This window comes from Gordonia sihwensis (assembly GCF_029632925.1).
In the GTDB taxonomy this organism is placed as follows: domain Bacteria; phylum Actinomycetota; class Actinomycetes; order Mycobacteriales; family Mycobacteriaceae; genus Gordonia; species Gordonia sihwensis.
In genome coordinates this window covers 3,415,399-3,471,299 of sequence record NZ_CP121248.1, presented here as the reverse complement: position 1 = coordinate 3,471,299, position 55,901 = coordinate 3,415,399, and the positions used below count along the sequence as shown (strand labels likewise).

At 68.5% G+C, this 55,901-nt stretch carries 56 protein-coding genes and 1 riboswitch (1 of these 57 running past the window's edge); of the genes, 37 read left to right on the top strand and 19 right to left on the bottom strand.

Annotated elements, in window-relative coordinates:
* The first annotated feature begins 1 nt into the window (after position 1).
* Positions 2-1,036, top strand: a complete 1,035-nt coding sequence (fbaA, locus tag P5P27_RS16615) for a class II fructose-bisphosphate aldolase (RefSeq protein WP_006896136.1) — start codon at positions 2-4, stop codon at positions 1,034-1,036.
* Positions 1,037-1,128: 92 nt separating this feature from the next.
* Here the strand turns inward: fbaA and P5P27_RS16610 are convergent, their stop codons facing one another.
* The gene (locus P5P27_RS16610) at positions 1,129-2,139 is read right to left on the bottom strand and encodes an Rv0361 family membrane protein (RefSeq protein WP_278125092.1); all 1,011 of its coding nucleotides are present in this window, start codon (positions 2,137-2,139) and stop codon (positions 1,129-1,131) included.
* 240 nt (positions 2,140-2,379) lie between these two features.
* On the opposite strand from P5P27_RS16610, the gene P5P27_RS16605 reads away from it, so the two are divergent.
* The 3 genes from P5P27_RS16605 (at position 2,380) to P5P27_RS16595 (ending at position 4,995) form a co-directional block, all read left to right on the top strand.
* The gene (locus P5P27_RS16605) at positions 2,380-2,823 is read left to right on the top strand and encodes a DUF3151 domain-containing protein (protein WP_006896138.1); all 444 of its coding nucleotides are present in this window, start codon (positions 2,380-2,382) and stop codon (positions 2,821-2,823) included.
* A 20-nt stretch (positions 2,824-2,843) separates the two neighbouring features.
* Entirely contained in the window at positions 2,844-3,998 is a 1,155-nt protein-coding gene (locus tag P5P27_RS16600; RefSeq protein WP_411815640.1) for an FUSC family protein, read from the top strand.
* Positions 3,999-4,062: 64 nt separating this feature from the next.
* A complete protein-coding gene (locus P5P27_RS16595; RefSeq protein ID WP_278125089.1) occupies positions 4,063-4,995 on the top strand; it encodes a cation diffusion facilitator family transporter in 933 nt (310 codons plus the stop codon).
* 40 nt (positions 4,996-5,035) lie between these two features.
* On the opposite strand, the gene P5P27_RS16590 is transcribed toward P5P27_RS16595, so the two are convergent.
* Together P5P27_RS16590 and P5P27_RS16585 are read right to left on the bottom strand one after the other, a co-directional pair.
* Positions 5,036-5,815: a site-2 protease family protein gene (locus P5P27_RS16590; RefSeq protein WP_045538256.1), complete on the bottom strand. Its 780-nt coding sequence runs from the start codon at positions 5,813-5,815 to the stop codon at positions 5,036-5,038.
* Positions 5,812-6,468 (bottom strand): hypothetical protein, encoded by a 657-nt coding sequence (locus tag P5P27_RS16585; RefSeq protein WP_278125088.1) that lies wholly within the window; start codon positions 6,466-6,468, stop codon positions 5,812-5,814. The genes P5P27_RS16590 and P5P27_RS16585 overlap by 4 nt, the downstream gene beginning before the upstream one ends.
* Positions 6,469-6,548: 80 nt before the next feature.
* On the opposite strand from P5P27_RS16585, the gene P5P27_RS16580 reads away from it, so the two are divergent.
* Complete coding sequence (locus P5P27_RS16580; RefSeq protein WP_006896143.1) at positions 6,549-7,835, top strand: adenylosuccinate synthase; 1,287 nt, start codon at positions 6,549-6,551, stop codon at positions 7,833-7,835.
* 12 nt (positions 7,836-7,847) lie between these two features.
* Positions 7,848-9,455: an adenylate/guanylate cyclase domain-containing protein gene (locus P5P27_RS16575; RefSeq protein WP_278125085.1), complete on the top strand. Its 1,608-nt coding sequence runs from the start codon at positions 7,848-7,850 to the stop codon at positions 9,453-9,455.
* On the opposite strand, the gene P5P27_RS16570 is transcribed toward P5P27_RS16575, so the two are convergent.
* Positions 9,377-10,018 (bottom strand): pyridoxamine 5'-phosphate oxidase family protein, encoded by a 642-nt coding sequence (locus P5P27_RS16570; protein WP_278125084.1) that lies wholly within the window; start codon positions 10,016-10,018, stop codon positions 9,377-9,379. The two genes, P5P27_RS16575 and P5P27_RS16570, sit on opposite strands and share 79 nt — an antisense overlap.
* Positions 10,019-10,142: 124 nt before the next feature.
* On the opposite strand from P5P27_RS16570, the gene P5P27_RS16565 reads away from it, so the two are divergent.
* The 3 genes from P5P27_RS16565 (at position 10,143) to purT (ending at position 14,933) form a co-directional block, all read left to right on the top strand.
* Entirely contained in the window at positions 10,143-11,579 is a 1,437-nt protein-coding gene (locus tag P5P27_RS16565) for an aminotransferase-like domain-containing protein (RefSeq protein WP_278125082.1), read from the top strand.
* A 53-nt stretch (positions 11,580-11,632) separates the two neighbouring features.
* Positions 11,633-13,111, top strand: coding sequence for an HNH endonuclease signature motif containing protein (locus P5P27_RS16560; RefSeq protein WP_278125080.1), 1,479 nt, complete (start codon positions 11,633-11,635; stop codon positions 13,109-13,111).
* Positions 13,112-13,415: 304 nt separating this feature from the next.
* Positions 13,416-14,933: a formate-dependent phosphoribosylglycinamide formyltransferase gene (gene purT, locus P5P27_RS16555; RefSeq protein ID WP_278125078.1), complete on the top strand. Its 1,518-nt coding sequence runs from the start codon at positions 13,416-13,418 to the stop codon at positions 14,931-14,933.
* A gap of 21 nt (positions 14,934-14,954) precedes the next feature.
* On the opposite strand, the gene P5P27_RS16550 is transcribed toward purT, so the two are convergent.
* Positions 14,955-16,019, bottom strand: a complete 1,065-nt coding sequence (locus tag P5P27_RS16550; RefSeq protein ID WP_222111716.1) for a FecCD family ABC transporter permease — start codon at positions 16,017-16,019, stop codon at positions 14,955-14,957.
* The gene (locus tag P5P27_RS16545) at positions 16,016-17,002 is read right to left on the bottom strand and encodes a FecCD family ABC transporter permease (RefSeq protein ID WP_006896150.1); all 987 of its coding nucleotides are present in this window, start codon (positions 17,000-17,002) and stop codon (positions 16,016-16,018) included. The genes P5P27_RS16550 and P5P27_RS16545 overlap by 4 nt, the downstream gene beginning before the upstream one ends.
* Before the next feature lie 176 nt (positions 17,003-17,178).
* Between P5P27_RS16545 and P5P27_RS16540 the strand changes: the two genes are divergently transcribed.
* A complete protein-coding gene (locus tag P5P27_RS16540) occupies positions 17,179-17,682 on the top strand; it encodes a hypothetical protein (protein WP_006896151.1) in 504 nt (167 codons plus the stop codon).
* 327 nt (positions 17,683-18,009) lie between these two features.
* On the opposite strand, the gene P5P27_RS16535 is transcribed toward P5P27_RS16540, so the two are convergent.
* On the bottom strand, positions 18,010-19,401 hold the full coding sequence (locus tag P5P27_RS16535) for an FAD-dependent oxidoreductase (protein ID WP_278125074.1): 1,392 nt from the start codon (positions 19,399-19,401) through the stop codon (positions 18,010-18,012).
* A gap of 203 nt (positions 19,402-19,604) precedes the next feature.
* Here P5P27_RS16535 and P5P27_RS16530 point away from each other — a divergent pair, with 203 nt between their 5' ends.
* From P5P27_RS16530 to P5P27_RS16520, 3 genes are read left to right on the top strand one after another with little or no spacing between them, the layout of a single operon-like run.
* A complete protein-coding gene (locus tag P5P27_RS16530) occupies positions 19,605-20,087 on the top strand; it encodes an Rv0361 family membrane protein (RefSeq protein WP_045538260.1) in 483 nt (160 codons plus the stop codon).
* Positions 20,084-20,497, top strand: coding sequence for a rhodanese-like domain-containing protein (locus P5P27_RS16525; RefSeq protein ID WP_006896154.1), 414 nt, complete (start codon positions 20,084-20,086; stop codon positions 20,495-20,497). The genes P5P27_RS16530 and P5P27_RS16525 overlap by 4 nt, the downstream gene beginning before the upstream one ends.
* 13 nt (positions 20,498-20,510) lie before the next feature.
* Positions 20,511-21,710 carry an O-succinylhomoserine sulfhydrylase gene (locus tag P5P27_RS16520; RefSeq protein ID WP_278125072.1) on the top strand — a complete coding sequence of 400 codons (1,200 nt, stop codon included), beginning with the start codon at positions 20,511-20,513 and terminating at the stop codon, positions 21,708-21,710.
* A 2-nt stretch (positions 21,711-21,712) separates the two neighbouring features.
* Here the strand turns inward: P5P27_RS16520 and P5P27_RS16515 are convergent, their stop codons facing one another.
* A complete protein-coding gene (locus tag P5P27_RS16515) occupies positions 21,713-22,819 on the bottom strand; it encodes an isochorismate synthase (RefSeq protein ID WP_278125071.1) in 1,107 nt (368 codons plus the stop codon).
* A gap of 22 nt (positions 22,820-22,841) precedes the next feature.
* On the bottom strand, positions 22,842-23,417 hold the full coding sequence (locus P5P27_RS16510; RefSeq protein ID WP_278125069.1) for a hypothetical protein: 576 nt from the start codon (positions 23,415-23,417) through the stop codon (positions 22,842-22,844).
* Positions 23,418-23,715: 298 nt separating this feature from the next.
* A riboswitch (SAM riboswitch) is annotated at positions 23,716-23,829 on the top strand.
* A 17-nt stretch (positions 23,830-23,846) separates the two neighbouring features.
* Between P5P27_RS16510 and P5P27_RS16505 the strand changes: the two genes are divergently transcribed.
* The 3 genes from P5P27_RS16505 (at position 23,847) to P5P27_RS16495 (ending at position 27,406) form a co-directional block, all read left to right on the top strand.
* On the top strand, positions 23,847-25,082 hold the full coding sequence (locus tag P5P27_RS16505; protein WP_278125067.1) for an aminotransferase class V-fold PLP-dependent enzyme: 1,236 nt from the start codon (positions 23,847-23,849) through the stop codon (positions 25,080-25,082).
* Between the two features lie 153 nt (positions 25,083-25,235).
* Positions 25,236-25,712 (top strand): MarR family winged helix-turn-helix transcriptional regulator, encoded by a 477-nt coding sequence (locus tag P5P27_RS16500; protein ID WP_062366082.1) that lies wholly within the window; start codon positions 25,236-25,238, stop codon positions 25,710-25,712.
* The gene (locus P5P27_RS16495) at positions 25,712-27,406 is read left to right on the top strand and encodes an MDR family MFS transporter (RefSeq protein WP_006896161.1); all 1,695 of its coding nucleotides are present in this window, start codon (positions 25,712-25,714) and stop codon (positions 27,404-27,406) included. Before P5P27_RS16500 ends, P5P27_RS16495 begins: the two co-directional genes overlap by 1 nt.
* Positions 27,407-27,744: 338 nt before the next feature.
* Here P5P27_RS16495 and P5P27_RS16490 read toward each other — a convergent pair whose 3' ends face one another.
* A complete protein-coding gene (locus tag P5P27_RS16490) occupies positions 27,745-28,224 on the bottom strand; it encodes an inorganic diphosphatase (protein ID WP_006896164.1) in 480 nt (159 codons plus the stop codon).
* Between the two features lie 176 nt (positions 28,225-28,400).
* Between P5P27_RS16490 and dacB the strand changes: the two genes are divergently transcribed.
* Genes dacB through tilS form a run of 3 tightly spaced genes read left to right on the top strand, consistent with a single transcriptional unit; the run spans position 28,401 to position 31,787 of the window.
* Positions 28,401-29,714: a D-alanyl-D-alanine carboxypeptidase/D-alanyl-D-alanine endopeptidase gene (gene dacB, locus P5P27_RS16485; RefSeq protein ID WP_278127457.1), complete on the top strand. Its 1,314-nt coding sequence runs from the start codon at positions 28,401-28,403 to the stop codon at positions 29,712-29,714.
* A 19-nt stretch (positions 29,715-29,733) separates the two neighbouring features.
* Positions 29,734-30,828, top strand: coding sequence for a zinc-dependent metalloprotease (locus tag P5P27_RS16480; protein WP_278125064.1), 1,095 nt, complete (start codon positions 29,734-29,736; stop codon positions 30,826-30,828).
* A 5-nt stretch (positions 30,829-30,833) separates the two neighbouring features.
* The gene (gene tilS, locus P5P27_RS16475) at positions 30,834-31,787 is read left to right on the top strand and encodes a tRNA lysidine(34) synthetase TilS (protein ID WP_278125062.1); all 954 of its coding nucleotides are present in this window, start codon (positions 30,834-30,836) and stop codon (positions 31,785-31,787) included.
* Position 31,788: 1 nt separating this feature from the next.
* Here the strand turns inward: tilS and P5P27_RS16470 are convergent, their stop codons facing one another.
* A complete protein-coding gene (locus tag P5P27_RS16470) occupies positions 31,789-32,457 on the bottom strand; it encodes a DUF8020 domain-containing protein (protein WP_278125061.1) in 669 nt (222 codons plus the stop codon).
* Between the two features lie 263 nt (positions 32,458-32,720).
* On the bottom strand, positions 32,721-33,464 hold the full coding sequence (locus P5P27_RS16465) for a DUF456 domain-containing protein (protein ID WP_278125059.1): 744 nt from the start codon (positions 33,462-33,464) through the stop codon (positions 32,721-32,723).
* A 250-nt stretch (positions 33,465-33,714) separates the two neighbouring features.
* Between P5P27_RS16465 and hpt the strand changes: the two genes are divergently transcribed.
* The 13 genes from hpt (at position 33,715) to P5P27_RS16400 (ending at position 44,520) form a co-directional block, all read left to right on the top strand.
* Positions 33,715-34,278 carry a hypoxanthine phosphoribosyltransferase gene (gene hpt, locus P5P27_RS16460; protein ID WP_006896170.1) on the top strand — a complete coding sequence of 188 codons (564 nt, stop codon included), beginning with the start codon at positions 33,715-33,717 and terminating at the stop codon, positions 34,276-34,278.
* A gap of 217 nt (positions 34,279-34,495) precedes the next feature.
* Positions 34,496-36,793 (top strand): ATP-dependent zinc metalloprotease FtsH, encoded by a 2,298-nt coding sequence (ftsH, locus tag P5P27_RS16455; protein WP_278125056.1) that lies wholly within the window; start codon positions 34,496-34,498, stop codon positions 36,791-36,793.
* 50 nt (positions 36,794-36,843) lie between these two features.
* Positions 36,844-37,494: a GTP cyclohydrolase I FolE gene (folE, locus tag P5P27_RS16450; protein WP_231650312.1), complete on the top strand. Its 651-nt coding sequence runs from the start codon at positions 36,844-36,846 to the stop codon at positions 37,492-37,494.
* 53 nt (positions 37,495-37,547) lie between these two features.
* Positions 37,548-38,393, top strand: coding sequence for a dihydropteroate synthase (folP, locus tag P5P27_RS16445; protein ID WP_045539927.1), 846 nt, complete (start codon positions 37,548-37,550; stop codon positions 38,391-38,393).
* Positions 38,386-38,784: a dihydroneopterin aldolase gene (gene folB / locus P5P27_RS16440; protein ID WP_006896174.1), complete on the top strand. Its 399-nt coding sequence runs from the start codon at positions 38,386-38,388 to the stop codon at positions 38,782-38,784. The genes folP and folB overlap by 8 nt, the downstream gene beginning before the upstream one ends.
* A complete protein-coding gene (gene folK, locus P5P27_RS16435) occupies positions 38,781-39,290 on the top strand; it encodes a 2-amino-4-hydroxy-6-hydroxymethyldihydropteridine diphosphokinase (protein WP_006896175.1) in 510 nt (169 codons plus the stop codon). Before folB ends, folK begins: the two co-directional genes overlap by 4 nt.
* Positions 39,287-39,847 carry a DUF3180 domain-containing protein gene (locus P5P27_RS16430; protein WP_278125052.1) on the top strand — a complete coding sequence of 187 codons (561 nt, stop codon included), beginning with the start codon at positions 39,287-39,289 and terminating at the stop codon, positions 39,845-39,847. The genes folK and P5P27_RS16430 overlap by 4 nt, the downstream gene beginning before the upstream one ends.
* Positions 39,848-39,909: 62 nt before the next feature.
* Positions 39,910-40,845 (top strand): DUF6779 domain-containing protein, encoded by a 936-nt coding sequence (locus P5P27_RS16425; RefSeq protein WP_006896177.1) that lies wholly within the window; start codon positions 39,910-39,912, stop codon positions 40,843-40,845.
* Between the two features lie 154 nt (positions 40,846-40,999).
* Positions 41,000-41,905, top strand: coding sequence for a Rossmann-like and DUF2520 domain-containing protein (locus P5P27_RS16420; RefSeq protein ID WP_411815892.1), 906 nt, complete (start codon positions 41,000-41,002; stop codon positions 41,903-41,905).
* Entirely contained in the window at positions 41,902-42,795 is an 894-nt protein-coding gene (gene panC / locus P5P27_RS16415) for a pantoate--beta-alanine ligase (protein ID WP_278125047.1), read from the top strand. Before P5P27_RS16420 ends, panC begins: the two co-directional genes overlap by 4 nt.
* 8 nt (positions 42,796-42,803) lie before the next feature.
* Positions 42,804-43,229, top strand: coding sequence for an aspartate 1-decarboxylase (panD, locus tag P5P27_RS16410; RefSeq protein ID WP_006896180.1), 426 nt, complete (start codon positions 42,804-42,806; stop codon positions 43,227-43,229).
* Positions 43,230-43,243: 14 nt separating this feature from the next.
* A complete protein-coding gene (locus tag P5P27_RS16405; protein WP_006896181.1) occupies positions 43,244-44,050 on the top strand; it encodes a type III pantothenate kinase in 807 nt (268 codons plus the stop codon).
* Positions 44,047-44,520, top strand: a complete 474-nt coding sequence (locus tag P5P27_RS16400; RefSeq protein WP_006896182.1) for a MaoC/PaaZ C-terminal domain-containing protein — start codon at positions 44,047-44,049, stop codon at positions 44,518-44,520. The genes P5P27_RS16405 and P5P27_RS16400 overlap by 4 nt, the downstream gene beginning before the upstream one ends.
* Positions 44,521-44,546: 26 nt before the next feature.
* Here the strand turns inward: P5P27_RS16400 and P5P27_RS16395 are convergent, their stop codons facing one another.
* From P5P27_RS16395 to P5P27_RS16380, 4 genes are all read right to left on the bottom strand, one after another.
* Positions 44,547-45,134 (bottom strand): TetR/AcrR family transcriptional regulator, encoded by a 588-nt coding sequence (locus P5P27_RS16395; protein WP_278125044.1) that lies wholly within the window; start codon positions 45,132-45,134, stop codon positions 44,547-44,549.
* A 112-nt stretch (positions 45,135-45,246) separates the two neighbouring features.
* A complete protein-coding gene (locus P5P27_RS16390) occupies positions 45,247-45,702 on the bottom strand; it encodes a hypothetical protein (RefSeq protein ID WP_278125041.1) in 456 nt (151 codons plus the stop codon).
* Positions 45,677-46,675 carry a cytochrome c oxidase assembly protein gene (locus P5P27_RS16385; protein ID WP_278125039.1) on the bottom strand — a complete coding sequence of 333 codons (999 nt, stop codon included), beginning with the start codon at positions 46,673-46,675 and terminating at the stop codon, positions 45,677-45,679. Before P5P27_RS16385 ends, P5P27_RS16390 begins: the two co-directional genes overlap by 26 nt.
* Positions 46,672-48,456 carry a chloride channel protein gene (locus P5P27_RS16380; RefSeq protein WP_231875650.1) on the bottom strand — a complete coding sequence of 595 codons (1,785 nt, stop codon included), beginning with the start codon at positions 48,454-48,456 and terminating at the stop codon, positions 46,672-46,674. Before P5P27_RS16380 ends, P5P27_RS16385 begins: the two co-directional genes overlap by 4 nt.
* A gap of 56 nt (positions 48,457-48,512) precedes the next feature.
* Between P5P27_RS16380 and P5P27_RS16375 the strand changes: the two genes are divergently transcribed.
* Positions 48,513-49,010: a MarR family transcriptional regulator gene (locus P5P27_RS16375; protein ID WP_006896191.1), complete on the top strand. Its 498-nt coding sequence runs from the start codon at positions 48,513-48,515 to the stop codon at positions 49,008-49,010.
* Between the two features lie 32 nt (positions 49,011-49,042).
* On the opposite strand, the gene P5P27_RS16370 is transcribed toward P5P27_RS16375, so the two are convergent.
* Positions 49,043-50,713, bottom strand: a complete 1,671-nt coding sequence (locus P5P27_RS16370) for a TIGR03767 family metallophosphoesterase (RefSeq protein WP_278125034.1) — start codon at positions 50,711-50,713, stop codon at positions 49,043-49,045.
* A 205-nt stretch (positions 50,714-50,918) separates the two neighbouring features.
* On the opposite strand from P5P27_RS16370, the gene P5P27_RS16365 reads away from it, so the two are divergent.
* The 3 genes from P5P27_RS16365 to lysS all read left to right on the top strand — a co-directional run bounded on the left by P5P27_RS16365 (position 50,919) and on the right by lysS (position 54,099).
* A complete protein-coding gene (locus P5P27_RS16365) occupies positions 50,919-51,878 on the top strand; it encodes a hypothetical protein (protein ID WP_278125032.1) in 960 nt (319 codons plus the stop codon).
* Between the two features lie 225 nt (positions 51,879-52,103).
* A complete protein-coding gene (locus P5P27_RS16360; protein ID WP_278125031.1) occupies positions 52,104-52,520 on the top strand; it encodes a rhodanese-like domain-containing protein in 417 nt (138 codons plus the stop codon).
* Between the two features lie 46 nt (positions 52,521-52,566).
* Positions 52,567-54,099: a lysine--tRNA ligase gene (gene lysS / locus P5P27_RS16355; RefSeq protein ID WP_006896196.1), complete on the top strand. Its 1,533-nt coding sequence runs from the start codon at positions 52,567-52,569 to the stop codon at positions 54,097-54,099.
* 57 nt (positions 54,100-54,156) lie between these two features.
* On the opposite strand, the gene P5P27_RS16350 is transcribed toward lysS, so the two are convergent.
* Positions 54,157-54,555: a hypothetical protein gene (locus P5P27_RS16350; protein ID WP_101841655.1), complete on the bottom strand. Its 399-nt coding sequence runs from the start codon at positions 54,553-54,555 to the stop codon at positions 54,157-54,159.
* 182 nt (positions 54,556-54,737) lie between these two features.
* Positions 54,738-55,610 carry a LuxR C-terminal-related transcriptional regulator gene (locus P5P27_RS16345; protein WP_278125028.1) on the bottom strand — a complete coding sequence of 291 codons (873 nt, stop codon included), beginning with the start codon at positions 55,608-55,610 and terminating at the stop codon, positions 54,738-54,740.
* A 47-nt stretch (positions 55,611-55,657) separates the two neighbouring features.
* On the opposite strand from P5P27_RS16345, the gene P5P27_RS16340 reads away from it, so the two are divergent.
* Positions 55,658-55,901, top strand: the start of a protein-coding gene (locus tag P5P27_RS16340; RefSeq protein ID WP_222111782.1) for an AMP-binding protein. The gene runs 1,292 nt beyond the window's last position; 244 of the gene's 1,536 nt are visible here — the first part of the coding sequence; the start codon lies at positions 55,658-55,660; its stop codon lies beyond the right edge, outside the window.

Here is a 55,901-nt window from a genome sequence, read left to right as displayed (position 1 = left end):
AATGCCTATCGCAACCCCCGAGAAGTACGCCGAGATGCTGGCCAAGGCCAAGGCGGACGGTTACGCGTTCCCTGCCATCAACTGCACCTCGTCGGAGACCGTCAACGCGGCCATCAAGGGATTCGCCGATGCCGGCAGCGACGGCATCATCCAGTTCTCGACCGGCGGTGCTGAGTTCGGTTCGGGTCTGGGTGTCAAGGACATGGTCACCGGTGCCGTCGCCCTCGCCGAGTTCGCCCACGTCGTCGCCGAGAAGTACGACGTCACCATCGCGCTGCACACCGACCACTGCCCCAAGGACAAGCTCGACGGCTTCGTCCGACCGCTGATCGAGATCTCCCGCGAGCGTGTCGCGAAGGGGCAGAACCCGCTGTTCCAGTCGCATATGTGGGACGGCTCGGCCATCCCGATCGACGAGAACCTCGAGATCGCGAAGGAACTGCTCGCCAAGACCAAGGAGGCGAACATCATCCTCGAGGTGGAGATCGGCGTCGTCGGCGGCGAAGAGGACGGCGTCGAGAACGCCATCAACGACAAGCTCTACACCTCGGTCGAGGACTTCGAGAAGACCGTCGACGCGCTCGGTACCGGCGAGAACGGTAAGTACCTGCTCGCCGCCACGTTCGGCAACGTCCACGGCGTCTACAAGCCGGGCAATGTGAAGCTGCGCCCCGAGGTCCTCAAGGAGGGCCAGGACGCCGCGGTCGCCAAGCTCGGTCTCGACGCGTCGGCCAAGCCCTTCGACTTCGTCTTCCACGGCGGCTCCGGCTCGCTCAAGAGCGAGATCGAGGAGGCCGTCAGCTACGGCGTCATCAAGATGAACGTCGACACCGACACCCAGTACGCGTTCACCCGCCCGGTGGCCGGTCACATGATGACCAACTACGACGGTGTGCTCAAGGTGGACGGTGAGGTCGGCAACAAGAAGGTCTACGACCCGCGCAGCTACCTGAAGAAGGCGGAGGCCTCGATGGCCGAGCGCGTGGTCGAGGCGTGCAACGACCTCGGGTCGTCCGGCAAGTCGATCGGCCGCTGACCAGCCGGGCCGCACGCGCCCGATACGAGACGAGACGGTCCCTCGGAGCGATGCTCCGGGGGACCGTCTCGTGAAGTGCGGTACCGCGGGCGTTACGGCTTCAGGCAGACCTTCCATTCGCCGTCGATCTGGTGAAGCGTGATCTGCGCGGGTGCGGTCTTCGAAGGATCGTTGCTCGGGTACATATCGACGCCGACGCGTGCGGTGTCACCGTTGATCTGGACGGCCTTGACGTCGTCGAAGGTCATCAGCTCATTGCGGTTCTTCTGGGCTTCGAAGGCCTTCTGGAAGTCGGCGTCGGAGACCTTGGAGTAGTACGCGTAATCCGCGCCGCAGGTCACCTCGCGCAGCTTGTCGAGGTCACCCGAGGTCATCGCGCTCCGGTAGTCCTTGGCGGCGTCGGCCACCTTGTGCTCCGGTGAGCTGCCGACCAGCGCATACCAGAGGCCGACCGCGATCGCCGCGATGACGATGACCGCGGCGACGAGGAGGCCGATCAGCTTGCCACGGCTGCGCTTGCGCTGCGTTTCGGCCGGCGCGACCACCTGCGGCGCGGGCTTGGCCTGTGCGGGCCGACCCGCAGGTGCGGCGGCGGCACCGGCTGCTGCGGCTCCGGCTGCGACAGCCGCGGGCACCGCCATCTCGGTGGTCGGCGCCTCCGATGCCGGCACCTCGACGGGCTGATCGGCCGGGGCGGCGACCTCGACGGTCGGGGCCGAGGCTGCATCCGTGTCGGAGGGCGCCTCGTCACCGGTGGCCTCGGCTGCGGCCTCGCCTGCGGCCTCGTCATCGGTGGCCGTCGGTGTCGCGGACTGATCGTCGGCGGGCAGGTCGATGGACTGCTCCACCAGATCGGCCTTCACCAGATCGACCTTCGCGTCGGTGCCGGCGTCCACCGCGTCACCGGCGGCCGCGTCGCCGGCCGAGAGCGCGTCTCCGACAACGGTCTCTTCGACGAGTGCGCCCTCCGCCTGCGGCGTCGCTCCCTGCGGGGCGGCCTGGGCCGGAATCTTGAAGGCCTTGGTGGGCGTCTCGGAATTGCCGCCGCCCTGAGGAGCCGGGGCGTCCTCGAGCTTCTTGACCGGGGTCGGCTCTGCAGTCATCTGTGCGTCTGTTTCCTTCGTGTCTGTTTCCTTCGTATCCGCTTTGCCCTGCTCGCGCTGGGCACGGAAAGCACCGACCACCTTGTCGATGGCAGCCGAAGTGTCTTTGTCCGAATCAGACATCTGCTCAATTTCCAATGTTCGTCGGGGACAGTACTGCTAGACGCGCAGCGTCAGGATATCGGACCTGTCGGTCTCGAGCTTCTCCGGAGCGTCCCACTCAGGTGATTGAATGATTACGTGACGTCATTTGGAGATCTCCTCGGACCCCCGCCCACCCTGCTGCCGGGAGACGACGAAGCGGAGTCGGCTCTGCTGAACGGAACCGATCCTGCGGCCGTCGCCGCCGCGCACCCGTCGGCCTCGATCGCCTGGGCCCATCTGGCCGAGGCGGCGCTCGACGGCGCGTTGGACGGCCCCGAACCGGACATCGCACGGGTCGTGGCCGCATACGCCTACGCTCGCACCGGTTACCACCGCGGCCTCGACCAACTGCGGCGCAACGGCTGGAAGGGTTTCGGTCCCGTCCCGTGGAGCCATGAGGAGAACCGCGGCTTCCTGCGCTGTGTGGGGGCGCTGGCACGTGCCGCGCAAGCCGTCGGCGAGGAGGACGAGTACCTGCGGTGCCTCGACCTGTTGAACGACAGCGATCCCCGCGCGATCGCCGAACTGGGGCTGGACTGACACCGACGGTCGTGGTGTGAGTGCACGAGGCCGCTGAAGAACCGGAGTCCAAGGCGTCGTTCCGCGACCTGGGGTCGCAGGGCGTGCAGCGACTGCCGTCGGTCCTGCGCGTTCGGGTGCGCAGACTGTGGCTGTCGCTGGTGCCGATCGCGCAGTGCGCCATCGCCGCGGGGCTGGCCTGGTTCGTGGCCTTCGACCTACTTCACCACGCTCGGCCGTTCTTCGCGCCGATCGCGGCGGTGGTGTCCCTCGGGCTGTCGCTGGCCCGCCGCTGGCGTCGTTCGGCGGAGCTGATCGTCGGGGTCTCCATCGGGATCCTCGTCGGCGACCTGGTGGTGACCCAGATCGGATCCGGTGCGTGGCAGATCACGGTTGTGGTCGCGGCGGCGATGGCCCTCGCGGTGTTCGTCGACGGCGGCCCGATGCTCCCGACCCAGGCGGCGTCGTCGGCGGTGCTCATCGCGACACTGCTGCCGCCCGGCGGTGCGGCGAGCTATCAGCGTGCGGTCGACGCGCTGGTGGGCGGCTGTATCGGCCTGCTCGTGGGGGCGCTGGTGCCGGTGAATCCGGCTCGGCGGGCGCGCCGCGACGCCGCGGGCATTCTGAACACTCTGCGCGATCTGAGCCACGACCTCGCCGAGGCGCTCCGCGCGCGGGACGAGGACGCGGTCTATCGGGTCCTTGCGGCGGCCCGTGGCACCCAGCCCGCCGTCGACGGCCTCCGGGCCGACATTCTGGCCGGGCGTGAGGTCGGGACCCTCTCACCGCTGTACTGGGCTTCGCGCGACCGCTTGCGCAAGATCGCCGCGACCGCCGATCCGATCGACAACGCGGTCCGCAACTTCCGCGTGGTCACGCGGCGGGCGCTGGGGCTGACGCAGCGCGGGGTGGCGGTGGAAGAGCCGATGATCGACATCATCGAGGACATCGGCGGACTGTTCGAGACCCTGCGCGCGATGATGCTCGCCGAGCCCGGTCAGCCGCCGGATCCGGCAGACGCCGCGCGCGAGGTGCGCTCGGTGGTGCGCAGAGCGCGCACGTCGCTGGCCGACCACGTCGAGGACCTCTCGGAGGCCGCGCTGCTGGTGGAGTTGCGCTCGCTTCTGGTGGATCTGTTGATGGTCGCCGGACTCAAGCGTTCGTCCGCCATCGCGCAGTTGCACCTGAACAGATGAGTACTCGAGATCACCAGGCGCAGCACTCTTGTCATATATGCGAAAGTTCGCATATATTGAGGTCATGGGTACTGATCACGAACACGGCCACGGTCACGGCCCGACCGCGGCAGACCTGGCACGACCGGACGCGGGGCACCGGCGGATCTGGCCGCTGGCGGTGTCGCTGGGCCTGATCGGCACGTTCTTCGTCGTCGAACTGGTCACCGGCCTGCTGTTCGGCTCGCTCGCCCTCGTCGCCGACGCCGGGCATATGGCGACCGATCTGGTGGCACTGACGATGGGGCTGGTGGCACTGTTGCTCGCCCGCCACGGCCGGGTGACCGACGGCCGCAGCTTCGGGTGGTACCGCGCGGAGGTGTTCACCGCGGTCCTCAACGCCGTGCTGCTGCTGGGCGTCGGCGTCTACGTGCTGTACGAGGCCGTCGTCCGACTCGGGACGAATCCGGAGGTGCCCGGCGGGCCAATGATCGTGGTGGCGCTGCTGGGGCTGGCCGCCAACGTGATCGTCATGTACCTGTTGCGGGCCGACTCGGGCACGTCCCTCGCGATTCGCGGGGCCTACCTGGAAGTGCTCGCCGACGCGGTCGGCAGCGTCGGGGTGCTGATCGCGGGTGTGGTCGCGATAACCACCGGCTGGGGATATGCGGACCTGATCGTCGCGGTCTTCATCGCCCTGTGGGTGGTGCCGCGCGCGGTGAAGCTCGCGCTCGACGCACTCAAGATCCTGAACCAGCAGGCGCCGTCCCACGTCGACCTGGACGAATTGCGTGCCGACCTCGCCGCCCTGCCCGAGGTGCAGGACGTGCACGACCTGCACGTGTGGTCGGTGACGACAGGCATGGACGTGGCGACGGTGCATCTGAGCAGCACCGGAGATCACTGTGCCGCGCTGACCGCCGCGCAGCGGGTCTTCGCCGAACGCGGCCTCGAGCACGCCACAGTCCAGGTGGAACGTCCCGGCGACCGCTCCCAATGCGAAAGTCTCACCTGGTGAGAGCGGACTGAACGTCTCGACCCGAAGTGCGGAGCAGCGCCTACAGCCAGAACGCGAACAAGCGGATCCCGTACGAGACGAACGCCGGGCTGATTCCGAAGGCCTCGAACGCGTGGTAGACGAGGCCGAAGAACGCGGAGTTCAGCTGCGGGATGAACAGCAGCAGGAACAGGATCAGGAAGCCGAAGGGTGCGATCTTCTCCGCCGCCTGACGGATGTTCGCAGGCAGATGCGGTTCGAGCGCGCCGTAACCGTCGAACCCGGGCACGGGCAGGATGTTGAGCAGCGTCGCCGACAACTGCAGGAATGCCAGTGCGGCGGTGGCGGCCCAGAGGTTCAGGTTCGCGGTGGTGGGAGTGGTCGACGCGAGTGCCGCCAGCAGCGCCAGTCCGAGGACCAGGTTGGTCGCCGGGCCGGCCAGCGACACCTTGGTGCGCTGCGCGGGGGTGAAGGCCGCGGTGTTGAGGTAGACCGCTCCGCCGGGGAAGCCGATGCCGCCGAGCGCGACGATCAGCAGCGGCAGCGCGATCGACAGCCCCGCGTGGGTGTACTTGCGCGGATCGAGAGTCAGATACCCGCGGACTTCGGCTGACCGATCGCCGTAGCGGAAGGCGGTGAACGCGTGCGCGAACTCGTGCAGAGACAACGAGATCACCCATCCGCTCAGCACGAAGAGCAGGGCGCCGAACATGCCGAGTGCGCTGCGTTCCGCGCCGGACCGCAGCAGCAGGTACACGCCGACGGCGAAGGCCGCGCACAGCCCGAGGAACACCGGTCCGGGTCGAACGGACTTGAGGGCCGCGGTGGTCGGGGTGGTCACGGTCGCACCAGTCTCCAGTCGATGTGATGCCGATAGAAGGTGGATCGCTTCACGACGCGGTCGGTCAGTTCGCCTTCGCGCTCGACCACGAGGTTGGTGCCTCCGGTCTGAACCGCCCGGCCGCTCTTCCATCCGCCGGGCAGCGCCCGGGCGCGGCGGCCGCGGACTCCGGGTTCGACGGTCAGTGGCTCGATCTCCACCGCGCGGACGGTGCCGTCGAAGATCGTCGCTGAGTCGGCGATGCACTCGCCGTGCAGTTTCTCGCCCGCTGCCCCCAGATGCCGTGCCCGTCCGACGAGGACTGTCGCGGCGTCGTCTCGGATGAGTGGAAGCTGCTGCGCCGTACCGGTTTCGGCGAGACGCATCGCGGCATCGCCGTGCGGTAGGCCGTAGTTCCCGGTAGCGGCGGTGGCGTGCGGTGCGACGTAGGCCACCTCGACGTCGAGACGTTCGAGCTTCATCAGGGCGGCGACGACCCGCGCCAAGAACGCGTCCGGCGCCATCGCATCGGAGTCGGTGGGGGCCACCACGATCCGGGGGACGGCGCCGGCGGAGGAGCCGGCCGACGGGTCGTCGAGCAGGCCGGCGAGGCGGCGGGTCAGGGCGGACGGTACTTCGTCGCCGGGGCTGACCGTGATCAGCAGAGAGGGCACCTACCCAGGCTATACGGCAGCGGGGACCAACATTTCGACCGCGACCCAGTAGGGTGGGCACGTTAGGAGGAGCACCTGATATGGCTGCGATTGTGCTGATCGGCGCCCAGTGGGGCGACGAAGGCAAGGGTAAAGCGACGGATCTGCTGGGCGGGAAGCTGCAGTGGGTGGTGCGCTACCAGGGCGGAAACAACGCGGGACACACTGTGGTCCTGCCGAACGGTGAGCAGTTCGCGCTGCACTTGATTCCGTCGGGGATTCTGACGCCCGGTGTCAAGAACGTCATCGGCAACGGCGTCGTCGTCGACCCGAGCGTTCTGCTCACCGAGCTCAAGGGGCTGGAGGACCGCGGCGTCGACACGACTTCGCTGATGCTGTCGGCCGACGCGCATCTGCTGATGCCGTACCACGTCGCCATCGACAAGGTCACCGAGCGCTTCCTGGGCAACAGCAAGATCGGTACCACCGGTCGCGGCATCGGGCCCTGCTATCAGGACAAGATCGCCCGCGTGGGCGTCCGCGTGGCCGACGTGCTCGACGAGAAGATCCTCGCGCAGAAGGTCGAGGCCGCGCTCGAGATCAAGAATCAGATCCTCACCAAGATCTACAACCGCAAGGGTCTCGACCCGCAGCAGGTGGTGGACGAGACGCTGGAGCTGGCCGAGGGGTTCAAGCACCGGATCGCCGATACCCAGCTGTTGCTGAACCAGGCGCTCGAACGCGGTGAGACCGTGTTGCTCGAAGGTTCGCAGGGCACGCTGCTCGACGTGGACCACGGCACTTACCCGTACGTGACGTCGTCCAATCCGACCGCCGGCGGCGCGTCGGTGGGCGCGGGCATCGGGCCCACCAAGATCACGACGGTCCTGGGCATTCTGAAGGCGTACACCACGCGCGTCGGTGAGGGCCCGTTCCCCACGGAGCTCTTCGACGAGTGGGGCGAGTACCTGGCCAAGACCGGTGGCGAGGTCGGCGTGACCACCGGACGTGCCCGTCGCTGCGGTTGGTTCGACGCCGTCATCGCGCGGTATGCGACCCGCGTCAACGGCATCACCGACTACTTCCTCACCAAGCTCGACGTGCTGTCGAGTCTGGAAGAGGTCCCGATCTGCGTGGCCTACGAGGTCGACGGCGAGCGGGTGGAGGACTGGCCGATGACACAGACCGGCATCCATCACGCCAAGCCGATCTACGAGACGATGCCCGGTTGGTGGGAGGACATCTCCGGCTGCCGTACCTTCGACGAACTGCCCCAGAATGCGCAGAACTACATCCACCGGCTCGAGGAGTTGTCGGGTGCGCGCATCTCGTGCATCGGCGTCGGCCCCGGGCGTGACGAGACGATCGTCCGGCATCAGCTCGTCTGACCGGCGACCCCGATGAACGAGCCGCGCGGGCTCAGTCGCGACTACGGGTCGACGCTGCTCGGTGCGGTCGATGAGGGGCCGCGCAGGCAGCGCATCCGGATCCAGCTGCTCCTGACGACGACCATCGTCGGGGCGCAGTTGATCGGGATCGTGGTGGCGATCTCGCTCGCGCTGGTCGGTATCCCCGACCCCTCGTTCCTGCGCGGCGATCTCGTATGGGTCAACTTCCTGGCCCTGCCGGTGTACATCGTGTGTTCGCTGGCGCTGGGCGTGCTGGTCGGCACGGTGATGACGGTCCGGTCACTCAAGTGGTCGATGCGCGACCAAGTGCCGACTCGGGACGACGCGCGGCGCACCGCGTGGGCGCGTCGTCGGCTGACTGCGCTCCAGGCACTCCTGTGGGTGGGGGCCGCGGTGATGCTGGGTATCTGGTACGGCGTGGTCGACCCGATCCTCATCCCGAAAGTGGTGCTCATCGTTCTGATGAGTGGCATCGTCGTGATCGCCATCGTCAACATCTTCGTCGACGTGCTGCTGCGGCCGGTGTACGCCAAGCTCATGCAGGCGGGTTTCTCCGTGCGCGGCAGCTCCGTCCGGTCGCGAGCCCTCAGTGCCTGGCTCATCGGCACCGGCGTCCCGCTGAGCGGCGTGTTCATGGTGGTGCTGTTCGCGGCCACCAGCGGTCGCTCGTCGTTGGTCGGCGTGTTCGTCTCGGTGACGGTGCTGGTGGCGGTGGCTGCCGCAGTCGGCCTGCTCGCGATGTTCCTGTTCTCCTGGGATGTGACCGGACCGATCCGCAACGTTCAGGCCGGAATGAGCAAAGTCCGCGGCGGAGACGTCAGCCCGGCCGTCGACCTCGTCGTCTACGACGCCTCCGAACTGGGGGAACTGCAGTTCGGGTTCAACAGCATGGTCGCGGGACTGCGCGAGCAGGAGCGAGTGCGCGACATCTTCGGACGTCACGTCGGCCGCGACGTGGCCGCGCAGGCTCTGCGAAGCGATCCGGAGCTCGGCGGCGCCGAGCGGACCGTCGCGGTGATCTTCGTCGACGTCATCGGCTCGACGACACTGGCCACCGAGCACACGCCGACCGAGGTGGTAGCGGTGCTGAACCGCTTCTTTCAACAGATCGTCGAGGCGGTGGAGACGCACCGGGGCCTGGTGAACAAGTTCGAGGGAGACGCGGTCCTGGCGATCTTCGGCGCGCCCCTGGAGATCGACGATCCCGCGGGCGCGGCGCTGGCCGCGTCGCGCGAGATCGCCGATCGTCTCGCCCGCAACGTGCCGGAGTTGAAGGCAGGTATCGGGGTGAGCTTCGGGACCGTGGTGGCCGGGAACGTCGGCGCGATTCAGCGGTTCGAGTTCACGGTGATCGGCGACCCGGTGAACGAGGGCGCACGACTGTCGGAGGCCGCCAAAGAGGCTCCGCACCTGCCGTTCGCGTCGGAGCGGGCGGTGGCGGCGGCAGGGGACGACGAGGCGCGTCTATGGTCGCCGCGCACCGCGCTCGTCCTGCGCGGACGGTCGGCTCAGACACGGATCTACACTCCGACCAGTCGGCGCACCGACTCCGGCAGCGGACGGTCGGAGGACCATTCGGCCGCGCGCGGCACCCCGTAGCCGCTGATGAACGGAATCACGCCGCACCACGCGGTGACCTCGTCGTCGGGGCGGACGACGCCCTCGCCGGCATTCGCCTTGTAGACCCACTCACCCTCCTCGATCCGCAGAACCGTCACATTGGTGGCCGCGATCTCCCGTTTCGTCATCGGACGTACCTCGTCGTTCCGGCCGGGTGTGAGTAGGTCGGTGAACCGGGTCAGCAGTTCGGCGCGATCGTCGGCCCGTGCGTTCTCCAGTCGGCCGTAGACCACCGCCGAGCGGAAATGCACGGTGGAGTCGAATGTCGAGTTCGCGAGGACGAGGGCGTCCATCGCGGTGACGCAGAAGGCCGAGCGCTGATCGGCGGGGCGGCGTGATCCCATCACTCCGGCACCGGTGGATCCGTGCAGGAGGATGCGGTCGCCGTCGCGCACATGCAGGGTGGGCACGCTGCGTACGGCGGCGGTGCCTCCCTCACCGAAGGCCGTGGACAGCACTCCCCACCACTGCTGGTCGAGGAGACGGTCGAGGCTGTCGCGGTCGGTGCTCTGGCGGTCGCGCTTGCGAGTCAGGTTCTCCATGACTCCAGTACAGAGCCATACTGGACTTGAGAGAAGATCCAGAATCGAGCAATTCTGGAGACCAGTATCGATGGTGGTCGGGCCTCGGATATCAGAGGTCGGTCGGGGAAGGGGAGGTGACGTCGTGGCGCGGACTCCCCGGGACCTCCATCTGCCGATCAGTCTGCCCACGCCGGTGCGGAGCAGACGCTTGGTGGATGAACTCCTCGCCGCAATCGTCGACGGCCGGCTCGCCGAGGGCGACTGGCTGCCGTCCACCCGAGTGCTGGCCCGGCAACTGAGCTGCTCGCGATCGGTGGTGACCGGTTGCTACGACGAACTGATCGCGGCCGGCTTCCTCGACGGGATCCCCGGTGCGGGCACACGAGTGCGTGCCGGTGCGCGCGCGGCGGTACGGCTCGGTGCGAGATCGCATGTGACGGAGGAATCGGCGCCCGTCGTCGTGCGTGGGGAGGGTGCGGTTCCGCGGATCATCGGAGATCTGCGGCCCGGGGTGCCGGACGGTTCGCTGATCGACGCGCGTCGGTGGCGCAGCTGCGTGCGGGCGGCGACGTGGACGCCCGAGCCGTCGACGGCCGGGACGACGGCTCTGACGGCCGCACTGGGGGAGCACCTGCGCAGGCATCGAGGGGTGCACGCCGAAGAGATCCTGCTGACTCCCGGATCGTCATGTGGGTTCGCACTGCTCGGCGAGGCGGCGTGGGAGTCGGGGATTCGGCGCGCCTTCGTCGAAGCGCCCGGATACGCGGAGGCGCAGCGGGAACTCGCGCGCGCCGGTTTCTCGGTGGAACCGGTGGAGGTGGACGCGGACGGCGTGTGTGTCGGCCGGCTTCCGGACGATCGCTGCCTGGTGTACACGACGCCTGCGCACCAGTATCCGCTCGGCCACAGGATGTCGGTGGATCGACGCGCGCGATTGGTGGAGTGGGCGCGCCGGACCGGCTCGGTGATCATCGAGGACGACTACGACGGCGAGTTCCGGTACGACGTTCCGCCGCTGCCCGCTCTGCAGGCACTTCCCGGTGCGCGCGAATTCGTGGGGTATGTGGGCACAGCGTCGAAGACGCTCACCGTCGGGTTGGCGGTTGCGTGGACGGTGCCGCCGGGCGTGCTGTCCGACGCCGTAGGGCGGAGGTACGCCGGGCGTGCGTGGTCGGTGGCGGAGCCGGTGGCGGGCACCCTCGCGGAGTTCATCTCCCGCGGCCACCTCGCGACGCATCTGGCGAAGGTCGCCCGTATCTATCGTGATCGACGAAATGCGTTGTCGGCGGCGGTGATTGAGCGCTGTCCCGAGATGCCGATCATCGGCGTCGACGCCGGGCTGCACGCGACGATCGTGATCGACCGCGTTCCGGGAGCCCAGGTGCGTGATCGACTGGAACGATCGGGATGGCTGGTGCGCGCCGTCTCCGACTACCCGTTGGCAGACAAGCAGTCGGTGGACGGGGTCGTCGTCAGCTACGCACGATTGACGCCGGCGTCGGCGGTGAGATTCGCCGAGGCGCTTCGGCGGGCTGTGCCAGAGGTTTTGTCAGAGGTCGGCGGTAGAGTCCGAACATAGAAGCACAGAAGGAGTGTTCTCGGACACTGTGCAGGTCGAAGGGGGTGGGTTCGATGGTCGCGTCGGAGGTGCTGCTGCCGGACGATCCGGCTGCTCTCGCCCGCCTATTGGAGGCTGCGGCAACCAAGTTCGCGTCCCTGCCACTGTCCGCGGTGACCGAAGACACCCTGCTGGAAACCGTCGAGACATTGGAACGTACTCATCGTCGTCTCGACGGTGTCGACGCCGCGGTGTTGGTGGAGGTCTCCGACCGGGCCGTGTATCGCAAAGCCGGGTACCTGTCGGTGCACCAGTATTTGGCGCAGGGGTTGCGGCTCGGTGACGGTGCCGCCCGCCGCCGACGCGTCAGCGCCGCCGGGATCGGACGATTCACCGACCTACAAGGCCAAACCCGCCCACCGGTGCTGCCGGCGACCGCGGTCGCGGTGGGCGAGGGTGCGATCGGCGCCGACCACATCCGGGAGATCGACGCGGTCATGGACAAGATTCCCACCGCTATCGACGCCGGCACCCGGGCGCGGGCTGAGGTGCAGTTGGCGTGGGTCGCGCGTGAGTTGAGTCCGGCCGGTGTCCGCACCGCCGGCATCCGACTGCTCGCGCACCTGGACCCGGACGGAACCGTCACCGACGAACGCGACCGCAAACGCCTGCGCGGCTTCACGATCCTGCCCCAGGATCTGCGGCTGATGAGCAAAGTCCGCGGCTACCTCACCCCGGCCCTGCGCGCGGAAATGGAAGCCGCACTGCCGTCGTGGGCCGCACCGGGAATGAACAACCCCGACGACCCCGACTCCCCATCCGGGACCGTCGAATCGGCCGACCCGGCCGCCCTCGCCGCCGCCGTCGAACGCGATACCCGCACACCCGCGCAACGCACCCACGACGGTCTGCAAGCGCTGCTGCGCACCTCCCACACTGGCGTTGGGGGTGGTCGGCGGTCGGGTGATCTGGTCATCACCATCACCGACCACGAGTTGGCCGAGCGCGCCGGGGTGGCGTTGACCGCGACCGGGACCCGGCTGCCGGTGGCGGAGTTGATCGAAGTCGCCGCCACCGCAACCCCGCACCTGGCCGTCTTCTCCGCCCACACCGGGCAAGCCCTCTACCTCGGACGAGGTCGTCGGCTCGCGTCGCGGGCACAGCGGTTGATGCTCTTCGCCCGCGACCGCGGCTGCACCGCCCCCGGCTGCGACGCCCCGTTCACCCGCACCCAAGCCCATCACTTCCCCGACTGGGCCGACGGCGGCCCCACCGACATCGACCACCTCGGCGCCGCATGCGGACGCCACAACCGCTCCGTCGGCCCCCGCCCCGGCCAATGGCAGACCACCATCCTCATCGACGGACCCCACGCCGGCCGCATCGCCTGGCGACCCAGCGGCATAACCAGCCGCGGCGGGACAAGACCGCCCGGATGGCGGATCAACCAGATCCACCACGCCGAACTCCTCCCGGACCACCAACCCCAGCCGCCGCCCGAACCGGGCGAATCCCGGATCGAGAACTACCTCGACACACTCCTGGCCGCCTGACCGGACACACCCGGCCCGGGAGCATGCGGCCAGCGGCCTCAGCGGAACTCGGCAGCAGTGAATGAAGTTCCTCCGACGGCACGATGATCTGGGTTGCAGTCGTTCGGTATTACGAGCCGATCCTGCTGCGCTGCCGCCAGCAGGCTCCAGTGCTCCTTGACCCCGGCGGCCGCACGAGGTGCACGCCACTCGGTCATACCCCCAGCGTAGAACGTGTGCGTTCGGTGCACCGCCCGCTCACGAGGTCATTCGGCCGAGCGAGCGCCGACCGTCTCCGGAGCTGTGCACCCGTAGAATCCGGGGCATGGTTGCAAAGGTGATCGGAACTCCGCTGAGTCCGACCGCGGTGAAGGTGTTGCTGCTCGGCTCGGGCGAACTCGGCAAGGAGGTCACGATCGCGCTGCAGCGGTTCGGCGTCGAAGTGATCGCCGTTGATCGCTACGCCGACGCCCCGGCGCACCAGGTGGCGCACCACGCCGAGGTGATCGACATGATGGATCCGGACCAAGTGCGCGCGGTGATCGACAAACATCGCCCGCACTACGTGCTCCCGGAGATCGAGGCCATCGCAACCGAAGCCCTGGAGCGAGTGGAAGCCGAGTCGATCGCCGAAGTGATCCCGAGTGCGAAGGCCGTCTCCGCGACTCTCAATCGCGAGCGCATCCGGCGGCTGGCCGACGAAGAACTCGGCCTGCCGACGTCCCCGTACCTTTTCGCGGGATCGCTCGAGGAGATGCGCGCGGCGGCCGGGAGCATCGGATTCCCGTGTGTGGTGAAGCCGGTGATGTCGTCGTCGGGCAAGGGGCAGTCGGTCCTTCGCGGCCCCGAGGACGTCGACGCGGCGTGGGAGGCGGCCCGGACCGGAGCCCGAGTCAACAACGACCGCGTGATCGTCGAGGGGTTCGTCGAATTCGACTACGAGATCACTCTTCTCACGGTCCGCGCCGTCGACCCGGCCACCGGGCGACTGGCCACGTACTTCTGCGATCCGATCGGCCACCGCCAGGTGGACGGAGACTACGTCGAGAGTTGGCAGCCGCAGCCGATGAGCCCGGCCGCCTACGACATAGCGCGTTCGATCGCGGCCCGGATCGCGACCGCGATGGGCGACGGGGTCGCCACCGGCAGGGGAGTGTTCGGCGTCGAACTCTTCATCAAAGGCGACGAGGTCTACTTCTCGGAGGTGAGCCCGCGCCCGCACGACACCGGTCTGGTCACCATGGCCACGCAGCGCCTGTCGGAGTTCGAACTCCACGCTCGAGCCGTCCTCGGACTGCCGGTGAACACGATTGCCCGTGCGCCCGGCGCCTCGGCGGTGATTTACGGCGAGCACGAGGACACGGCCATCGGATTCGCAGGCGTCGCCGACGCCCTCGCCGATCCCGACGTGGATCTGCGCCTGTTCGGTAAGCCCGAGAGCTACGCGCGCCGGCGGATGGGGGTGGCGGTGGCGACCGCACCCACGATTGAGATCGCGCGCGAGAAGGCCACGCGCGCAGCGGGACTGGTGACGCCTCTGCGCGCGGACCACGACGCGGAGACGCCGACCGAGATCAAGCCGATTCCGCAGACCGCGCCGTCGCCGGCCGACGAGACCGATACCGAGGCGATGGAGGCGGGAACTCAGGCGATCCGGGTTCCGGAGCGCCCGATTCGGCGCGAGGCGCCCCCGATGCCCCGACCTCCGATGCCTCAGGGACCTCCGCAGCGTCCTGGACCGATGGCGCAGCCGGGACCGCGCGGACCGGTGGGGCCCGGTGGCCAGCGACCGGCCGGACCCCCGCCCCCTCGACCCGGGCGGATCCCGCCGGGTATGAGCTGATCCGCCGGCACCGACGATCCGCTACACCGAGGACTTGCGTGCCGCCTGCACGATCATGAAGACGAGGAACGGTCCGCCGACCGCCGCGGTGACCACGCCCACCGGCAGACCGTCGGGCAGGACCGTGCGGCACACGATGTCGGCGGCCAGGACGATGCACGCCCCGACCACGCCCGAGAACACCGGCGTGGGTTGAGAACTGCGGGCCAGGCGGACGGCGATCTGCGGCGCGGCCAGGCCCACGAAGGCGATGGGCCCGGCCGCCGACACCGCGAGCGACGCGACCACCACGGCGGTGAGCAGCGTTCCGTAGGTGACGACGCCGAGACGTACGCCGAGCGCACGGGCCACGTCGGGCCCGAGGCCGCTGACGGCGAGCGTGCGCGCGATGATCGCGGTCCAGACGATTCCGATGGCCGCGGCCACCGCCACCGGCGGCACCGAACTCCAGCCGGTATTCGCCAGCGAGCCGATGATCCACGTCTGCGCGCTCGCGGCGTCGTGCAGGTCCGCACGTGACATCAGGTATCCGACCGCGGCCTGCATCATCCAGGTCATCCCGACACCGATGAGGATGAGGCGCAGTGTGCTGGTGACCACCTGGCCCTTGGTCCAGGCCAGCACGTACATCAGCGCCGCGGTCGCGAGGCCGCCGATCAGCGCCGACAGCGGCACGCCGAGGTTCGCGAAGAAGCCGCCGAATCCGGTGCTCGCCGAGGTCAGGGCAAGTACGGCACCGGCACTCGCGCCGGTGGTGATGCCCAGCATGTCCGGGACGGCGAGCGGGTTGCGGGTGATCACCTGTGTGAGGCAACCGGCGAGACCGAGGCCGAAGCCGGCCAGCGCCGCCACGAGCACACGCGGCAGCATGTCGTCGAAGATGACGATGTTCTCGGCGACGCGGCCGCCGCCGAGCAGAATGCGCGCCACATCGACGGGCGTGGTGAACCCCACCGACAGCCCGATCAGGAAGAGGACCAGCGCGAGCAGGGCGCCGGCGAGGGAGCAGGCCGCGAGTCTGCGGCGGACGACCCATCGGGCGCTGCCGACGCCGATCGTGATGGGCGGGCGAACGGTGGCGGTCATACGGTCGGGAGCCTCCTGCGTCGGACCATGATCATGAGCATCGGCCCGCCGATCAACGCCAGCACCACGCTCACCTGTGCCTCGCCCGGCCGGGCGATGACCCGGCCGATGACATCGCAGACCAGGATCAGAAGTGCGCCGGCGAGTGCCGAGTAGGGGACGATCCAGCGGTAGTCGGGCCCGGTGAACGCGCGAGCGATATGGGGAACGATCAGCCCGAGGAACACGATCGGCCCGCACGCGGCGGTCGCGGCCCCGGCGAGGAGCGCGATGCCGATGATGCCGGTGACCCGGATGAGACCGACGCGACCGCCCAATGCCGTCGCCATGTCGTCGCCGAGGCTCATCAGGTTGAGGAACCATCCGCCCGCGAAGGCGAGAACCAGTCCCACCACGATGAAGGGCAGCGTGGTCCACAGCACGTCGGCGCCGCGGCCCGAGACGGCTCCGACGTTCCAGAACCGCCAGGTGTCGAGGGTGGCGCCGTCCGAGAGGACGAGTGCGGAGGACACCGCCGTGAGACACGCGCTGAGCCCGGCTCCGGCCAGCACGAGTGTCAGCGGCGACGATCCGGTGACCGTCGACAGCCCGAACACCGCCGCCGCGGCGACGAACGCGCCCGCCAGCGCCAGGACGGTGTTGGCCAGAGGGCCGGAGGTACCGAAGACGAAGACCCCGGTGACCACCGCGCAGGCAGCGCCCGCGTTGATCCCGAGCAGACCGGGGTCGGCGAGCGGATTGCGCGTATGCCCTTGCGCGAGTGCGCCGGCCGCGCCGATCGCCAGTCCCACCACGAGACCGAGCACCGTGCGGATCAGCCTGCTGTGGACCAGAACTCCGAGCCCGTCGGGACTGCTCGATCCGTGCAGCAGTGCGTTCAGGACCTCACCCGGCGGCACGTCGCGTGTGCCGATCGCGATCGATGCGACGAACGCGATGCCTATGGCGACCACCAGAACGACGGCCCCGATCACCTTTTTCACAAAGGCATACCTTACCTAAGTCATGGCGCCGAACCCGGCCCGGGGCAGGTCTGGCGATGGTCTCAATCCTGTGCGTCTCCTGAACGATTGGGTAACAAAGGTCTGTGCGAGCCCCGATACACGAGTAAGGGTGGGACCAGTCGACCTACCGACCGACGACACGAAAGGCTCTTGACATGAAGAAGTCCCTGACACGGATGGCGGCGGCGGTAGCTGCCGCCGGCGCGATCGGCGCGGGTTCTCTGGCTGCGGTTCCGCAGGCGCACGCCGGCACCCCCGGCGACCTCCAGATCATCGGCGGGATCTCCTGCACCTTCAAACTGTGGGGTCCGAATTGGTCCGACGGTCCCGTCTGGCAGATGCATCGCTGGATGGGCGTCACGAACATCGGCGGCTCGACCATGACCGGTGTGACGGTGACCGAGTTCGGCGGTGCCAGCAAGTGGGTTCCGCAGACGAAGGACAAGGACGGCAAGATCACCAACAAGCTCGGTGAGCTGAAGCCGGGCAAGACCTTCGTCGCCTTCGACACCACATGGAAGGGCTGCTGGCCCGCGTCGATCTCCGGCTACACCATCGGGCAGCAAGTCGAGAACCCGATGAACAACGTCGGGTTCTGGCAGAACGTGCGTCGAGCGCAGCCGAAGGACAAGTCCACCACCGTCGGCAACGGCTCGTAGAGACCGGCGACGGCGGTGAACTGACGTCGCAGACGCGAAGGGAGGGCGACCGGGATCGGTCGCCCTCCCTTCGGTTTTCGGGTGTGGTGGGTGACGGTGGTTTCGACTCGCTCAACCAGCCTGGGGGTTGCGCTCGCTCAACCAGCCTGGGGGGCTGCGCTTGCTCAACCAGCCTGGGGGGCTGCGCTTGCTCAACCAGCCTGGGGGGCTGCGCTTGCTCAACCAGCCTGGGGGAGTCGGGTCGAGCAGGCAGCCTGGGGGAGTCGGGTCGAGCAGGCAGCCGGGGTTGCGCTTGCTCAACCAGCCTGGGACTGGGCAGCGCGGCCGTCAGCCCCGGTTCACCTTGTGGGGTTCGGAGGCGGCGAGCATGTCCTCGCGCTCGACGACCTTGACGCGGTCGCGGCCCTGCGCTTCGCCGAGCTTGCGCTCGTGCTCGTCGAGCCGGTACCAGCCGTCCCAGGTGGTGAACGGGATGCCGCGAGATTCGAGCAGATCCACGACGGAGGCCTCGGAGGCGTCCTCGACCTCGTTGAGGACCCCGTTGCGCATGTCCTCGAGGATGCACTCGACCGTCTCGTTCGCGTCGCCCTTGGTGTGGCCGATGAGGCCGACCGGACCGCGCTTGATCCAGCCGGTGGTGTACAGGCCGGTGAGGTGCTTGCCGTCGTCGAAGATCCGGCCGGCCTCGTTGGGGATCACGCCCGCCTGGTCGTCGAACGGGATCTCCGGCAGATTGTCCGACAGATAGCCGACCGCCCGGTAGACGGCGGTGACGTCCCAATCGCGGGTCTTGCCGGTGCCCTTGACGTTGCCGGTTCCGTCGAGCTCGGTGCGCTCGGTGCGGAGTCCGACCACCTTGCCGTCCTCGCCGAGGATCTCCGTCGGGTTCTCGAAGAAGTGCAGGAAGAGCTTGTGGATCGCACCCTGCTTGGGCTCGCGGATCGCGTAGTTCTCGATGATCGTCGCGACCTGGTCGGTGATCTTGCTGGAGCGGCGCGCGACGGCCGATCCCTCGTCGTACTCGATGTCCTCGGGATCGACGATGACCTCGATGTTCGGCGAGTGGTCGAGTTCCTTGAGCTCCAGCGGAGTGAACTTGGCCTGGGCGGGGCCGCGGCGTCCGAAGACGTGCACCTCCACCGCCTTGTTGGCCTTGAGCCCCTGGTAGACGTTGTCCGGGATCTCGGTCGGGAGCAGCTCGTCGCCCGTCTTGGCAAGAACGCGGGCCACGTCGAGGGCCACGTTCCCGACACCGATCACGGCGACCTTCTCCTCCTCCAGCGGCCATTCGCGGGAGAAGTCCGGGTGGCCGTCGTACCAGGCCACGAACTCGCCGGCGCCGTAGCTGCGCTCGAGGTCGACGCCCGGGATCTGCAGAGCGCGGTCGTCGGTGGCGCCCGTGGAGAAGACGACGGCGTCGTAGTGCTTGCGCAGGTCGGCGAGGGTGATGTCGGTGCCGTAGTCGATGTTGCCGAGCAGGCGGACCTGGGGCTTGTCGAGCACCTTGTGCAGAGCGTTGATGATGCCCTTGATGCGCGGGTGATCGGGTGCGACGCCGTACCGGATGAGACCGAACGGGGCGGGCATGCGCTCGTAGAGATCGATGCTCACGCCGCGCTCGGACGCGGTGTCGGACTTCATCAGTGCATCGGCGCAGTAGATGCCGGCCGGCCCGGCACCGACGATCGCGACCCGCAACGGGCGGCTGTTGTCACTCATTTCCAGGTGCTTCCTCAGCTGGTTGGACAGGGATACCTCTACGTTATGTCTTGTGAGGTCGCCGCCAAAATTTCGATGTGAGGTATACCTCAGTCGAAGATCGGGTGCCGAAAACTATTGACGAATCGCGCCCGGTGAAGGTGGCCCGTTGCCGGACGGCACGGTTGAAAGTCCCTGGACATGGGCCGATACACTCGGCTGTCATGAACGAAGACCAGCCGGCGTCTCACGACCTCCCGGAGGACGACCAGCCGCGGTCGTGGAAAGCGGCGCTCCCGATGATTCTGGCCGGTGCGCTCGTGGTGGTGCTGCTGGCGTGGGTCCTGATCGCCGCTCTGGTGAATCCGCCGGAGGAACGGCTCAGCGACTCCGCTCAGGTGCAGCACACGGTCAACGACATGTACAGCGCGATGGGCACGCTCAACTACGACCAGTACGTCGGCTCGTTCTGTCAGGCCGATGTGGACGCCGCCGACTTCCCGAAGTCGGTCCAGTTCGCGGAGCAGAACCGCGCCGAGAACGAGGCCAAGGGCAAGATCGTCGTGCCGAACATGGACGTGGAAGTCACCGGCGACAGCGCCACCGTGAAAGCGCATTGGAACCGCGAGAACACCGCGGACGACGAACAGACGACCTCGCTGCGGCTGATCCGGGAGAACGGTGAGTGGAAGGTGTGCAACCGATGACTTACAGCGGCGACGTGACGTGTGAGCAGGCATGGCAGCGGCTCGCGGAGAATCCGAAGGCAGTCCTCATCGACTGCCGCACGCAAGCGGAATGGAACTTCGTCGGAGTGCCGGACACCGAATCGCTCGGCAAGCGCACGCTGTTCGTCGAGTGGATCGACTACCCGAACGGTGCGCCCAATCCGCGCTTCGTCGACCAACTGCGCGAGGCCGGCGTGGAGCCGGACGACGAACTGCTGTTCCTGTGCCGCTCGGGCCATCGGTCCATCGGTGCCGCGGAGGCCGCGGTCGCCGCCGGATTCGGGCAGGCGTACAACATTCTCGACGGGTTCGAAGGCCCGATCGACGCCGACGGGCACCGTGGCGGGGCCGGTTGGCGCGCCGCGTCGCTGCCCTGGCGACAGTCATGAAGGAGTCTGTGAAATGAGCCGAGAGCTGCCCGACTGGGTTTCTCCAGAGACCGTCGCCGTGCGCGGTGGGATCCTTCGCTCCGGCTTCTTCGAGACCTCCGAAGCGCTCTACCTCAACAGCGGATACGTCTACGAGTCGGCCGAGGCGGCCGAACGCGCCTTCACCGGCGAAGAACAGCGTTTCGTCTACACCCGCTACGGGAATCCGACCGTCGCGATGTTTCAGGAGCGGCTCCGCCAGATCGAGGGGACGCAGGCCTGCTTCGCGACGGCGAGCGGCATGGCCGCGGTGTTCGTGGCACTGGGTGCGCTGCTGAAGAAGGGCAGCCGCCTCGTCGCGGCGCGCAGCCTCTTCGGTTCCTGCTTCGTGATCTGCAACGAGATCCTCCCGTCCTGGGGCGTCGAGACGGTCTTCGTCGACGGAGAAGACCTCGACCAGTGGGAGCGGGCCCTCGCCGAGCCGACGGACGCGGTGTTCTTCGAGACGCCGTCGAATCCGATGCAGACGCTGGTCGATGTCCGCAAGGTGTCGCAGATGGCGCACGCGGCCGGCGCGACGGTGGTGCTCGACAACGTCTTCGCGACCCCGCTGCTGCAGCGCGGTCTGGACATGGGCGCCGACGTCATCGTGTATTCGGGAACCAAGCACATCGACGGCCAGGGCCGGGTGATGGGCGGTGCGGTGCTCGGCACGCAGGAGTTCATCGACGGCCCGGTGCGGGAACTGATGCGTCACACCGGTCCGGCGCTCAGTCCGTTCAACGCGTGGGTGATGCTCAAGGGCCTCGAGACGATGAAGCTGCGCCTCGACCAGTCGGTCGCCACCGCGCTGCGAGTCGCCGAATTCCTCGACGCCGATCCCCGGGTGGCCAAGGCGATCTATCCCTTCCTGTCGTCGCACCCGCAGTACGAGCTGGCGCGCTCGCAGATGTCCGGCGGGGGAACGGTCATCACGTTCGAACTCGCCGACCGGCCGGGTCTTTCCGGCAAGGAGCGGGCCTTCGAAGTGCTCAACGGACTGCAGATCATCGACATCTCCAACAACCTCGGTGACGCCAAGAGCCTCATCACGCATCCGGCCACCACCACCCACCGGGCGATGGGGCCCGACGGCCGTGCGGCGATCGGTCTCACCGACTCGATGGTCCGGCTGTCGGTGGGTCTGGAGAGCGCGGACGATCTGCTGCGCGATCTGGACGCGGCGCTGGGCTGAGCTCAGGCGTCGGCACGCACCGGGCGGTCCGCGTCGGCCAGTGCACTGAGCACCGTCTGGAACTTCGCGGTAGTCTCGGCCACCTCGGCGTCGGGGTCGGAGCCGGCGACGATGCCGCCTCCGGCCCAGGCGCTGACCCTCGTGCGTGACGAGTCGAGCTCGAGACACCGGATCGAGACCACCCATTCCCCGTCGCCGGCGGCGTCGCACCAGCCGACGGTTCCGGCGTAGAACTCCCGCGGTCCTTCGACCTCCTCGATGATCCGCGCCGCGGCTTCGGTCGGTGTCCCGCAGACGGCGGGCGTCGGGGAGAGCAGCGCCGCCAGTTCCAGCGCCGTGATCGTCGGATCGGCCAGCTCTCCGGTGATCGGCGTCGCCAGATGCCAGACGTGGTTGGTGGAGATGGTCTGCGGCCGGTCGGGGATGGCGATACGGCTGCACAGCGGTTGGAGCAGGTCGCGCAGATAGTCGACGACGTACGCGTGCTCGCGCAAGTCCTTCGCCGAACGGCTGAGTTCCTCGGCGGCGTTCGGAACGGGACGGCCTCCGGCGTCGAACTTCGGGGCCGACCCCGCGTAGGGAACGCATTGGAGGATGGAACCGCGTTTGCGGAGCAGGAGTTCCGGACTCGCGCCGATCAGCCAGTTGCCGTCGTGTCCCGGCGCTGCGCTCAGATCGGCGGCGAACACCGTCGACCCGCCGGCAGTGGCCGTGAATCGGCCGATCAGTTCGGCAGGCTCGACGGCCCGGGTGAGCGACGCGCCCAGGCTGCGAGCCACGACCACCTTCTCGGCGGCGCCCGACGCGATGGCGTCGAGTGCGCGGACGACTCGCTCGCGGTGCACCGAGTCCGGGGTCACCGAGACCTCCGCGACCACCGAGCCGTCGACCGTCGCGGGAGTGGCTGCGGGGGAGAAGTCGACCCGTTCGGGGGCGATCAATGATGCGGGACCGCCGGTGTCGAAGCCGAGGGCGCCGCCGACGAAGTCGACGGTGCCGGCGGCGAGGGCCTCTCGCGCCTGCGCCACGGAGCCGAACGCGGCGCGCACTCCGAATCCGCGGGCGTTGAGATCGGTGTTCGACAGCAGAAACGACAGACCGGCAGGCACCTGGCCAGGTTACCCGCGAGAGCTAGACGGACTTCGTTGCTGTGATGCGCTTCTCCCTGATCAACCGCTTGAGGAGGTCGCGGCCCGCGGATCCGGCGGAGACGGGGTCGGCGCCCGCGTCGGCACCCGACATGTTGACGCAGGTGCGACCGTCGACGCTCGAGGTCGCGTACAGCCACTGCTCGGTGTGGCCGTTCGCGGAGTCGTCACGGCTCTTGGTCTTCCACTCGCCGACGGAGGCGGTTCCGGAGCAACTGTCGGCGAACACCACCACCGTGTGTACCGGGGTCCCCGAGCCGGATTCGCCGAGCGAGGTGAGGTCGTCGGACATCTGCGACAGCACCCGGTCGTCGTCGGCGGCCCGCAGCACCACGACGGGCGCGCCGTCGTTGGTGTCGGTGACGGCGGTCCAGCCGGCGGGCACCCGGACCTCCACGGACGTCCCGCCCTTGAGCGCGAACGTCCGCGTGGTCTCCGGCGCCGCACCGGTGTCGCTGTCGGAGTCCCAGGGGGCGAGGATCAGCAGCGTCGTCAGTCCGGCGACCACCAGTGCGGTCACCGCCACGATGCCGAAGAACATCGGCTTCGGACCCTTCACCGGCGGCTGCTGCGGCCACGGGCCGGGCGGGAAGGGGTTCGGTGCGTACGGCGGCTGCGCGGGTCCGTACCGGTGGGGCGGCCCGTACGGCGACGGCTGTGGCGGTTGTGTCAGGGGCGGTTGTGGCAGGGGCCGGCCGGGAGCGCCGCTCGGATACTGCGGGTCGGACGGATGAACCACGGGAGGCCTTTCTGAACAGGGATGTTGAAACCACGCTAACTGCGGATCCGCCGGTGATTACACCCGCCGTGGTTTTAATGCTTTCCGCGAATGACGCGTACCGGCATCCTTGACGGCGGGTCACGAGAACCGGTGCGAAGCCCTGGCTGGCCGGTCGGCAACCCTCCACCGCGGTGGGGTGCTCCAGGTGACGACCCGGCCGGCGTCGACCGACGTCCGGCAAGTGCGGAGATCTACTGGAGTCGTGTCATGACCGCAATCCTCGACCGGGCCGTGTGCCCGGCACCCATTCGTCCCCTCGCGCCGGTGGTCGGTGCCGACACCACGGTGCCGACCACCGCAGGGGGCGAGACCGTCTACGCGAACCTCGACTACGCGGCATCGGCCCCGGCTCTCGTGTCTGTCGCGGAACGGCTCTCCGGCGCGTTGACCGAGTATGCGAGCGTGCATCGGGGCGCGGGCCATCTCTCTCAGGTCACGACAGCGCGATACGAACAGGCTCGGGAGACCGTCCGGCGGTTCGTCGGCGGTCGAAGCGACGACACGGTGGTGTTCACGCGCAACACCACCGACGCCGTCAATCTCGCCGCGCACGTCACCCCCGGCGACGTGGTGGTGCTCGACATCGAGCACCACGCCAACCTGCTGCCCTGGACCCGGACGGGCCGCGCTCGCGTGGTGCCGGCGGCCCGCACCGTCGAAGAGACGGTGGGGCGGCTCGAAGCAGAACTCGCTGCCGCGCCCGCCGCGTTGCTCGCGATCACCGGTGCGTCGAACGTGACCGGCGAGGTGCTGCCGATCGGACGGCTGGCCGCGGCGGCGCATCGGCACGGCGCGCGCATTCTGGTGGACGCCGCGCAACTGGTCCCGCACCGCGCCGTCTCGATCGCGTCCTGGGGCATCGACTACCTCGTCTTCTCCGGCCACAAGCTGTACGCGCCGTTCGGTGCGGGCGTGCTGGTGGGCCGCGGCGACTGGCTCGATGCGGCGGAACCGTACCTGGCCGGCGGCGGCGCCACCGCCGACGTCGACCTCGACGGCGGAGTCGCGTGGCACACCGGTGCCGCTCGTCACGAAGCCGGATCTCCCAACACGCTGGGGGTGGTGGCGCTCGCAGCGGCGGCGCAGGCCCTGCAGGACATCGGTTTCGAGGAGATCGGCTATCACGAGCACCGGTTGCAGCAGCGTCTCGACGAGGGGTTGGCGCTGCTGCCCGGCGTGCATCCGCTGCGGGGCTTCGACGATGCGGCCGACCGCGTCGGTATCGCCGGCTTCACCGTGGAGAACCATTCCCCGCGCAGTGTCGCCGAATATCTGTCGGTGACGCGGGGGATCGGCGTGCGCGACGGCAAGTTCTGCGCGCATCCGCTGCTGCGGAAGCTGGGCTACCCCGACGGTGCGGTCCGGGCCAGCTTCGGTCTCGGGACGTCGTCGGACGATGTCGATCGTCTGCTGGCCGCGCTGTCGGATCTGGTGCGGCGGTAGATTTCTCGTCCGCTTTCACAGCGGGCGCGGTGGGGTTCGCCGGGCGCGGGACGTACGTCCATTTATGCCGAAATTTCTCAGTTGCGGCCGGGAGCCGGCACCTCTCATACTTGCAGAGCGCAATTAGTTGATTGCAGACTGCAACGAAGAGGGATGAGAGTGAAAGCGACGCCCGAACAGCTCGACGAGATGTTCGTCGCCCTCAGCCGATACACGCGGCTCAGGGATCGGGCGCTGCACACCGGAATCTGGAACGGACGCAATGGCTCACTCGAGACCGCCGCGTACCGAGCGCTCTTCGTCCTGCGGAACGGCCCGATGCGCTCGCGCGACCTCGCCGATCGGCTGGTGACAGACCCCTCGACCACCAGTCGGCACGTCGCGCAGTTGGTGAAGGAAGGATTCGTCCGGCGCGAGGCGCACCCCGAAGACGGGCGTGCGTCGCAGCTGGTCCTCACCGACGACGGCCGGGAGAAGGTCTGCGAGATCGCCGAGTCGAGACGACGACTCGTCGGCGAAACCGTGGAGGACTGGTCCGCGGAGGAGTTCGAGATATTCGTCCGCCTCCTCGGCCGGTTCGTCGACGCGGTCGAAACCCGAATCTTCCCCTGCACCACGAAAGCTGATTGATGAGTTCACCAACTGCCGCCGCGGACTTCCCCGGCCGGAACCTGACGCATCGTCAGGTCCTCACGATCATGAGCGGACTCATGATCGGCATGTTCCTCGCCGCGCTCGACCAGACGATCGTGTCGACGGCGATCCGCACCATCGCCGACGACCTGCACGGATACGACCTGCAGGCGTGGGTCACCACCGCTTACCTGGTGACCTCGACGATCGTGACGCCGCTCTACGGCAAGCTGTCGGACATCTACGGACGCAAGCAGTTCTTCCTGCTCGCGATCACGATCTTCATCATCGGGTCGCTCCTGTGCAGCATGTCGACGTCGATGTACGAGCTGGCCGGCTTCCGTGCGCTCCAGGGTCTCGGCGCGGGCGGTCTGTTCACGCTGGCGATCACCACGATCGCCGATATCGTCGCACCGCTGGAACGCGCCAAGTACCAGGGTTACTTCCTGGCGGTCTTCGGCACGTCCAGCGTGCTCGGCCCGGTGCTCGGCGGTTTCCTCGCCGGCGCGAACTCGATCCTGGGCGTCTCCGGTTGGCGCTGGGTGTTCCTGGTGAACGTGCCGATCGGCCTCATCGCGCTGGTGGTCGTCTACAAGGTGCTGAACTACCCGCAGCAGAAGCTGACCGGACACCGCACCGACTACTGGGGCGCTACCGCTGTCGCGGTGGCCGTCGCGCCGCTGCTGATCGTCGCCGAACAGGGCCGTGACTGGGGCTGGACGTCGCTGAACAGCGTCATCTGTTACCTGATCGGCGCCGCGGGTATCGCCGCGTTCATTGTGATCGAGAACAAGATGGGCGACGAGGCGATCATCCCGCTCCGCGTCTTCAAGAACCGGGTCTTCGCACAGGGCATCCTCGTCTCCCTCATCGTCGGTGCGGTCATGTTCGGCGGTATCTCGATGCTGCCCCAGTACTTCCAGGTGCTCCGTGGCTCGAGCCCGATGGTCGCCGGTCTGCAGATGCTGCCGATGGTGGCCGGCATGATGATCGGTTCCATCATGGCCGGCCAGCTGATCTCGCGTACCGGGCGATACAAGGTGTTTCCGATCATCGGCTCCATCCTGATCACGACGATGTCGTTCCTGCTGCACTTCGTCGACACGCAGACCCAGCTGTATCTCGTGATGCTGGCGGCGGCCGGACTCGGTTTCGGCCTCGGCAACCTGATGCAGCCGCTCATGCTGGCGATGCAGAGCATCCTGCCGGTCCGCGACACCGGTATGGCGACCGGCACCGCGACCTTCTTCCGGCAGATCGGCGGCACGCTCGGCGTCGCGGTCTTCTTCTCGCTGCTGTTCTCGACGATGGGCCCCAACATCGCCGATCAGCTCAAAGACGCGTCGGGCACTCCTGAGTTCACCGCGGCCGTCCAGCAGGCGGCTACCAGCCATGATCCGCAGGTGGCGGCCTTCGGTCACTCGTTGATCACCGCGGCGGAGGACCCCGGTGCCGGCGGCGGCGCCGGGGCGACGATGAAGGACACCTCCGTCATCGAGAAGCTCCCGAAGGAGTTGTCGGAGCCGATCAAGCGCGGCTTCGCGGACTCGATGGACAAGGTGTTCCTGTCGGTCTCGATCCTGTCGATCCTGTCGATCATCGGCACGGTGACGTGGTCGGAGGTCTCGCTCCGCCGCCCGCCGTCGCCCGAGAGCAAGAGCGACGACCCGAAGCCGGTCGCGGCCGACTGACCGGAGCGAGTCGCTGCGTGTTGCTGGGTCTCGATGCGCGTGCTCGCTGCGCTCGCTCGCTTACTCGATGAGCCTGGGGGCTGGGTGGCTTTTCTCAGGCTTGTTGAGCGAGCGTTCTCACCAGGCTTGTTGAGCGAGCGCAGCGAGTCGAAACGGTGTGGGGTCTCGATGCGCGTGCTCGCTGCGCTCGCTGGCTTACTCGATGAGCCTGGGGGCTGGGTGGCTTTTCCCAGGCTTGTTGAGCGAGCGCAGCGAGTCGAAACGGGGGACGGGCCGCAGACGGAAGAGGAGCAGGGCGCGGGTGCGCTCTGCTCCTCTTCGGTCTGTGCGGGGAGGGATCAGCCCTGGTAGCGGTCGACAGCCGCCTGGGCCACCTTGGCCGCCTCGGCCTTGCCGACCCAGCCGCCGGGGGTCACTTCCTTGCCCGGCTCGAGATCCTTGTAGTGCTCGAAGAAGTGCGAGATGGCGTTGAGTTCGAACTCACTGACATCGTCGATGTCCTGGATGTGGTCCCAGCGCGGGTCGCCGGCCGGAACGGCGAGCAGCTTGTCGTCGCCGCCTGCCTCGTCGGTCATCGTGTACATGCCGACGATCCGCGCCTTCACGATGACACCCGGGAACACCGACTCCGTGAGCAGCACCATCGCGTCCAGCGGATCGCCGTCCTCGCCCAGGGTGTGGTCGATGTAGCCGTAGTCGGCCGGGTAGCCCATCGGCGTGTACAGGTAGCGGTCGAGGTAGACCTTGCCCGTCTCGTGATCGACCTCGTACTTGTTGCGGCCACCCTTGGGGATCTCGACGGTGACTTCGAACTCCATGCTGCCTCCTGGCGTTGCTGACGGACTGTCCGGAAATTGCTTCAACGGCTGTCAAGGATACTGTTAACACCGTCGAACGCAGACCGCAGACCGGAGGATACGTGGCCCAGCCGACAAGTCCCGCCGCCCGGCGGCCGCGCAGAGTGCTGCGCTGGATCCTGATCGTCGTGCTGGTGATGGTGCTGGTGGCGGGCGCGGGCGTCGGTTGGTGGCTCTACCAGAACCGGGCCGATCCGGTTCCGCCCGGAACTCCCGCGCGACCGGTCGCGGCGTCGCTGGATCCCGCCATCGTTCCGGTGTCGCCGAACGCGCCGGTCCCGACGGCCGCGGGGGTCGCGAAGCAGCTGGCGAAGCCCTTGAAGGATCCGGCACTGGGCAAACTGACCGGGCAGGTGTCCGACCCGTTGACCGGCAAAGTGCTGTGGTCGCAGGGCGCCGACGAACCACGTGTGCCCGCCTCCAACGCCAAGATCCTCACCGCATCGGCCGTGCTGCTGGCCCTGCCGCACGATTCGCGCGTCACCACCGAGGTGGTCTTCGGCGCGAACGGTGAAGCGATCCTGGTGGGAGCGGGCGATCCGACTCTGACGTCGACGCCTGCGGGCGAGCCGTCGTTCTACTCCTCGCCCGGCCGGATCTCCGATCTGGCCGAGCAGATCAAGCGGAGCGGCAGGCACGTCACGTCCATCGCCGTCGACACCTCGCTGTTCACCGGCCCGACGATGCAGAAGACCTGGGACCGTCGGGACATCGAGGGCGGCGACATCACGCCGATCGAGTCGCTGATGGTCGACGGCGGCCGACTCAAGCCGAACGACGAGTACTCGCCGCGCACCGATCAGCCGGCGCTCGCCGCCGGCCGCGCACTCGCCGAGGCGCTCGGACTCAACAGCCCGGTCGCCGAGACCACGGCCCCGTCGGGTGCGCCGGTGATCGCCTCGGTGAAGTCGGCACCGTTGACGGTCCGGGTCGGCGACATGATGCGGTACAGCGACAACGTTCTCGCCGAGTCGCTCGGCATCGAGCTGGCGGAGGCGACCGGCGGTGAGCCGAGCATCTCGGGCGGAGCGCAGGCGGTCTTGAAGACCCTCCGCACCAACGGTTTCGATGTGGGGGATGCGACGCTGGTGGATTCCTCGGGCCTCTCGTACTCCGATCGCGTGCCCGCGTCGCTGCTCGACGAACTGATGTCGGCGGCCGCCGGGGACGGGCGGCCGAAGCTGCGCTCGCTGCTCGACTCGCTGCCCGTCGCTCACGGCACCGGAACCCTGGCCGACCGGTTCTTCCCGGCGTCGACCGACGGGGCGGGATGGGTTCGCGGCAAGACCGGAACACTGACCGGCGTCAGTTCGTTGACCGGAACAGTGCAGACGGTCGACGGCAGAGTCCTGGCGTTCGCGATGATCTCCGGCGGGACCTCGCCGGCCGACGCGCGTCCGGCCGTGGACGCGGTGGTCGGGGCGCTCCGCGACTGCGGCTGCCGCGGCTGACCGACCGGAAGGAAGATCAATGAACGTTCCCGAGCACTCGGCTTCCGACGAGTCCTCCGCCACGCCGGTTGAGAACATCGACTGGGGCCTGGCCGCCACGGTGGGTAAGCGAGTCGCCCGGCCCGGCCCGCGGATCACGCGCTACACCTCCGACCAGGCGTACGCCGAACTGTCGGACGCGGCGGTGCGTGCGGAGGGCCCGGTACGGGAGGTCACGGGTCTTGCCGACGGACTCGCCGTCCCCGCCGCGCAGATCCTGGACCGATCGGGGTGGATCGACGCCGCCGCGCGCTCGATGCCGGCGATGCTCGGTCCGGACGATGCGGCCACGCAGCAACCGGAGGTCCGCCCGCACCGGCCCGGTTTCACCGGACGGATCGCGGGAGTGCAGGCCGGAGGTTTGCTGGCCTTCCTCTCGAGCGCGATTCTGGGTCAGTACGACCCATTCAGTCCCGATCCGCAGACCGGGGAACCGGGCGTGCTGATGCTGGTGGCTCCGAACATCATCGCGGTGGAACGTCAGCTCCGCGTGGATCCGTCCGACTTCCGGTTGTGGGTCTGCCTGCATGAGGTGACCCACCGGGTGCAGTTCTCGGCGAACCCGTGGCTCGCCGACTACATGAGGACCAACGTCGGAGCGCTAACCGGCGAAGGCGACGAGTCGGTGGCCGAGCTCGTCACCCGGATCACCGAGTCGGTCCGCAGCGGCAAGCCGCGCGAAAAGGGCGTGATCGGTCTCATGCAACTGCTGCAGTCGCCCGAACAGTACGCGGCGTTCGAGCGAGTACTGGTGCTCGGAACGCTGCTCGAAGGACATGCCGATCACGTCATGGACGCTGTCGGTCCGGCGCAGGTGCCGACGGTGGCGACCATCCGCGCGGCCTTCGACCAGCGTCGCAAGGCGCCCCGGAATCCGCTGCAGCGGCTCATCCGCGCGCTGATCGGGATGGACGCGAAGATGGCGCAGTATGTGCGGGGCAAGGCTTTCGTGGACCATGTGGTCGACCGCGTCGGAATGGACCGGTTCAACACCGTCTGGTCGTCGCCCGAGACGATGCCGCTCATGTCGGAGATCGACGCGCCGGACGACTGGATCGAGCGGGTGCTCGGCTAGCGGCGATGACCAGGCGAGCGCAGCAGACGCTGATCGGCGCGGTCCGCGGTTTCGCCGATCGGCACCTGGACGACGACGCGGTGTGCGTCGCGCTGTCCGGCGGTGCGGACTCACTCGCTCTGACGGCCGCCGCGATCCGGGCCGGCCTCACCGTGCACGCGGTGGTGATCGACCATCGGCTGCAGACCGGCTCGGCCGCCGTGGCCGCGCGAGCCGCCGAGACGGCCCGCGAACTGGGTGCCTCGGCCGAGGTCCGCGAGGTGACCGTGGAGGGTGCGGGGGGACTCGAGGCGGCCGCGCGTCGCGCGCGGTACGCGGCGCTCGGTGAGGCCCGCGACGCCCGGCCCGTACTGCTGGGCCACACGCTCGACGACCAGGCCGAGACGGTCCTGCTCGGGCTGGCCCGAGGTTCCGGGGCCCGGTCGATCGCCGGGATGCGGGAGTGGTCCGCGCCCTGGGGACGGCCGCTGCTCGGCGTGCGGCGTGCGGACACCCGCGAGGCCTGCGCCGGGTGGCGACTCCCGGTCTGGGACGATCCGCACAACGATGATCCCCGGTTCACCAGGGTGCGGATACGCAAGGAGGTGCTGCCTCTGCTCGACGAGGTCATCGGAGGCGGTGCCGCCGAGTCACTCGCGCGCACCGCGTCGCAGCTGCAGGACGACGCCGACGCACTCGACCCACCGGCCACCGAACTGCTGGAAGAGTGTGCCTACGGCCGGGTGCTGGACGTGGAACCGCTGCGCTCGGCCCCGGCCGCGCTGCGGACCCGCGTGCTCCGCGGGTGGCTCCGATCGGTGGGGGCGAACGAACCCGTCTACCGGGTTGTCCGTGCCGTGGACGCGCTCATCACGGACTGGCGCGGACAGGGGCCGGTCGCGGTGGGCGGCGACGAGCGAGCCCGCCTCGTCGTGACGAGGCGGGCTCAAGAGCTCACGGTGAAGCGAGTACCGAGATGAGTCAGATGTTGCAGACCTTGGGCTTGAACGGGCTGTGGATGGTGTTGAAGTAGCGGGCGAACGTGCCGTTGATGGCGGCACCCGCGACCGCGCCTCCTGCACCGAGCAGTGCGCCGACCGGGCCCGCGATGAAGGCGATCCCCGGATTACCGGCTCCGAGGATGAGGCCGAGGACCGCGCCGATGATCGCGCCTGCGATGCCGCCGATGGTGGCCGCGGTGCCGAGCTCGGAGTTCATCTGGTCCAGCGCTTCCTTATCGCGCTGCTTGCGGGTCTGCGGTCCGCAGATGACCCGCTGAGCCGGCTTCTTACCCGCTTCCAGGACGCTCGCCGGTGTGGTCGTCGACCGCGCCGCGTCCTTCGACGGCACCAGCGTGGCGACGTCGCCCTTGACCGTCGCGTCGATCGGGTACGTCCGGGCGTCCTTGCCGACGTAAGTCAGCGGAACCACGTCGAGCGCTTTGCCGGACGCGTTACGGAACACCAGGTTGCCGCCCTCCACGGCGACCGTTGCCCCGAAGACTTTGACGGTGACGTCGTTGGCGTTGCGCTGGACCTGTGCGCGTGGCTGCTGCGGTACGGCATGCGCGGGCGACGCCAGGAACGGCAAGGCCGTGGCGAGCGCGAGTAAGGCGATGAAGACGCTGCGTAGTGATGTGCGAAGAGACATGACTCCCTCTCATGTGACTGGCTGTGAGCCCGGAACCCCCGATCGTGACCCGGCACCGGAAGTGACGGTCTCGACGCCGGATCGCAACTGAGCTGAGAGAAAACTAAGACTTCCCCGACAAATATGTGCCAGAACGGCACACACTGTGACTTATGTGACGGGGGATACGCCAAAAGGGTTCCTTCGGACGACGCCGAGCGGCCCGCCCGGATAGCCGGGCGGGCCGCGGTCGGCTCGGCGGTCGCCGAGTCAGTGCTGACGGATCAGTGTTTGGAGGGAGTGGCCGACGACGCGCGTGCCGTTGTGGAGGGCGACGTGGACGTCGGCGGCGTGAGGTCCTTGAAGGGCCGGTTGACGGTGTCGAAGTAGTGGAGCACGGCCGCCCCGGCGACGCCGCCCGAGATGATCACACCGAGACCGGCGCCGGCGGTCGCGCCGAGCGGCACTCCGGCGAAGAAGCACCCGAGCGGTCCCGCCGCGAGGCCGAACAGGCAGCCGGCCGCACCTCCGAGGACTGCGCCCAAGGCGGCGCCGATCACGGTCGAGACGGTGGCGCCGGTGGTCACTTCGCGGCTCAGGCGCGACAAAGCGGCGTCGTCGCGTTCGTCCTTGCTCTTGTAGCCGTTGGCGTCGGCGACGCGGACCTTCTCCAGAAGCGCCGCGTCGGTCCGCGACGACCGCGCGAGGTCCCTGGACGGGGTCAGTCGCACGGTGCGTCCGGAGACATCGGCGTCGATGGGGTACGTGCGGTCATCGGGCGCGATGAACGTGAGGGGGAACCGTTCGAGCACCCGTCCGGAACGGTCTCGAAGCATCAGGGTGTCGTCCTCGCGGCTGACCGAGGCGTTGGCGACTGTGACGATGACGTGGTCGCGGCTCGACTGCACTCGGGCGTGCGGCCGAGGGTCGTTCGGCGCCGCGTGCGCGGGCGCGGCGAGGAAGGGGAGTACCGCGGCGACGGCAGCGATGACCGCGATGATCGCCCGCGGTGCGTTTCGGACAGACATGCTCGTACTTCTTTCCAGGTGGTTCGATGACGTCGCCGCCACGAGGCTCGGTCGCGACAACGTTCCACTACTAAGGGCGCGAACAGGGCGATCCGGACCAGGTATGCGCAGAATGCGTGAGAAACGCGTCACTTGTGTCACAGAATCGCCGCTGCGGACGCGCTCCGGTCCTCCTCCCGCACTCACTTCCACAGTTCGCTCATCGAGAACCCGGACTCACCGGCGCCGCGGGCCGTGCGAAGCTATAGGGGTGGAGCGCGACGACAGCTATGGCGACGACATCGAAGAAGTCCTGATCACCCAGGAACAGATCCGTGCTCGAACGGTGGAGATGGCCCGTGCGGTGGGCGACCGGTATCGGAACGCTCCGGACGATCTGGTCTTGATCGGAGTCCTCAAGGGCGCCGTGATGTTCATGACCGACTTCGCCCGCGCCCTGCCGATCCCGTCGCAGCTCGAGTTCATGGCCGTCTCGAGTTACGGTTCGTCGACCTCCTCGTCCGGGGTGGTGCGCATCCTCAAGGACCTGGACCGCGACATCACCGACCGGGATGTGCTGATCGTCGAAGACATCATCGACTCGGGCCTCACGCTCTCGTGGCTCATCAAGAACCTCGCGACGCGTTCGCCGCGTTCGCTCGAGGTGGTGACGCTGCTCCGCAAGCCCGACGCGGTGCGGGCCACGCTCGACGTGGCCGACGTCGGCTTCGACATCCCCAACGAGTTCGTCGTCGGATACGGACTCGACTACGCCGAGCGCTACCGCGACCTGCCGTACGTCGGCAGGCTCCATCCGTCGGTCTACTCGTCCTGATCGGGTGGCCGCGGCACGGTCGGCGGAACAACCGGACCACCTGCGACGTTGAGTCTTCAGCCGGCAACCCGGGCCGGGGCTCGACGGAGCAGGCCGTACGGCGGCGACGATCCGGCCCTCTACAGGTAGCCTCGTATTTCGAGCCGACGGGAAGGACAAATGGGCACGGCGGCGTGGTGAACACCGAACACAACGACCCGCGCCCACGCGTACACGCATGAATCGCAAGACACTGTTCCGGAATCTGGCCATCGTGGCCGTCATTCTGTTCGCCATCTGGGGCTTCAGCATGATGCGGAATTCCGATCGCGAGTACACCGATGTCGACACGTCGGTCGCAATGGCCCAGCTGGACAAGAAGAACACCAAGTCGATCCAGATCGATGACCGGGAGCAGCGGCTCCGCATCGAACTGAAGGATCCGATCAAGGTCGGGGACTCCGAGGCCAGCAAGATCTCGACCCAGTACCCGGCCGGCGTCACCAGCCGGATCTTCAACGCCGTGGTCGACACCGGGTCCGAGTACCAGACGAACGTCACCAAGGACTCCGGGATCTGGCAGTCGATCCTGATCTTCGTCCTGCCGATGGTGATCCTCTTCGGGCTCTTCTTCTTCGTGATGAGCCGGATGCAGGGTGGACGCGGCGGGGTGATGGGCTTCGGGAAGTCGAAGGCCAAACAGCTCAGCAAGGACATGCCGAAGACCACCTTCGCCGATGTGGCGGGTGCGGACGAGGCCGTCGAGGAACTCGACGAGATCCGCGACTTCCTGCAGAACCCGGCTCGATACCAGGCACTCGGCGCCAAGATCCCGAAGGGTGTGCTGCTGTACGGTCCGCCCGGCACCGGTAAGACGCTGCTCGCGCGCGCCGTGGCCGGCGAGGCCGGCGTGCCCTTCTTCACGATCTCCGGCTCGGACTTCGTGGAGATGTTCGTCGGTGTCGGCGCCTCGCGTGTGCGTGACCTGTTCGAACAGGCCAAGCAGAACAGCCCGTGCATCATCTTCGTCGACGAGATCGACGCGGTGGGCCGACAGCGCGGCGCCGGGCTCGGCGGCGGGCACGACGAGCGCGAGCAGACGCTGAACCAGCTGCTCGTCGAGATGGACGGTTTCGGTGACCGTTCCGGCGTCATCGTCATGGCCGCGACCAACCGGCCCGACATCCTCGACCCGGCGCTGCTGCGTCCCGGCCGCTTCGACCGCCAGATCCCGGTCGGCAACCCCGACATCGCCGGGCGCAAGGCGATCCTCGCCGTGCACGCGAAGGGCAAGCCGATCGCGCCGGACGCCGACCTCGACGGGCTCGCCAAGCGCACCCCGGGCATGTCCGGTGCCGATCTCGCGAACGTCATCAACGAGTCGGCGCTGTTGACGGCGCGCGAGAACAAGACGGTCATCACCGGCGAGGCGCTGGAGGAGGCCGTCGACCGCGTGATCGGCGGCCCGCGCCGCAAGAGCCGGATCATCAGCGAGCACGAGAAGAAGGTCGTCGCCTACCACGAGAGCGGTCACACGCTCGCCGCGTGGGCGATGCCCGACCTCGATCCGATCTACAAGGTCACCATCCTGGCCCGCGGACGTACCGGCGTACACGCCCTGGCCGTTCCGGAGCAGGACAAGGACCTGATGACCCGATCGGAGATGATCGCCCGGCTGGTGATGGCCATGGGCGGTCGTGCCGCCGAGGAGCTCGTCTTCCACGAGCCCACCACTGGAGCCAGCTCCGACATCGACCAGGCCACCAAGATCGCGCGGGCGATGGTCACCGAGTACGGCATGAGTGCGAAGCTCGGCGCCGTCCGCTACGGCCAGGAGCAGGGCGATCCGTTCCTCGGCCGCGGCATGGGGTCGACACCGGACTACTCGGTGGGCGTCGCCGCGGAGATCGACGACGAGGTACGGAATCTGATCGAGGCCGCGCACACCGAGGCGTGGTCGATCCTGAACCAGTACCGCGACGTGCTGGACGTGCTGGCCGGCGCTCTGCTGGAGAAGGAGACCCTGGTCCGCAAGGATCTCGAGGCGATCCTCGGGGAGGTGGGCAAGCGCCCGCGCATCACCAAGTTCGACATCTTCGGTGAGCGGATCCCGAGCACCAAACCGCCGATCAAGACTCCCGGCGAGTTGGCGGCCGAGCGCGGCGAGCCGTGGCCGCCGGTGGAGGAGCCGGTACCGGTTCCGGCCCGCCAGGCCGATCCGGCGGCGCCCGCTTTCGGTCAGCCGGTGCAGTACGGTGCTCCGCCTCACGCGCAGGCACCGCAGTACGGCACGCCCTACGGTCAGCAGCCGTCCGGGCCGCCGGAACCGAACGCGCCGCACCAGAACGGCGGAACCCACTATGGGGCGCCGCAGTACGGGGCACCGCACGACGGACCGCGCCAGTACGGGACGCCCGGCTCCGATCAGCAGCCCGGGCAGGGGCACGGCCACGGTACTCGGCCGGATTACGGCGCTCCCCGCGACTGGTCGGCACCCGGTTGGCCGCCGGCAGATGATTCGCGCGACGGTCAGTGAAGGAGACGCGAGTTGAACGCCGGAGTCCAGTGAACGGAGAGCAGGGGGAGATGACCACCAGCAGCATCGATCACGACGGTGATCTGAACGAGCACGCCGTCGACGCGCTGGGCGTACCGGCGGCGGCCGGCGAGCGGGTCTTCGATCAGGCCCGCGCCGAGGCCGCGGTTCGGGAACTGCTGCTCGCCGTCGGCGAGGACCCGGACCGCGAGGGGCTCAAGCGGACGCCGACGCGTGTGGCGAACGCCTACCGCGAGATGTTCGCGGGCCTCTACACCGATCCCGACGAGGTGCTCGCGACGGTCTTCGACGAAGACCACGAGGAGCTGGTGCTGGTCAAGGACATCCCGATGTACTCGACGTGCGAGCATCACCTGGTCTCCTTCCACGGTGTGGCGCACGTCGGCTACATCCCGGGCGAGACCGGTCAGGTGACGGGGTTGTCGAAGCTGGCACGCGTCGTCGACCTGTACGCCAAGCGCCCTCAGGTGCAGGAACGGCTCACCAGTCAGATCGCCGACGCCCTGGTCCGCAAGCTGAACCCGCGCGGCGTCATCGTGGTGATCGAAGCGGAGCATCTGTGCATGGCGATGCGCGGCATCCGCAAGCCGGGCGCCCGGACCACCACGTCGGCCGTGCGCGGCCTGTTCAAGACCAGTGCGGTCTCCCGCGGCGAAGCACTCGACCTCATAACGCGGTGAGCCCGCAGCGTCCGGTGAGTTCGGAGACCGACGAGCTCGATCGCACCCTCGTCATGGGGGTGCTGAACGTGACCGCCGATTCGTTCTCCGACGGCGGCCGCTATCTGCAGCGAGATCGGGCAGTGGCGCACGGTGTGGCTCTGCTCGAGGCGGGGGCGGACATCATCGACGTCGGTGGCGAATCGACCAGGCCGGGAGCGGTCCGGGTCGATCCGGCCACCGAGTCGGCCCGCGTCGTACCCGTCATCCGCGAGCTGGTCGCGGCCGGTGCGCGGGTGTCGGTCGACACGATGCGTGCGGCAGTTGCCGCCGATGCGCTCGAAGCCGGTGCGGCGATCATCAATGACGTCTCCGGCGGTCGTGCCGACCCGGACATGGGCGCGGTGCTGGCCGAGGCGGGCGTGCCCTGGATTCTCATGCACTGGCGCCCGGCCGACGACGCACCCGGCGACGATCGCCACTTCACGCATCGGGTGGACGAGGCCGGCGGATACCGCGATGTGGTCGCGGAGGTCTCCGGCGAATTGTTGGGCCAGGTGGACGCGGCGGTCGCGGCGGGCGTCGATCCCGATCAGATCGTCCTCGACCCCGGACTCGGTTTCGCCAAGACCGCCGATCACAACTGGGCGCTGCTGCACGCGCTGCCGACGCTGGTGGGACTCGGCTTCCCCGTCCTGATCGGCGCCTCCCGCAAACGTTTCCTCGGTTCCCTTCTCCGGCGCGACGGCGTCGACCGTCCGCCGAGCGGCCGCGAGGTGGCCACCGCGGCGATCTCGGCGCTGTCCGCCGCGGGCGGGGCGTGGGGAGTCCGGGTGCACGACGTCGCCTCCAGCCGCGACGCCATCGAAGTGGCCCTCGCCTGGCGGGGCGGCGGCCGGAGAGGCAGGGACCATGGCTGATCGCATCGAATTGCGCGGACTGCGTGTGCGCGGCAACCACGGGGTCTTCGACCATGAGCGCCGCGACGGTCAGGAGTTCGTCATCGACGTGACGCTCTGGCTCGATCTGCAGGCGGCCGCGGCCAGCGACGACCTCGCCGACACCGTCGACTACGGTGCGCTGGCGCAGTTGGCGCACGACATCGTCGCCGGCCCGCCTCGGGATCTCATCGAGACCGTCGGCGCGGAGATCGCCGACGCCGTCATGAAGGATGGGCGCATATCGGCGTGCGAGGTGACGGTGCACAAGCCGTGCGCGCCGATTCCCCTGGCCTTCGACGATGTCGCCGTCGTGACGCGCCGGTCGGTGAAGACTCGATCGGTGGCCGCCGCTAGACAGGGGACGTCGTGACCTCGCGCGCGGTTCTGTCGGCCGGATCCAACATCGGTGATCGCCACGCGCACCTGCGGAGTGTGGTCGAGGCGCTCGGTGCCGACCTGCGCCGCGTGTCGGGGCTGTACCTGACTCCGCCGTGGGGCGGCGTGGAGCAGGACGATTTCGCGAACATCACCGTGGTGGCGGAGGGCGCCCGCACCCCGCGGGAGTGGCTGGAGCTGTGCCGGCGGCTCGAAGAGTCCGCGCAGCGGGTGCGCGAGGTGCGCTGGGGGCCGCGCACGCTCGACGTGGACGTCGTCTCGGTGGACGTGGACGGAGAAACGGTCGTCTCCGACGACCCGGAGTTGACGCTGCCGCATCCGCGGGCGGCCGACCGCGCGTTCGTGCTCGTGCCGTGGCTGGAGGTGGAGCCGCAGGCGCGGCTGTGGACCTCCGACGGTGTGCGGGCGGTGGCCGATCTGGTCTCCGCGCTCGATCCTGCCGAGGTCGCGGGGGTTCGGCGAGCGGGAGAACTCGGATGACGCTGCCGACCCCCCTCGGACCCGATCCGTCCCACAGTGACGACGACGGTGAGCGTCACAAGCTCGGCTTCACCCGAATCCGTGATCTGGTGCTGGTCGCCGTGGTCGCCGGAGTGGCCCTCTGGATCCTCATCCACTACAACTACGGGGCCTTCCCGAGCCTGCCGTGGCTGTCGGGCATCTCGTTGTACGTGCTCGCGGCGCTCGAAGGTGTGATCGGTTTCGTCGTCCGCAAACGGGTGGCGGAGAAGGAGGTCGGCCCGGCCAAGGGGCAGTTGCATCCGATCAACGCCGCGCGTCTCGTGGCGCTGGCGAAGGCGTCGGCGATCCTCGGCGCCGTCGCCACCGGCGGTTGGACCGGAATCCTGGTATTCCTCCTGCAGAACGGGATCCTGGAAGCGGCGCGCGCCGATCGGGTCGGAGCCATCGTCGGGCTGGTCGGGGGCGTGGTTCTGGTAGCCGCGGCACTGTGGCTGGAACACTGCTGCCGAGCGCCGGACGACCCGTCCGCCGACAATGCCGAGACCGCACCCGACAGTCCGCCCGCACCGGCCTGATTCTCCGACACGGGCCACCCGGTGACGGCTGTCGGCGTGTCAAGGGCGGTAAGTTTGCCTTCATGACCACTAAGGAACGATCCGAAGAGGCCGCCAAGAGACGACCGTCGTCGGCCGGACAATGGCTCATCGGTTTGTTCGTCGTGCTGGCGCTGGTCGCCAGCCTGCTGATGGTGATCGGTGATAATTTCTCCGTTCCCGCCACGTTGGCCGTGATCGCGGCGCTGTGGGCCGCGGTGATCGGCGCCGTGCTGGTGACGAAGTACCGGCGGCAGGCCGACGTCGCCGAGTCGCGCAGCCGGGACCTGCGCCTGGTCTACGAGCTTCAGCTGGAGCGCGAGATCGCGGCGCGCCGCCAGTACGAGTCGGATGTGGAGACCGCGATCCGCCAGGAGATCGCGGCCGAGTCGAACGTCGAACTGGAAGAACTCAAGGCGCAGGTGCTCGCACTGCGCGCGAGCCTCGAACAACTGCTCGGCACCCCGCTGCCCGACATGCGTGCGGCGATCGGCCTGGAGCGCCCGCGTGAACTGGGATCGGGACTCGCCGGAGCGGGCTACGCGGCGGCTTCGGCCGACGATCGCGTGGCCGCTGAGCGCGACTTCGCGACCACCGCGCCGCCGTCGGACCCGGGCAGGCATGTGCCGGAGGAGCCGCAGGACGTCGAAGAGGTCGATCCCGGCGAGCTCACCGAGATCATCCCGGTGGTCACCGACGATCCGGCCGATGCGGCCTCACCCGAGCCGCAGACCGAGACCGGACCCATCGAGCGGGTCGCCTACGGCGCCCAGGCCTACGAGCCGCCGGCAGTCCCGCCGACGGCGCCGCAGCAGCCCGCCGCACCCGAGCCGGAACCGCAGCCGCAGGGCCGCCGTGCGGCACCGTCGAGCGACGACGGTGCGCACTCGGCGGGACGTCCGGCCAGTGAACTGCTGAGCCAGCTCCGCGCGAGTTCGGCGGAGAACCGCGGTCGCGGGGGCCGACGCCGCCGCGACTGAACTTCACAGCCGGCGCCGATCCGGTGAAAGTTGTCACACCGCGTAGCCTCGACCGTCGTGGCGCGCCTATCGTTGTGGCGAACGTCTGGTACCCGAAGCTCCGAGATCACGAGCCGGGACTGGAACGAATGGAGGAACGGCGGTGAGTTCACCGATGGCCCCGGCGCGCCTGCGTGTCGGAATCATTTCGGCCGGTCGTGTCGGCACCGCACTCGGCGAAGCGCTCGCCTCCGCGGGCCACGATGTCACCTCGCTGACCGCACGGTCTCCCCAGTCGCGCGATCGCGCTGCGCTCCGCCTGCCCCGAGCTCGCGTGCTCGATCTGTCCGGCGTCGTCGCCGGTTCACAGCTTCTGATTCTGGCGGTTCCGGACACGGAACTGCCCGGCGTCGTCGACGCCGTCGCCGCCGCCGGTCCGCGGCCGGGCATCATCGTCGCGCATACCGCGGGGGCGCACGGAGTGGCGATCCTCGAACCGCTCGCCCGCCTCGGTCTGGTCACCGTCGCGCTGCACCCCGCCATGACCTTCGTCGGCACGTCCGAAGACACCGCCCGGCTGGCGTCGGCGTGTTTCGGAATCACCTCTGCCGACGAGATCGGCGACGCCATCGCCGCATCGCTGGTGCTCGAGATGGGCGGCACTCCCGTCCGCATCGCCGAGGCCGACCGAACCCTGTACCACGCCGCCCTCGCGCACGGAGCGAACAATCTGATCGCGCTGGTCACCGATGCGTTGACCGCACTAACTGCGGCCATCACCGGGCCGGCGGGGGAGCGGAGCGCCACCGCCACCGTCGACGGGCCCGACTCCGGGATCGCGCAGCGAGTGCTCGGGCCGCTGGTCCGCGCCTCGCTCGAGAACGTGCTCGAGATGGGCGGCGACGCGCTCACCGGTCCCGTGGCGCGTGACGACACCGAGGCGGTCCGTCGCCATCTCGCCGCGTTGGCGGCACTGCCCGACCGTCATCTGGTGGACGGCTACCGTGCGCTCTCGGCGCGGGCCGCCGTTCAGAGCGGCGCGAGCCGCGAAATGCACGAGCTCCTGGAGGAATACGCGTGACCGCATCCGATCTCTACGCTCCCGGCCGGACGACGGTGCATCGCGACCCGGCCGAGTTGCACCGCGTCACGAAGGCGCTGCGCGCCGCGGGCAAGCGTGTCGCGCTGGTGCCGACGATGGGGGCGCTGCACGAGGGGCACCTCCAGCTGGTGAAGACCGCGAAGCTGCGGTGCGACGTCGTCGTCGTCTCGATCTTCGTCAATCCGCTGCAGTTCGGTGCCGGCGAGGACCTCGACGCGTATCCGCGCACCTTCGACGCCGACTGCGCGCTGCTGGAACCGCTCGGAGTGGAACTCGTCTTCGCGCCCACGGCGTCGTCGATGTACCCGACCGGCCCGCGCACCACGGTGCAGCCCGGCGAGACGGGGGCGATCCTCGAGGGTGCGTCGCGACCCACGCATTTCGCCGGCATGCTCACCGTCGTCAACAAACTGCTCAACATCGTCGCACCGCACGCCGCGTACTTCGGAGAGAAGGACTACCAGCAGTTGGTGCTGATCAACCAGATGGTCAACGACCTGAACATGGACGTGGAGATCATCGGGGTGCCCACCGTGCGCGAGGCCGACGGCCTCGCTCTCTCGTCGCGCAATCGCTACCTGTCGGCAGAGGATCGCGAACTCGCGACCGTGCTGTCGGCGGCACTGCTGGCGGGAACGCACGCGGCCGAGGGCGGCCGCGAAGCGATCCTCGCCGCGGCACACGCCGTCTTGGCCACCGCCCCGCAGATCGAGGTCGACTACCTCGAACTGCGTGGGCGGGGTCTGGAAGAACCGCCGGAGGAGGGTGACGGCCGACTTCTGGTCGCCGCCCGCGTCGGACCGGCACGACTCATCGACAACGTCGGCGTCGCCATCGGCACCGGCTTCACGCAGCGAGAAGAAGGGTAAGGACAGCTATGTTCCGCACCATGATGAAGTCGAAGATCCATCGCGCGACCGTCACCCAGGCCGACCTGCACTACGTCGGCTCGGTGACCATCGACGCCGATCTGCTCGACGCCGCGGACCTGATGGAGGGCGAGCAGGTGTGCATCGTCGACATCGACAACGGCAACCGGCTCGAGACCTATGTGATCGCCGGCGAGCGCGGCAGCGGTGTCATCGGGATCAACGGTGCCGCAGCGCACCTGGTCCACCCCGGTGACCTGGTGATCATCATCGCCTACGGCATCATGAACGAAGCCGAGCTCGCCGAGTACGCGCCGCACGTGGTCTTCGTCGACGCCGACAACCGTCCGGTCACCTTGGGCGACGATCCCGCCGACGTTCCGGAGGGCTCCGGGCTGAAGGACCCGCGCCGGCTCGCGACTGCCGCGGTCTGAGGCCGGCGGACCCCGTGCTCCTCACCGTCACCGTCGGGAACACGAACATCCATCTCGGGGTGTTCGCGGGTTCCGGCGACCACGCGGAACTGATCCGCGACTGGCGGATCCACACGCAGCCGCACATGACCGCCGACGAGTTCGCCTTGCAGCTGCGCGGGCTCCTCGGGCCCGACATCGAGCAGGTGACGGGCGTGGCCGGTCTGTCGACCGTGCCGTCGCTGCTGCGTGAGATGCGGGAGATGCTGCCGCGATACTTCGGGCGCGGTCCGCATGTGCTGCTCGAACCGGGGGTCCGCACCGGTGTGCCGCTGCTGGTCGACAACCCGAAGGAGGTCGGGACCGACCGCGTGGCCCACAGTCTGGCCGCGCACGAGAACTATCCGGGCGGACCGTGCATCGTGGTCGCCTTCGGCACCGCGACCGTGGTGGACGCGGTCTCGGCCAAGGGCGAGTTCCTCGGCGGGGTCATCGCCCCGGGCGTCGACCTCTCCGTCGAAGCGCTCAGCGAGCACACCGTCACCGTCCGCAAAGTAGAGCTGATGCCGCCGCGCAGCGTCATCGGGAAGAACACCGTCGAGGCGTTGCAGTCGGGCATCATCTACGGCTTCGCGGGTCAGGTCGACGGTCTGGTGGAACGCATCCGGCGCGACGTGCCGGGTTTCGACGGCCCCGACGTGACCGTTGTGGCGACCGGATTCATGGCGCCGCTGATGGTGGGCGAGTGTCGCACCATCGCCGAACATCACCCGTACCTCGCGCTCGACGGACTGCGGCGCGTCCACGAGCGCAGCCGCCGCATCGGAAGGGGGCGGGCATGACCGCGGAGACCGGCAGCCGGACCGTCGCGTACGGTCGCGACATCGAGGTCGGGCGGGTCTATCGGCTCGGGGAGTACACCCTCACCGCCGACGACCTGGTCGACTTCGCGCAGCGCTGGGATCCCCAGGGATTTCATGTGGACGAGGACATCGCCGCCTCGAGCCCCTACGGCGGCCTGATCGCCAGCGGTGTGCAGAGTTTCGCGATCATGCAGCGCCTGAGTGTCCTGGCCGTCTACGACCACTGGGCGGTGATCGCGGGCAAGGAGATCCGCGACGTCGCCTTTCTCCGGCCCGTGCGTCCCGGCGACGTGCTGACCGGGACACTCACCGTCACCGGCGTCACCTTCGACGACCGCGACCGGGCATTGGTCGAGGTCGACACCGAGCTGACGGTGGAGGGGAAGCCGGTCCTGCGCACGCACTCGGCGTCCTATCTCCACGCGCGTCCGCCGGCACCCGCCGACTGAACTCTCCGCCGCCCGGCGTACGGGCCTCAGTTTCGGGCGTCGACCGTGAGCGCGGGCTTCGCGTCGTCGGCCGGACCGTCGACCAGCTGGCCCCACATCGCGTCGACCATCGGCTGCAGGAACAGTTGTCCGACGTTGCGGACCATCATGGCCACGGTCTGTTCCGCGACGCTGCGCCGCGTCGAGGCCAGTCCGGCGTCGCGCATCTTGCTCACCTCGTCGCGTGCGAGTTCGGTCAGTTGGCGCAGCAGCGTCGTAGGGCTGTTCGGGTCGAGGAGAACGCGGCGCATGTAGCCGACGACGACCGGATTGTCGTTGAGCATCGCGCGTACGGCGGCGTCTCGTGCCGCAGCCACTTCCGCCGGCGAGCCGTCGTTCGGCACGCTTGCGATCGCCGCGCGGTGGTATTCGACGATCAGTTCTTCGACGGCCCGCCGCAGACCGTCTTTGGTCTTGAAATGGTGTTGGACCAGTCCGACGGTGACTCCGGCGGCAGCGGCCACGGCTCGCATCGACACCCGCTCCTCGCCGTGCTCGGCGTACAGATCGAGTGCCGCGTTGCGGATCTTGGCCTTCGCAGTCAGGTCCGCTTCGCCCGCCCTGGGATCGCTCATCGTCTCCTCCTCGTCCGCCGCAGATTCTACGATGCCGACGCGTCGTCGTTACATCTGCAATGCGTACGGTACGAACGTATAGCAGAGCGCGGGGGAGGCAGCGCTGATCGGCCTACTCGACGGCCATGGTGGTCAGGTGCTCGTACTGAGCGCGGGCGTCGGCCGGCGTGGCGGACGGCAGAGTGACGACGATGTTCTCCACGAGGAACGTGTCGGGGTGGGTCTGGTGATAGGTGGTGGCCTCGCGCGTGGTGCTGAACTGCATCACCGTGACCTGGTCCGTTGCGGCGGCAGCCTGACAATGGGCCTCGCCGCAGGCGGTCGCGGTCGTGTCGTGGTCGTTCGAGACCTGCAGACCCCCGCGACGGTAGGTGTCGATGATGGATCGGGGCGACGCGTCGTTCAGGATCGCGGCCTCGTTGGGCGGTGGCGGCGGGGCGTCGTCGTGTCGCTCGGTGCCGCCGCTGGAGCAGCCGGCGAGCAGCGGCAATGCGCACAGCGTGAGGCATGCGTACCGCAGCCGGGTTCCGCCGGCCGGGCGGTCAGCGGCGATGTGGTCGATCGTCATGGACGGACTCCTCTGATTGGTGGTGTGGCCGTGGCATGTGGTGCAGTGCGGCGAGCCTGGCGTTGTAGGCGTCCAGAGCGGCGGCGTCGTCGTCGAGCGCGGCGGTGTTCGCGCCGATGGTCGCGCGGGCGCGGACTCCGTCGAGCCAGCCGCCGAAGCTCGACTCCCTCGTCGCCACCCATTCGCGGGCGATGACCAGGATGAGGATCATCATCAGTCCGTCTCCCGCGACCCACATGATCGCTCCGGCCGCGGTCTGGTCGGCCAGCGCGGTAGGTCCCCAGTCGGGGCGCGATCGGCTGTAAGCGGGGGCGATGATGTGCGGCGACATCATCAATGTCACTCCGACGATCGCGTCGGGGACCATGCACGCGATGATCGTGGCGGCGCGCAGCGGGAAGACCAGGTGGCGGCCGACGTACTCGTTGCCGAGCAGAGGAAGCAGAAGCAGATAGCCGGTGACGAGGTAGAGGACTGTCTCGGCGTGATGGATCCACATGTGCTGGGCCATGGCCTGCTGAAATCCGGTCAGGTGGGTGGTCACGAGCACGGCCGCGTACAGCGGGACGGTCACAGCCGGCCTAGTGAGCAACTGGAACGGCGTACTGGACACCGCTGACGTGACGGCCGTCCGTGTTCTCGCCGAACTCGAGCGGATCAGCCGGATCGGTGCCGCGGCGACCAGCAGCGCCGGAATGACGGTGATCAACAGCAGATGCACGATCATGTGCGCCCAGAACAGGTTGCCCGAGTACGTGGCCAGCGGGCTGTTCAGCGCGACGATCGTTGTGGCGACCGCGGCGAACCACCACAGCAGGCAGGATCGCGGCCATGGCCGTCCGTCGCGCAGTCGGACCAGGACGCACAGAACATATGCCGCGGTCAGCACCGCGATCAGCGCTGTGGCCACGGGGGTCGCGGTCCAGACCGTCAGCACCTGGGGCCAGGCCGGGGGAGGCGCCGCCGTTCTCATGTCTGCGCCGGGGGTGGTTGTGCCGGGGGTGATGAGGCATGGAGCACGTCCTTATGCGTGAGCCACCCGGCCAGCCGGGCTCCGTCGGCCGAGATCACCGGTACGCCGATGGCGGGGGCGGCGTCCAGTACGGGCATGGCCTGGCCGAGGGGCGCGTCGGCCGTCACGGTCGGGCACGTCGTCACCATCTCGCGGACGGTGGTCGGACCGTATCCGCGAGTGAGTGCGTCCGCTATGGCCTGCGCGCTGAGGATGCCGCGGTAGACCCCGGAGTCGTCCACGACCGGTACCGCGCCGACCTCTGTCCGTTGGAGGGCCTCGGCTGCCGTTGCCAACGTGGCCGTCTCATGCAGCGTCGCCGGTGGCGAGCTCACGACGTCCGCGACCCGGACGGTCGGAGGGCGGTGACGCTGCCCTGAGACGATGTCGACCCCGCGACGGGTCAGTTTGCGCGTGTAGATCGTGTCTTTCGAGAGGAGCTTGCCGACACCGGTGGACACGGCGACGGCGGCCATGAGCGGGAGGATGATCGAGTACTCGCCGGTCAGCTCGAAGATGATGACGACCGCCGTGATCGGAGCCCGGGTGGCTCCGGCCAATGCGCCGGCCATGCCTATCAAGCCGTAGGCCCCCGGTGAGCCGGTCATCGATGGCAGCAGTCCGTGAACGGCCGCGCCCACGGCGGTGCCGCCGACGGCCCCGATGAACAGGGTGGGCGCGAACACTCCGCCGGACCCGCCGATACCGATGGTCAGGCTGGTCGCCAGCATCTTCCCCACCATCAGCGCGATCAGCAATGCCACCGTGTATCGGCCGGCGATGGCGTTCTCCAGCACGGGGTATCCGACGCCGTAGAGCTGCGGAAGCACCCACAGCACGCCGCCGAGCAGGAGCCCGCCGACGGCCGGTCGGAGCCATTGGGGGCCTCTCCACGCCCAGTCGCAGACGTCTTCGATGAGGTAGAGGACCTTCGAGAAGGCGACACCGACGAGCCCGAGAACCGCTCCCGCAACGATGAACAGAAGATATTCCACGCCGCCGTGCGGAGTGAACGAAGGCAGTGTCAGAAACGGACTGTCGCCCAGAAGCGACCGGCCGACGACACTCGCGGTCACACTGGCCAGGACCACCGCGGCGAATGATTCTGCGGCGAAGTCGCGGAGGATCAGTTCCATCGCGAAGAACGGCCCGGCCAGCGGGGCGTTGAACGTCGCCGAGATCCCCGCCGATGCGCCGCATGCGACCAGCAACCGCATGCGAGGAGTGTTCAGTTTCAGCAGTTGCGCCGCCGTCGAGCCCAGTGCGGCGCCGATCTGGACGATCGGTCCCTCACGGCCCACCGACCCTCCGCCGCCGATGCACAGGGCCGACGCCAGTGACTTCACCATCGGGATCCGTGCCGGTATGTGGCCGCCGCGCTCGGCTACCGCGAACATCACTTCCGGCACCCCGTGGCCGCGCGCCTCCGGCGCCAGCCACGACACCAACGGCCCGTAGACGAGCCCGGCGATCACCGGAGTCAACACGACGAACCAGAAGCCCAACGCCGGTACACCGTTGTGCCCGACCCGGCCCTGCGCCGAGAAGTCGGTGTAACCGGTGAACAACATCGTGGCGCCGACGATGAGCCACCGGAATCCGACGGCGGCCACACCGACGGCCACTCCCACCGAGACCGCCACCGGGACGATGCCGGTGGACGACTCGCGCAGCCATGTCGGGAACGGCGTCCGGCGCGGCATGATCGCGCCGTTCGGACTTCCAGAAGTGAACGCAAGCACGATTGCAGTATGCAACAGTTGCATCGGCTAATCGATGGGTAGGGTAGTTTTCTCTTGTGACGGCAGCAGCAGGACGCCCCGCGGACGGACATTCGATCAGCGTCGACGACGTGGCCGACGCCGTATTGACCGCCTCGCGTCTTCTGGTCTCGCTATCGGCGAAATCTATTGCTCAAGTAGATGATTCGATCACCATCGCCCAGTTCCGCGTTCTGGTGCTGCTGTCGAACAGTGGCCCGATGAACCTCTCATCGCTGGCGCACAGACTTGCGGTCCAGCCGTCGACCGCATCGCGGATGATCGACCGGCTCTCTCACGCCGGGCTGGTCGAACGGACTCCGAGCGAACAGACGCGGCGCGAACTCATCGTCACGCTGACCTCTCACGGGGCGGCGACGGTGCGGGAGGTCACCGATCGCCGACGTGCCGAGATCGAGCAGGTCATCAGCCGCCTCACCGCGGAGCAGCGGCATGAACTGGTCCGCGCACTCACGGCATTCTCCGAGGTCGGCGGCGAGCCCGCGGTGTCGCGGGCTCAAGACCTCTGGGCTTAGCGATCTCGGGGAAGGTCTTCGGGTTCTCCGGCTCAGCGCAGCGGGTTCGGCAGCAAGAGCTCGCAGTTGCGGTCGTTCGGAGCGCCGAGCAGCGCGTCGTCGCGGTGGATGTCGTTGTACGACAGTTCGCGGTAGAGGCTGGCCAGCCCCGCAGGTGACAGGTCGGACGGGTCGGCGGTGTAGCGGCTGTCGGCTTCGATCAGCGGTGTGAAGATGCTGAGTGTGCCGTCGCGATTGTCGGCGACCTCGATGATCCGGGCCAGCTGCGGGTAGTCGATGTGGCTGGCGGTGTTGATCTCCCAGAAGCTGTTCTTCGGCGTGGCGCCGCGGTGGGCGATCATCTCGTTCCGGTGCGTATGGCCGTTCACCCACGCGATCACGTTGGTGTGCAGGTGGAGCTGCGCGACGAGGTGGTCGCCGCCGTACTGCTGCTCGCCGGGAGTCTCCGGGTTGGGCAGCTTCGCGGTCATCGTCTTGGATGTGTGATGGCTGAACACCATCACGAGCTTGTCGCGGTTGGCGACGATGGTGCGGTTCATCCAGTCGAGCTGCTTCTGGCTGATCGACCCGTCGGCGATGCCGAGACTGTTCGTCGTGTTGAGTGCGAGTCCGAGGACGTTCTCGGAGATGTCGAATCGGTACCAGGACGGCCCGTCGGGATCGGCGAAACCGTGCCCGAGCGGACCCGCGCCCTTGATCGCGGGGTCGAAGTGCCTGCGGATGAATTCCCGCGGCGAGAACGGCCGTCGGCCGGCGTCGGCCGTCACCGGGATCACGGGGCCGGTGGTGCGCAGTTTCGCGAGCAGCGGACCGAGCGCCGCCGGGTCGGTGCTCAGCGCCCTGCCGATGGCGGCCGCCGTGGGATCGGTGTCGGGGAGGTCGTACTTGACGTTCGAGTGGTACAGCCAGTCGACGATGTTGTTCGGCACGGTGCCGAGCAGCTGATCGTCGTGGTTGCCGAACACCGCGTACCACGGCATGTCGAGGCCTGGGCTGGAGTGCGTCTTGATCGCGGCGTGAAGCAGGCCGGGGATCTGGATGAAGCCGCGGTCCTTGTAGATGTCCCACGAGTCGAGTTCGGGACGGTAGTAGAGCGACGACCCCAGCGCCTGCAGTCCTTCGAATCGGTTCTTCGCCCCCGTGTTCGGGGTGATGGAACCGCCCGACAGGATGTGCTGGAACCAACCGAGCTCCACGATCTCGTGGTTGTCGGTGTTGTCGCCGGTGGAGACGACGCAGTCGAACGACCTTCCGGTGAACGGCCCGCGCGCCAGAGCGTTGATGCGCTTCACCAGCGCGACGGCGCCCTGTGTGCCGAGCGCCTCGTGCGGGCGGAAGGCCGGGGCCTGCACGGGATGGACGTACTCGAACCGCGCGGGGCTCTGCACGTCGGCGATGTGGATGTCGGTGAGCTGGACGAACGAGGCGAGGGCGCTCCGGGCCGTCTCGCGTCCGGGCTTGGCAGCCGCCAGCTCCTGCCGGATGAACAGCGGCCAGCCTTTGCCCGCGACCAGCTGCCGGTAGCCGCCCTTGCGAGCCCGCCCCGGAGCCGCGACCTGCGCGAGGGTGGTACCCGCGGTGTTCGCGGCGGAGGCGGGGTCGGCGTGGACGTGTCCGGCCAGGACACTGCCCGCGGCGACGGCTCCGGCGGTCGCTGCGCTCGCACGCAGGAACTGGCGGCGGGACAAGCGGTTCGACGGCATGGCAGACACTGTAATGCGGAGCACACTCGGATTATGCGTCTGCGACGAATTCGTGTCAGAAGTAGTTAACCGGGCGTTCGCCTTACGCCGTACTTCCTGACCCGAATCGGGTAACGGCGTACGGCACAAGACTTTCGGGTCGCCCGTTGTCCACAGGCGACCCGAACGTCGTCCGTGGCGACCGGGCCCGGTTCACACTCGACGGATGGGGGAATCGGGGGATCGACCACGGGTGGCGCTCACACATCTGCTGGCGAATCAGGAGGGTGTGGTCGCGCGACGACAGGTCCTCGAGTGCGGACTGACGTCCGCTTTCGTCAGGCAACGCTTGCGGAGCCGGGACTGGGTCGCCGCATGCCCCGGTGTCTACGTGACGCACACCGGACCGCCGACTGAGCGGCAACGCCAATGGATCGCGGTGCTGTGGGCGATGCCTGCGGCACTGAGTCACGAGTCGGCGATTCTCGCCGCCTCGTCGTCGACCGCCTCGGGTCCGATCCATGTCGTTGTGGATGCCCGACGACGGCTGTCGAGTCGGCCGGGCGTGGTGGTCCACTACAGCCGTCACCTGGCGGAGCGGGCGCTGATGCACACGCACCCGCCGCGTGTGCGGCCCGAGCACGCGGTACTCGATGTGGCCGGCCGGGCGCGGACCGACTTCGACGCCGTCGCGTGCCTCTCCGGAGCCGTCCAGGCCCGTGCGACGACGGCGGACCGGCTCCTCGCGGCGCTGGCGAGCAGGCAGCGGACGAGCAGGCGGGATTTCCTCGAGCGTGTGCTCTTCGACGTCCGCGACGGCACGTGCTCGGTGCTCGAACACTGCTATCTACGCGATGTGGAACGGGCCCACGGGCTGCCGGCGTCGGTGCGGCAGACGCCGACCGGCGTCGGACGACGCGGGTTCCGCGACGTCGAGTATCCGGACTGGCGGTTGATCGTGGAACTCGACGGCCGAGCACACCACGACACCGCGCGCGCTCGCGACAGCGACCTCGAGCGCGACCTGGACGCGATCGCCTATGGCCGCAAGCGGACCATCCGGCTCGGATGGGGGCAGACGGTCGACCGCCCCTGCCGCACCGCGGCCGGCATCGGCGCGATTCTCGCCGCGCGCGGCTGGCCGGGAACCGTGGTCCGCTGTTCCGCCGACTGTCGGCTCGAGTGAGCCTGTGCCGTATTCCATCACCCGATTCGGGTAACGCAATACGGCATAAGCGCAGGCAGCGAATTTAACTCACGACTGCGCCGAGTCTGGTCAACGGCGCGAAGCTGTGGCAAACTCGTCGTCGTGATCAAGAGCTGTCAGGAGTGTTGTCGAGGCTGACACCGCGCTTACGCGGTCGGCCGATTTCGCCAACCCCCGCTCGTTCGATCACAGGATCACCTCTCCATGACTCTCGCATTCTCTGCACCCGTCACCACCTCGTTCACCGACGCTCCGCTGTCCCTGCAGGCCGAGGAGTACCTCGCGACGCTCGCCGACGGCGCCGTGGCCGTCGACCTTCGCAGCGCCGTCGCCCGATCGGCCACCGGCGCACTCGTGGGCGCGATGGCGCTCGACGTGGACGACGCCCTCGATCTGCTCTCCCCGGACTCGCCCGATCGCCTGCGCACGGCCACCGTCGACGCGCGGTGGGTGCTGGTGAGCGACGACGGATACGACGCCGAGATGCTGGCATGGCATCTGCAGGCGCGCGGCGTCCTCGGCGCACGGTTCGTGGTCGGCGGGCACGCCGCGCTGCGCGAGCGCGGGATCAACGGTTCCGTCGGCGCTGACGTGCTCGGACTGTTCGATACGCCGCAATGACCCGCTGATTGGTCTTGCCCCTGGTGGGCCGCTTAACCTTGGGTGCGTGAGTGACCAGGTTTCCAGCGCGCCGACCACCAAGACCGCAGCCGCCGACCAGACCCCCGAGCAGGTGCGGGTCCGTCAGGAGAAGCGTGAGCGCATCCTCGACGAGGGGCGGCAGGCGTATCCGGTCGCCGTCGCGCGCACGCACAGCCTCGCCGAGATCCGTGCGGAGTACCCGGATCTGGAAGCCGGCACCGAGACCGGGGTCGAGGTGGGCGTCGCCGGCCGCATCATCTTCCTCCGCAACAAGGGCAAGCTCTGTTTCGCGACCCTGCAGGAGGGCGACGGCACGCAGCTGCAGGCGATGGTGAGCTTCAACGGCGTCGGCGAGGAGTCGCTCGCGCGGTGGAAGGCCGACACCGACCTGGGCGACATCGTCTTTGTCCACGGCGAGGTGATCAGTTCCCGCACCGGCGAGCTGTCGATCATGGCCGACTCGTGGGAGATGGCGTCGAAGGCGCTCCGACCGCTGCCGGTGGCGCACAAGGAGATGAACGAGGAGTCGCGCGTCCGCCAGCGGTACGTCGACCTCATCGTCCGTCCCGAGGCGCGGGCCATCGCGCGCACCCGGATCGAGGTGATGGCGCAGCTCCGCAAGTTCCTGACCGACCGCGGCTTCCTCGAGGTCGAGACGCCGATGCTGCAGACGCTGCACGGCGGAGCGGCGGCACGCCCCTTCGTGACCCACTCCAACGCCTTCGACATGGATCTGTACCTGCGTATCGCGCCGGAACTGTTCCTCAAGCGCTGCGTGGTCGGCGGCATCGAACGCGTCTTCGAGGTGAACCGCAACTTCCGCAACGAGGGCGCCGATTCCACGCACTCGCCGGAGTTCGCGATGCTGGAGACCTACCAGGCCTACGGCACCTACGACGACGCCGCCGTGATGACCCGCGAACTCGTCCAGTCGGTGGCGATGGGCGCGCTCGGCACCCTGACGCCGACCATGCCCGACGGCAGCACGTACGACCTCTCCGGCGAGTGGACTTCGCTGTCGATGTACCCGTCGCTGTCGGAGGCCCTCGGCGAGGAGATCGTCCCCGCCCAGACCTCCGTCGAGGAGCTGCTGGCTATCGCAGACCGGGTCGGGCTCGAGGTCCCGAAGGACAAGGGCTACGGACACGGCAAGCTGGTGGAGGAGCTCTGGGAGCACCTGGTGGGCTCTCAGCTCGACGAGCCGGTCTTCGTCCGCGACTTCCCGGTGGAGACCTCGCCGCTGGTGCGCTCGCACCGCACGGTCCCCGGCGTGGTCGAGAAGTGGGACCTGTACGTGCGCGGCTTCGAGCTGGCGACCGGCTACTCCGAACTCGTCGACCCGGTGATTCAGCGTGAACGCTTCGTCGACCAGGCGCGGCTGGCCGCGGCCGGCGACGATGAGGCCATGGTTCTCGACGAGGAGTTCCTGGCCGCGATGGAGCACGGCATGCCGCCCACTGCGGGCACCGGCATGGGCATCGACCGGCTGCTGATGGCGTTGACCGGCCTCGGAATCCGCGAGACGGTGCTGTTCCCGCTCGTCAAGCCGATTCAGTAGCGGCAGTCACCGGCCGCCGGGATCGCGTCCCGACCGGCCGGCGACCGACGCACGCGGTCAGCGCTCCATGTAGCTGATCCACGGTTCGTTGGAGACCACACCTCCGTTCGGGCCGGTGATCAGCAACCGGTCGCGGTGCACGTGGTAGGTGTAGCCGTTGTTGTAGGCGTGGAAGCCGTAGCCGTTCTGGGTGGCTCCCCACAGGTCGATGGTGTTCCCGGTGACCTTGCCCTTCCCGCTGTACTCCCAGCCGGTGGGTCCCTGAACCGGGCAGATCGCGACCTGCGACCATGCCGATTCGGCGAGCACCTTCGCCGGGCCGTTGCAGTACGGTCCGTTCGGGAAGCCGTCGGCCGCGGCCTCACCGGCGCTGACCGCTCCGGCTCCGACCGCTACGGATGCGGCGATGGCGACCGCCGCGGCGATCCGTGTCGTGCTGCGAATGGGATTTCGCATCATGACCACTCCTCTCGCAGGTGCAGCGGCAGCGGCCGGGCCGCGGTGTCGTCCTGCGTGTGTCGGTGTATGTCGACCGCTACCCGGAATGTCACGAGGGATCGGCGAACCGTTAGCCCGTCGGTCGGTCGAACGAATGACGCTCAGTGGCGGTGAACTGCGATTTCACTCACACGGCAAAGTCAGGGGAGGAGACGGATTCGACGGGCGTTGACGACCGCTTCGAAGCGGGAGTTCGCGTCGAGCTTCACCAGCAGCGACTTCACGTGGCCCTTGACCGTGTGCAGTCCGATGCCGAGCCGCGCGGCGATCGCCGGATTGGTGAGCCCCGCGCCGAGGAGACTGAGCACGTCCTGTTCGCGGGCGGTGAGACGGACGGGCAGTTCCTCTGCGGGCGCCTCGCCCGCCAACTGCGCGGCGATCTCCAGCATCCGTGCGCGCACCGAGGCGTCGCCGATGTCGGCCGCGAGGGTCCGCAGTTCGGTGTACGAGGCCTGCACGCGGCTCCGCCACGCGGTCAGCTCACGCTCCTCGTCGTCCGTGCGGATCGCCCCGAGCACCTCGGCCACGGTGAGTTGTTGCTCGACGGCGCGGGCCTCGTCGGTGACGACGTCGAGTGTGGCGTCGAGCTGATCGTGCCGGCTCCGACGCGCCGCATACAGGACTCCGATGTGCTTGCGGCCCACGATGATCGGTGCGGCGACCATCGAATACAGCTGTTCGGCGCGGATGATCGCGTCATAGGTGTGCGTGATCAGCGGCGACTGGACGTAGTCGTGCACCGCGGTGGCCCGGCGCCTCGTCAGGACCCGTCCGCCGAGACCGTGACCGTAGTCGAGCTGGACTCCCCGGAGCGGACCGACCACGTCGCCGTCGAAGTAGCTGAGCTCGACGGCGTGCCCGTCGCCCGAGACGGCGTCGGGCACCACGCGGCCGGCGAAGGTGAGACTGGCGCCGGTGTGCCGGCGGAGCCGCTCGAGCGGGCGCCGGAGCTGCCGAGCCAGCTCGTCGTGGGGCGCACCCCTCTTCGGAGGGTTGTCGGTGTCACGGGTCACAAGAATGATTGTCCCAGATCATGCCGTCGACACGAGTGGAGAGTCGTATGAATGCAGAGCAGCAGACCCGGGCCTGGCTCGAGGAGTACCGGGCGCCGGACGCGAGTGCGGCGCACTTGCTCTGCGACAGGCACGATCCGGAGGGTGTCGCGTTCACGCTCGTCGAGCCGGACCTGACCTTCGAGTCGATGACCTGGGCCCAGCTCGCCCACGAGTCTCGCGCGATGGCGACCGTGCTGGCCGGGCGGGGCGTGCGGCGCGGGGATCGGGTGCCGGTGCTGCTCGGCAAAC

What these genes read in the sequence shown, in the direction of transcription:
- fbaA (WP_006896136.1), top strand. Translation starts at nt 2, where the DNA reads ATGCCTATCGCAACCCCCGAGAAGTACGCCGAGATGCTGGCCAAGGCC.
- P5P27_RS16610 (WP_278125092.1), bottom strand. Translation starts at nt 2,139, where the DNA reads ATGACTGCAGAGCCGACCCCGGTCAAGAAGCTCGAGGACGCCCCGGCT.
- P5P27_RS16595 (WP_278125089.1), top strand. Translation starts at nt 4,063, where the DNA reads ATGGGTACTGATCACGAACACGGCCACGGTCACGGCCCGACCGCGGCA.
- P5P27_RS16580 (WP_006896143.1), top strand. Translation starts at nt 6,549, where the DNA reads ATGGCTGCGATTGTGCTGATCGGCGCCCAGTGGGGCGACGAAGGCAAG.
- P5P27_RS16575 (WP_278125085.1), top strand. Translation starts at nt 7,848, where the DNA reads ATGAACGAGCCGCGCGGGCTCAGTCGCGACTACGGGTCGACGCTGCTC.
- P5P27_RS16570 (WP_278125084.1), bottom strand. Translation starts at nt 10,018, where the DNA reads ATGGAGAACCTGACTCGCAAGCGCGACCGCCAGAGCACCGACCGCGAC.
- P5P27_RS16560 (WP_278125080.1), top strand. Translation starts at nt 11,633, where the DNA reads ATGGTCGCGTCGGAGGTGCTGCTGCCGGACGATCCGGCTGCTCTCGCC.
- purT (WP_278125078.1), top strand. Translation starts at nt 13,416, where the DNA reads ATGGTTGCAAAGGTGATCGGAACTCCGCTGAGTCCGACCGCGGTGAAG.
- P5P27_RS16550 (WP_222111716.1), bottom strand. Translation starts at nt 16,019, where the DNA reads ATGACCGCCACCGTTCGCCCGCCCATCACGATCGGCGTCGGCAGCGCC.
- P5P27_RS16540 (WP_006896151.1), top strand. Translation starts at nt 17,179, where the DNA reads ATGAAGAAGTCCCTGACACGGATGGCGGCGGCGGTAGCTGCCGCCGGC.
- P5P27_RS16535 (WP_278125074.1), bottom strand. Translation starts at nt 19,401, where the DNA reads ATGAGTGACAACAGCCGCCCGTTGCGGGTCGCGATCGTCGGTGCCGGG.
- P5P27_RS16530 (WP_045538260.1), top strand. Translation starts at nt 19,605, where the DNA reads ATGAACGAAGACCAGCCGGCGTCTCACGACCTCCCGGAGGACGACCAG.
- P5P27_RS16525 (WP_006896154.1), top strand. Translation starts at nt 20,084, where the DNA reads ATGACTTACAGCGGCGACGTGACGTGTGAGCAGGCATGGCAGCGGCTC.
- P5P27_RS16520 (WP_278125072.1), top strand. Translation starts at nt 20,511, where the DNA reads ATGAGCCGAGAGCTGCCCGACTGGGTTTCTCCAGAGACCGTCGCCGTG.
- P5P27_RS16505 (WP_278125067.1), top strand. Translation starts at nt 23,847, where the DNA reads ATGACCGCAATCCTCGACCGGGCCGTGTGCCCGGCACCCATTCGTCCC.
- P5P27_RS16500 (WP_062366082.1), top strand. Translation starts at nt 25,236, where the DNA reads ATGAGAGTGAAAGCGACGCCCGAACAGCTCGACGAGATGTTCGTCGCC.
- P5P27_RS16495 (WP_006896161.1), top strand. Translation starts at nt 25,712, where the DNA reads ATGAGTTCACCAACTGCCGCCGCGGACTTCCCCGGCCGGAACCTGACG.
- P5P27_RS16490 (WP_006896164.1), bottom strand. Translation starts at nt 28,224, where the DNA reads ATGGAGTTCGAAGTCACCGTCGAGATCCCCAAGGGTGGCCGCAACAAG.
- dacB (WP_278127457.1), top strand. Translation starts at nt 28,401, where the DNA reads ATGGTGCTGGTGGCGGGCGCGGGCGTCGGTTGGTGGCTCTACCAGAAC.
- P5P27_RS16480 (WP_278125064.1), top strand. Translation starts at nt 29,734, where the DNA reads ATGAACGTTCCCGAGCACTCGGCTTCCGACGAGTCCTCCGCCACGCCG.
- tilS (WP_278125062.1), top strand. Translation starts at nt 30,834, where the DNA reads ATGACCAGGCGAGCGCAGCAGACGCTGATCGGCGCGGTCCGCGGTTTC.
- P5P27_RS16470 (WP_278125061.1), bottom strand. Translation starts at nt 32,457, where the DNA reads ATGTCTCTTCGCACATCACTACGCAGCGTCTTCATCGCCTTACTCGCG.
- P5P27_RS16465 (WP_278125059.1), bottom strand. Translation starts at nt 33,464, where the DNA reads ATGTCTGTCCGAAACGCACCGCGGGCGATCATCGCGGTCATCGCTGCC.
- ftsH (WP_278125056.1), top strand. Translation starts at nt 34,496, where the DNA reads ATGAATCGCAAGACACTGTTCCGGAATCTGGCCATCGTGGCCGTCATT.
- folE (WP_231650312.1), top strand. Translation starts at nt 36,844, where the DNA reads ATGACCACCAGCAGCATCGATCACGACGGTGATCTGAACGAGCACGCC.
- folP (WP_045539927.1), top strand. Translation starts at nt 37,548, where the DNA reads ATGGGGGTGCTGAACGTGACCGCCGATTCGTTCTCCGACGGCGGCCGC.
- folB (WP_006896174.1), top strand. Translation starts at nt 38,386, where the DNA reads ATGGCTGATCGCATCGAATTGCGCGGACTGCGTGTGCGCGGCAACCAC.
- P5P27_RS16430 (WP_278125052.1), top strand. Translation starts at nt 39,287, where the DNA reads ATGACGCTGCCGACCCCCCTCGGACCCGATCCGTCCCACAGTGACGAC.
- P5P27_RS16425 (WP_006896177.1), top strand. Translation starts at nt 39,910, where the DNA reads ATGACCACTAAGGAACGATCCGAAGAGGCCGCCAAGAGACGACCGTCG.
- P5P27_RS16420 (WP_411815892.1), top strand. Translation starts at nt 41,000, where the DNA reads ATGGCCCCGGCGCGCCTGCGTGTCGGAATCATTTCGGCCGGTCGTGTC.
- panD (WP_006896180.1), top strand. Translation starts at nt 42,804, where the DNA reads ATGTTCCGCACCATGATGAAGTCGAAGATCCATCGCGCGACCGTCACC.
- P5P27_RS16400 (WP_006896182.1), top strand. Translation starts at nt 44,047, where the DNA reads ATGACCGCGGAGACCGGCAGCCGGACCGTCGCGTACGGTCGCGACATC.
- P5P27_RS16395 (WP_278125044.1), bottom strand. Translation starts at nt 45,134, where the DNA reads ATGAGCGATCCCAGGGCGGGCGAAGCGGACCTGACTGCGAAGGCCAAG.
- P5P27_RS16390 (WP_278125041.1), bottom strand. Translation starts at nt 45,702, where the DNA reads ATGACGATCGACCACATCGCCGCTGACCGCCCGGCCGGCGGAACCCGG.
- P5P27_RS16385 (WP_278125039.1), bottom strand. Translation starts at nt 46,675, where the DNA reads ATGAGAACGGCGGCGCCTCCCCCGGCCTGGCCCCAGGTGCTGACGGTC.
- P5P27_RS16370 (WP_278125034.1), bottom strand. Translation starts at nt 50,713, where the DNA reads ATGCCGTCGAACCGCTTGTCCCGCCGCCAGTTCCTGCGTGCGAGCGCA.
- P5P27_RS16365 (WP_278125032.1), top strand. Translation starts at nt 50,919, where the DNA reads ATGGGGGAATCGGGGGATCGACCACGGGTGGCGCTCACACATCTGCTG.
- P5P27_RS16360 (WP_278125031.1), top strand. Translation starts at nt 52,104, where the DNA reads ATGACTCTCGCATTCTCTGCACCCGTCACCACCTCGTTCACCGACGCT.
- P5P27_RS16350 (WP_101841655.1), bottom strand. Translation starts at nt 54,555, where the DNA reads ATGCGAAATCCCATTCGCAGCACGACACGGATCGCCGCGGCGGTCGCC.